This window comes from Mycobacterium neglectum, from assembly GCF_002591975.1.
In the GTDB taxonomy this organism is placed as follows: Bacteria; Actinomycetota; Actinomycetes; order Mycobacteriales; family Mycobacteriaceae; genus Mycobacterium; species Mycobacterium neglectum.
Map to the genome: position 1 here is coordinate 1 of NZ_NVQE01000043.1, position 49189 is coordinate 49189.

Genomic DNA, 49189 nt, shown 5'->3' on the forward strand with positions numbered 1-49189 from the left:
CGGCGCGGTGTTCCACAAAGGCAAGCTACTCGAACGGCCCGTTGGCATCACACCCGCCGAGAGCGACGAATCAACCGAAACCGAGGTCGCCTGAAACAACCTCATCCACAGGTCTTGACAATATCTCCGCACGAGAACGAGGCGTGCCACAAGACCGCGACCCAGCGCCGCATGCTCCTCCTAGAGGTTGTTGGTCCGAGGTGCGACCGCGATATTCGTGATGTAGTCGCACCTCGGCCCGAGTGCGGAGGATAGGGGATTTGAACCCCTGAGGGCTATTAACCCAACCCGCGTTCCAGGCGAGCGCCATAGGCCACTAGGCGAATCCTCCGCCGGTCATGGTAGCGGACGGGCGTGATGCGCCCGTCGAACCGCGTTCAGGCCGGGTACTAGACTCCCTTCTGGACCCCGCGCGGCGTCTATCCTGTGAACTCCCCCAGGGCCGGAAGGCAGCAAGGGTCAATGGGCTCTGGCGGGTGCGCGGGGTCCCCTTGGTTTCCCGCCTCCAGTGAAAGGCGCCCTCGTGTCGTTTCAGTCGCTCGGCCCTGCGGAACTCCGCGCACAGCACGAGTTTCAGACGAGCAATTACGCCGAGCTGGCGGCCAAAGGCCTCAAGCTCGACCTGACCCGGGGTAAACCGTCCGCGGCCCAGCTGGATCTGTCCAACGCGCTGCTGGACCTCCCTGGGAAAGACGCCTTCCGGGACGGGGAAGGCACCGACACCCGCAACTACGGCGGCCTGCACGGGCTGCCCGAGTTGCGCGCCATCTTCGGCGAGTTGCTCGGCATCGGTGTGCCCAACCTGATCGCGGGCAACAACGCCAGTCTCGAGTTCATGCACGACGTCGTGATGTTCACCATGCTGCACGGCGGCGTCGATTCGCCGCGGCCGTGGGCGCAAGAACCCGCGTTGAAATTCCTCTGTCCGGCGCCCGGGTATGACCGGCACTTCGCGATCACCGAGACCCTCGGCATCGAGATGATCACCGTGCCGATGCTCGAGGACGGTCCGGACGTCGACCTGATCGAAGAGTTGGTCGCGGTCGATCCGGCCATCAAGGGCATGTGGTGCGTTCCGGTGTACTCGAACCCGACCGGCGTGACATATTCGTGGGAGAAGGTGCGGCGGCTGGTCCAGATGCGTACCGCTGCAAACGATTTCCGGCTGATGTGGGACAACGCCTACGCCGTTCACACGTTGACCCATGATTTCGAGCAGAACATCGACGTTTTAGGTCTGGCCGAAGCCGCGGGCAACCCGAACCGGCCCCTGGTGTTCGCGTCGACGTCGAAGATCACCTTCGCGGGCGCCGGGGTGAGCTTCTTCGGCGGCTCGCTCGGCAACATCGCCTGGTATCTGCAGTACGCGGGCAAGAAGTCGATCGGGCCGGACAAGGTCAACCAGCTCCGGCATCTGCGGTTCTTCGGTGACGCCGACGGGGTGCGCCTGCAGATGCGGCGCCACCAGGAACTGCTGGCCCCCAAGTTCGCCACCGTGCTGGAGATCCTTGCCGACCGGTTGGGCGAGCCGAAGATCGCCTCGTGGACCGAGCCGAAGGGCGGCTACTTCGTGAGCCTGGACGTGCTGCCGGGCACGGCGCGTCGCACCATCGCGCTGGCGAAGGACGCCGGAATCGCGGTCACCGAGGCCGGCGCCACATTCCCGTACCGAAAAGACCCGGAGGACAAGAATATCCGGATCGCACCGTCGTTTCCGCCGCTGCCCGAATTGCGCGAAGCGATGGAAGGCCTGGCGACCTGCGCGCTGCTGTCGGCAACCGAAGCGCTGCTGAAGGACTGAGTCGCTTTCAGGTCAGCTTCTTGATGACGGCGCAGCCGACCATGGCCACGGAGCTGACCAGGCTGCGGCGGTAGGCCTCGCAGGTCGGGCATGACTCGATATGGCGCGCAATGCGTTTGCGCATCAGCACGTTGAACTGTCCGTCCCAATCAGAGACGGCCGCGGCTAGTTCCGGGCATCCGTGCTGGGCGGCCCGCCGGGCCACCAACAGCGCACCCAACGAGCGTTCGAACGTGTGGCGCAGCCGTTGCAGAAGCTTCTTTGCGCAGTCGTGGCTGACGCCGAGCGCCTCCGCGAGCTCGGGGCCGGCCAGACCCTGGCGGTAGGCCAACTCCAGTACGTTGCGATCGCGGTCGCACAATCCCCGCGCAGCCGCAACGACCAGCGCAGCGAGCTCGTTCTGTGCGGTCAGGGTGAACGGGCCGGGACCTAGGGCTGCCGTGTCGGGCACCGCGTCGAAGGCGGGTTCGCGACGCCGTTCGTGCAGCGTGCGCAACGCGGTGCGGCGGGCGATGGAGTAGAGCCACGGCCGCAGCTTGTCGGGCTCACGCAGCTTGGGCAGCTCGGCTGCCGCGATGCAGAAGACGTCCTGCACGCAGTCGGCGGCCGTGTGCTGGTCGCGCACCAGTCCCACGCAGTAGTCGTGAAGCCGGCCCGCGTAGCGGTGGTAGATGGCGCCCAATGCCACGCGGTCGCCTGCCGCCGCGGCGATGGCAAGCTCCGCGTCGCTGAGGGTGCGTACCGGCGGTGTGGTCGTGGATGCCATGGGTGAAATCGTCGCTTCTCGGCGCGTCTGCCGTAATCGCCGCGAGGCCAGATTCCACTTCCGAGAGGAAAGGGTTTCCTGTCCGCCAGGTAAGCCGGCACCCAACAACGACGACCGCCCCACAACCGAGGGAGGCGGTTGTGGGGCGGTCTGGTGATAGTCAGTGGCCGGCTACGTCGGGTGTAGCCGCGCCCGACTTACTTCTTCGTGTGGCGGGTGCCGGTCCCGGTGCCGGTGCCAGTGCCGGTGCCCGTGCCCGTGCCCGTTCCGGTTCCGGTGCCGTTGCCGCGGCCACCGTGAGCCAGGCTCATCTCATCGGCGGTCAGGGTGCGGATGCTCTGGCGGCGCAGGGCCAGCTTGTTGTTTGCGTTCATTGGTGTTCTCCTCCAGGATGTCGCTGCCCCGGGTGGGCCGCGTTCATAGGTAAGAGGTCCGAACCCGTTGAAAGGGGACGCTTTTAGCGCGAAATTGTCTTCGGCCATGGGCTCTCGCCACCGCACGCAGAACACCGCCCCACAACCGAAGGGGATGACGGTTGTGGGGCGGTGCCGTGGGGGTGATGCGAGTCGCTAGGCGATGGTCGCCGTCTGCGGGGGCAGATCGGTCGACGTCAGCGTCGGGTTGCGGGTGCCCGTGGTGCGCACCGTCGTGTGCTTGGTGGTCTTGGTGGGGCCGGTTCCGGTTCCGGTGCCGGTGCCGTTTCCGCCGCCGGTGCCGTTGCCGCCCTCGCCACCGTGGGCCATGCTCAGCTCATCGGCGGTCAGGGTGCGGATACTCTGCCGGCGCAGGGCCAGTTTGTCGCGGTTGGTGTTCATTGGTTTCCTCCTGGTGTGGTGCGGCCCGGGTGGACCGCTGATACTCCTAAGAGCGTCAAACCCGTTGGCAGGGGACACTTTTACGGCCGTGCCTGCACGTCAGCGACGCGCGATCTGGCTGGCGTAGTGGCGATCGAGGAAGCTCAGCAGGATCAGTTCGTGGGTGCGGGCGGCCGACCGAAGCAGACGGACCGCGTTGAGGTGGCTGAAGCTGTGCAACAGCGCATCGTAGGGCTGCGTCAGCTCACCGCGCGACGAACGGCCCGCCAGCTCCGCGAACAGGGGCGCCATCCGTTCGGATCGCCGCCGCAACGCCCTACGTGCCGGCTCATAGGGGTGTTCGCTGCTGTCGTCGAGCAGCGCCGTCACGTCCGCTCGTTCGCCACGCCACCGGTGGCCGATGCCGGGATCGAGGTTGGTCGCGTTCGGGTACTCGGGCCGATAACCGGCGACACCGGCCTTCGCCCAGTCGCGTCGCTGCTGCATGTCGAGGCCGGCGTCTGCCAACAGTCGGTCGGTGGCGTACAGGCACAGCTTCCAGCGTGCGTCTGGCGCGCCCTCGTCGAAGTACCCGCCGTCGAGCATGCCGAGCACTTCGAGCACTGCGTCGCTGTCCGCGGCGTGGATCTGCTCGGCGATATCGATACCGGCGTCACCGCCGTATCTTTCGACCTCGCGGTCATAGGTGTCGGTCGACACCTTCCACGCCGTGCCGTCTCCGAGGTGCGGGGCCAGCGCGTCGGTGAGCGCAGGCAGTGCGTGTTCGCGCAGCGCGGTCGGGTCGCCGTGCAAGCGGAACCTGAGGTGGTGGTCCGGGTCGGCGTAGCGCAGGAAGAACCAGCGGTCGAGGGTCCCGACGTCGCGCAACTTGGCGATGACGGGACCCACCGAGTCGGTGAGGATGCGGTCCGCGGAGGCGGTCCCCGTATACGCCTTGAGATACAGCCATTCGCTTCCCGGCGCGAAGCTGCGTCGCGCAGCCGGTGCCCGCCAGGGCCGGGGCGCCGTCGCCGGTTCACCCGCGCGCAGGAAGGGCACGATGACCTCGTGCGCGAAACGACCCTGCGGGCCGGTGGCGACCGCGCTCGCCAGCACCTCCTCGATGACAGCCGCAGACCGACCCCGCAGGACCTTGGCCGCCGTGGCAACCAGGGCGGGGCTCGCGGTGTCGACATAGAGGCGGTTGTCGCCGTCGGTGATCAGCAGCTCGGAGGGCAGCTCGCGGGCGTCGCTCAGCGCCGCCCATCCGGAGATCGGGTCGGATCCGGTGATCGACTTGATCTCGTCGGCGCAAAGACGCCAGCGGGCCCGGGCCAGCACCAGCTTTCCCGCTGTGACGCGCGGAAGTGTCGGCGCGGACGACAGTGCGCCCCAATCCCATCCGAGTCCGGCAGCGACTCCGTCGTTCTGCAGCGCCGCCAAGAACCGGTAGACCCCGAACCCGCGCCACGCCGGATTGTGCGCCGTGGTCAGCCGCGGCCTGACTTCGGCGGCCAGCCGCGGGCTGTAGAGAACCACGCGATCACCGTCGAGGCGCACGGTCAGCTCGTCGACGCTGATCTGACGATCGGCAGGCGCTCCTGAGCGGCCCAGCAGCACCAGCTCGTAGTCGCGCAGCACCGGCCGCGCCAGGACGTTGCCGACGCGTCCTTCGGGCAGGTGGATGATCTCGGCGAACACGACGCCGGGTGCCTTCGCTTCTTCGGCGCGCAGATGGGAACGCACCGCATCATGTAGACGGCGATCGCCGTGGCAGAACCGACCGAGGAGTTCGGCCCCCGATGGCCCACTGGCGCTTTGGATTTCGATGCCGTCGTCCAGCACGCTGGCGAACACGGCCAGTGCGTCGGGCAGTGGCAGCGGTGTCGCGGTGACAAGGCGAGCCACGGTGGCCGCATCGAGTTCGAGGTGGCCGGCGCCGCTTTCACGCGCCCGCATCAGAAGGTCGAGAAGCGTCGCATCGCGCGCGGTGAATGCGTAGTTGCCTGCCACTCCGCCCAAGTCCATGCCGGCCAGCAGCGAGGACTCGTCCGCGGCCGGATGCGGCGATCGGTCGTAGCCGATGCCCATCTCCTCGTCGAGGGCCTCCATCAGGGGCACCTCGCGGTCCTCGTAGCGGGCCGCAAAGTCGGCCTTGAACCGGCTCAATGCCGGATCGTCGCCGTGAGACGAAAGGCGGTGCAGCAGATCCACGCCCATCGCCAGTTGCTGCACCGCGTCTTTCCCGAGGGTCAGACCCGAGCCGGCCCGGTGCAGGTCGACCTGGATCAGCCGGGCACTGTCGCCGCCACCGGCAAGCTCGAGCAGGCTGTTCGCCACGCCGTCGTATGCCGCGGGCGGATTTCCGAGCCCGGCGGTGTCGAGCTTGGTGAGCTCCCCGGACACCCGGTCGAGCGCCGCGGACGTCGCGGCCAGGCCAGGTCCGCTCAGCGACGCGAGCACGTGGGCCAACGGCTCAGGGCCCGTCACGGCCGGCTCTGCCACCGGGGTCAGCACACGGGCCTCGATGAGGGCGTCGACGTAATCGCGTGCCTCGGCTGCCTCGGCACCGGTCTCGGCCTGGACCGCGTCAGCGACTTCCTCGACCGAACGACCGCCGGTGGCCGCGTCCATGGCGCACCGCAGCGGCGCGTCGTCCTCGATCAGGACCAGATGATGGGTGCGCCTGCCGTCGCGCGACCGGCTCTCGATGATGCGCATCGCTCCGCCGGCGTGGTAGCGGCTGGAGTTGGGCTCGACGGCCATCGCCGGCCGCGTCGAGGCGTCGTTCAGCAGACGTTCCACGAGTGCGGCGAGCACCTCGGTGTCGGGTCTGCTGTGCCGGGTGGTGCCATCGGGACCGTCGACCGTCAACGCGGTGGTATCGCCGATCGATCCCAGCGAGCAGCCCGCGAACAGCCCGAAAGGCGTTGCACGGGTGCACATCCGAACCAGATAGGCGGTCACGGAGGCGGCCACCTTGTCATCCGGCTTGCCTTCTGCCAAGCGCTGCAACAGCCCGGGTGATGCGAGATGCAATGCCTCGCGGACCTCCGGTCGCTCGGCGAGGACCTGCCAGTACTGCGCGTCAGCGCGTAGGCGATCCAGTTCCTCCATCGGGAGCAGCGGGGCGCGCATGACGAAGAAACCGCTTGGCGTCAACTGCGGCGTCGGTGGGGTATTCATTTCGACTCCTAACGTCCTGCTCCGACGAGCTGGCCTGCGACGAGCTGTGCGTAATGACCGTCTGCGGCCATCAGGTCGCGATGGCGGCCGACCTCGACGACCCGGCCTTGGTCCATCACGACGATGCAGTCGGCGTCGACGACCGTCGCGAGCCGATGGGCGACCAGCACGACGGTGCAGCCGAGCCGGGCGATGTTGGCATGCACCTTCGCCTCGGTGACGGTGTCCAGATTGCTGGTGGCCTCGTCGAGCAGCAGGAGCCGTGGCTGGGTCGCCAGCGCGCGGGCCAGGGCCAGCCGCTGGCGTTGGCCACCGGAGAGCGAGGCGCCCGCGTCGACCAGCGGGGTGTCCCAACCCATCGGCATCGCGTGGATGTCCTCGGCGATGCCGGCCTGCTCGGCGGCCTCCTCCAGGCGCTCCAGCGGAAGGCTCGGGTCGCCGAGACTGAGGTTGTCGCGAATCGACAGGCCGAAGATGTACGGATCCTGGGTGACCACCCCGATCTGCGATCGCACGCTGCGGGGAAGCATTGCCGCCAAATCGATCCCGTCGAGCACGACCCGACCCGCTTCGGGTGCGTACAGACCCAGCAGCAGCCGGCCCAGCGTGGACTTCCCCGAGCCGGAGCGCCCGACGACGGCCAGCACCTGCCCGGGGCGCACGTCGAGGTCGACGCCATCGATGGCCGGGGGGCCGTGCGGCGTGTAGCGGAAGGTGAGTCCCTCGGCGCGCAGCGCTCCGGTGAGCGCAGGAGCGTGCTGCAGGTCGCGCCCGGCGGTTTCGGTAGGGGTGTTGAACACGTCGTCCAGGCGGGCCATGTAGCTGCCGAGGAGTTGGATCTGCAGGACGGTTCCGACGAGCACGCCAAGCGGTTCCAGGAACGCGGTGGACAGTGCGGCCAACGCGAGCATGGTGCCCAGCGAGAGCTGCCCGCTGCCGACGAGGTAGGCCCCGAACAACAGCACCGCGATCGGCGAGAGCAGGGACAGTCCGTGCAGCGCGGTCTCGACGGCGGCCGAGAGACGCCCGCGACGCAACGAGACGTTCAGCTCGGCCACGAACAAGTTCGTCCAGTGCGATACCGCCCGCCGTTCGGCGCCGGCGGCCTTCAAAGTTTCGACCGCAGAGAACATCTCGTAGGCGTAGGACTGCGAGCGGGCCTCGGTGGCCAGTGCCTCGCCCATCAGATGCTGGTTGCGTCGCCGCGCCGACAACAGGACGACGACCTGGGCGGCACCGAGGATCACCACAAGGAATCCCAGCTGCGGCGACAGGATGAAGATCAACACGAGATAGGTGGTGGCCAGGACGCCGTCCAGCAGCGCGGCAATCGTTCCGCTGGTCAGGATCTCGCGGACCGTCGCATTGCTGCGCAGCCGCATCATCAGGTCCCCCGACGAGCGTTTGAGGAAGAACGCGTACGGCAGGTCCACCAGGTGTTCGAGGAAGCCCAGCGTCATCTCGACGTCGAGCCGGCTGCGCAACCGCAGCAGCAGGTGGGCCCGCAGGAACGTGGCGAGCGCCGAATAGCAGATCAGTGCGGCCATCACCGCGGCGACAACCCACAGCAGGCGGTCGTCGCCGGCTGGCACGATCTGATCCACGATGACGCCGGTGAGGATCGGCACCGCCAGCGCCATCAGGCGCACCACCACCGAGGTGGCCAGCACCTTGCCGATTCCACTCGAGCGGGTCATCAGTCGTCGCGCATGGTGCAGCGCACCCGGCGCCCGTCGTCCGCCGGTGCTGAACGTGTCGCCGGGCTCGAGCATGATCGCGACCCCGCTGTACAGATCGCTGACGGCCTGCCACGAAACCCGATAGCTGCCGGCGGCGGGATCGACGATCGTGACTCCTCGCCGCGACGTCGAATCCAGGACAACGAAATGTGCTGCTCCCCAATGCAATACGGTTCCCCGAGGCAACATCTGCAGATCGTCGAGTTCGGTGGCCACCCCGCGGGCACGAAGGCCGTATGTGGTGGCGGCTTCAGCCAGCCGCAGCGCATCGACGCCGTCGCGGCCGGTGCCGGTGGCCGCGTGCATCTCCGAAAGCGACACATGGCGGCCGTGATAGGCGAGCGCCATGCACATCGCGGCGGCGCCGCAATCGGCCATCTCGGCCTGCGCGATATAGGGGATTGCGCGCCGTCGCCAGCTCACCAGAACCTCGGGAGGAACACGTCGATCAGCCGTTGGCGTTCGGCGGGGACCACAAGCTCACCGGCGGTTGCCGGGGTGGGCTCCTGCAATCGGGCGGTTACCTCGGTCGCGGTGACGTCGACGACAACCGCGTCGACTGGTAGCCCGAACGCATGGCGGAACTGCACCGCGGCGCCGGGGGAGGGCGGCGGCGGTGGCCCCGCGGCGCGGTCCGCGGTCAGGGTCGTGCCCTGGACGATTGCCGGCAGTGTCGCGGTCTGTTCGACGGTGACCGTGCCGACGGTGACAGCGCCCGCCATCAACAGCACGATCAGCGCGGCCAGTCCCGCATCAAGCCATCGGGGGTTCTTGATCAACTCACCGGGGCGGGCTCCCGCCGTCTGACGGTCCCGCCAGCTCGCGCGAAACACGGACTCATACCGGACTTCACCGTCGGTCACATTCTCGTTCACATCGACTCCCCAAAGTGTGGCGCCTTGTTGGCATCACTGGTACGAGGAGCGAGCGCGGCGAACGGTGACACTTTTCCCCGCAGAATTGCCGATTTGGTTACACGGCCCGCGGCGGCGTCACCGGGCCTCGGTAGCCTCTGACCGTGGCGCTCTACCGCAAGTACCGACCCGCGACATTCGCCGACGTGGTTGGCCAGGAGCACGTCACAGAACCCCTGTCCACAGCGTTGACGGCCGGCCGGATCAACCATGCGTACCTGTTCTCCGGGCCACGAGGATGCGGTAAGACGTCGTCGGCACGGATCCTGGCCCGCTCGCTGAACTGTGCGCAGGGGCCGACGGCCACACCGTGCGGGGTGTGTGACTCATGTGTGGCGCTGGCGCCCAGCGGGGGCGGCAGCGTCGATGTCACCGAACTCGACGCCGCCAGTCACGGCGGTGTGGACGACACCCGCGAGCTGCGCGACCGCGCGTTCTACGCCCCGGCTCAGTCGCGGTACCGCATCTTCATCATCGACGAAGCGCACATGGTCACCACGGCGGGCTTCAACGCCCTGCTGAAGATCGTCGAGGAGCCGCCGGAGCATCTGATCTTCGTGTTCGCCACCACCGAGCCGGAGAAGGTGCTGCCGACCATTCGCTCGCGCACGCATCACTACCCGTTCCGGTTGTTGGCGCCGCGGACCATGCGCTCACTTCTCGAGCGCATTTGCGCGCAGGAGAACGTGACGGTCGACGACGCGGTGTACCCGCTCGTCATCCGCGCCGGCGGCGGATCGCCGCGAGACACGCTGTCGGTGCTCGACCAGTTGTTGGCCGGTGCGGACGGCAATCAGGTGAGCTACCCGCGGGCGCTGTCGCTGCTGGGCGCCACCGATGTGGCGCTGATCGACGATGCGATCGACGCGCTCGCGGCTGGGGACGCCGCGGCGCTCTTCGGAGCCGTCGAGGGGGTGATCGACGCCGGCCACGACCCGCGGCGGTTCGCCACCGATCTGCTGGAGCGTTTTCGCGATCTGATTGTGCTGCAGTCGGTTCCCGACGCGGTCGCCCGCGGCGTGGTGGACGGTCCCGAGGACGTGCTGGATCGGATGCGCGATCAGTCGGCGCGGGTCGGCTCCGCAACGCTGACCCGCTACGCCGAGGTGGTGCACGCGGGGCTGGGCGAGATGCGCGGTGCCACCGCACCTCGACTGCTGCTCGAAGTCGTGTGCGCGCGACTGCTGCTGCCGTCGGCCCACGACACCGAGTCGGCGTTGTTGCAGCGCGTCGAGCGCATCGAGACCCGGTTGGACATGTCGATCCCTGCGGGCGAGCAGTCCGGCGCCCCGAAGCAGTACAGCCGTAGGAGCAAAACCGATCCGCAGGAATCCCAAGCGCCTGCCGAGCCGACGTCCGCACCGGAGTTGAAGCCGGCACTCGAGCCGACGGTGGTGGTCGAGCCGAGGCCCATGCCCGAGCCCACGCCGGCGCCGTCGGCCCCCGAGGCCCCGTCGGCCACGGAGCCCGAGGCGTCCCCTCCGGCGGTGCGGCAGCCGGCCGATCCCGTCGTCGCGGCGCCCGCGCCCGCAGCAGTCACGGGCGAGCCGAATGCCGCAGCGGTACGCGGCATGTGGACGACGGTGCGCGAGAAGGTCCGTCAGCGCAGCCGCACCACCGAGGTGATGCTGGCGGGCGCCATCGTTCGCGCCGTCGACGGCGACACCCTGGTGCTCAGCCACGAGTCTGCGCCGCTGGCCAAGCGGCTCACCGAGCAGCGCAACGCCGACGTCATCCGCGAGGCGCTCAAGGATGCGTTGGGTGTCGACTGGAAGATCCGGTGCGAGACCGGCCCGGCGGGCCCCCCGCCTGCCCCTGAACCCGATGAGCCGGTGGCGGCTTTTGCGCCACCGCAGAGCGACCGCGACGATGAGGAGAGCATGCTGGCCGAAGCCGGCGGCGACACCTCCGAGACACCGCGTCGGGACCCGGAGGAAGTTGCGCTGGAGCTACTTCAGAACGAGCTCGGCGCCCGTCGCATCGACGGCGAACAGGCCTAGGGCGTCCACCACGGGCGTAGCGGGAGGCCGCCGTCGTTGCCGCGCGCGTCGAGCTTGACGGCCAGAACCTGGTGCAGCTGAATGATGTTCGTCTCGAAGCCCACCCGTGAGCCGGCCATGTACAGCCCCCACACCTTCGCGGTGGGCAGCCCGACCTCTTCGACGGCCTCGTCCCAGTGCTCGACGAGGTTGCGGCACCAGTCGCGCAGCGTCAGCGCGTAATGGTGGCGCAGGTTCTCCTCGTGCACCACCTCGAGGCCGACGTTCTGTGCCTCGGTGATGATGCGGCCGGAGCCGGTGAGCTCACCGTCGGGGAAGACGTAGCGGTCGATGAATCCGCCTGCGCTCGCCTCGGTTCGGTTGTCATGGCGGGTGATGCAGTGGTTGAGCAACAGCGCGCCCACCCGCATCTTCGACTGAAGGAACCGGAAATACGCCGGATAGTTCTGGACGCCGATGTGTTCGGTCAGCCCGATCGAGGAGACGGCGTCGAACCCGGATTCACGGATGTCGCGGTAGTCGCCGTGGCGCACCTCGGCCAGGTCGGACAGTCCTTGCTCGGCGATGGCATTGGCCGCCCACTCGGCCTGCTCTTTGGAGAGCGTGACACCGATCGCCTTCACTCCGTGCCGAGCGGCGTAGCGGACCATGCCGCCCCAGCCGCAGCCGACGTCGAGCAGTCGGTCGCCGGGAGACAGCCGCAGCTTCTCGAACACCAGCCGGTACTTGTTCTCCTGCGCCTCTTCCAGCGTGGCGTCGGCATCGGGATAGCACGCGCACGTGTAGGTCATCGACGGACCGAGTACCCACTCGTAGAACTTGTTCGAGACATCGTAGTGGTGATGAATGGCCTCGGCGTCGCGAGTCTTGCTGTGGCGCATCCCCTCCATGACGCGGCGCCAGCGCGGCAGCGCCTCCTGGGGCGGCGGGGCGATCGGCTTCAAATGCTCGACGCCGATTGTGCGCACGATGTTGGCCAGCACGCGCGGGGGCGGAAGCTTGAACTCGAGCTTGTCGGCCAACGCCATGAGCAGCTCGTAGGGGTCGGCAGGATGCACGCCGAGCGGACGGATATCGCCCGACACGTAGGCCCGCGCCAGCCCCAGTTCACCGGGAGCCGTTGCGAGATAGGTGGTGCCGCGGGGGGTCAGCAGGTCGAGGCCGAGTTCAGCGTCCTCGGGTCCGGCGGTACTGCCGTCGTACGCCGTGAACTTCAGCGGGATCTGACCCGAAGCGAAGATCTCCAAGACCTTTGCCAGGGTGAGTTTTCCGGCTGGCGCGTTTGTCGAATGTTCCTTGAACGTAGTCATCGTCTTTGCACCGCCTTTGCATACAGGTCGAGGAGTCTCGAGTCGGGGTCGTAGGTCTTTTTGACGGTCTTGTAGGTCTCTCCACCATAGAGTTCGTCGAACTCCTCGGGGCTGTAGTACGCATCGGAATACAGCGATTTGTGACCTTCGAGTTCGCTGACCTTGCTTTCGATCAACTTGTTCGTGTGGCCCTGTTCTTGAGGGAAGCCGGGGCCAACGGGCACCGACGACCAGAAGCCTATGTTGACGTACGTGCGGTGGGCCCCGATGGGGTACAGCGGCCAGGTGGCATCCTCGCGGAGACGCAACGGACACAACCAGATCGGCTCGATGGGCACGTTGGCCAGGAACCACGACACAAATTCCGCCGCCCGTCCGATCGGCACCTCGATGTCCTGTACGACCCGCTCCAACGGCGGCCTGCCGTTGCGCTTCTCGATCCGGTCGGCGATGTTGAACCGCTGGTCGTACCCGATCAACTTCCAGTAGAAGGCGCTTCGCCGGTAACGCCGCGGCCAGAACCGGCGGATCCGCGGATCCTGCGCGCCGAACGCCCGTGAGCACCAGAACCAATCGGTGTCCCACCGCCACAGGTAGTCGTGGATCGTCAGCCGGTCATGCTTCTCGGCGCCGTTGTCGCCGGCATGCTGGATAGAGCGGTAGTAGATCTGCTGGCCGGTGTAGTCGCTGACCGGACCCGGTGTCGCAGTCTGGAATCCCAGCGTCAGGTAGCTCTCGTCGGCCGAGAACACCACGCCGTCGAGGTAGTCGACGGGCGAACCGTCATGGTCGCCGGTTTCAATGATGCGGTCCATCGTCGCGAAAAGATCTGCCAGCGCGTTGAACCGTAGGTGGCGAATCGCGACGAACGGTTTCACCGGCTCCAGCTCGATCTTTATCCGAACCGAATATCCAAGCGTGCCATAGGAATTGGGGAAGGCATGAAAAAGGTCGGAGTGCTCGCTGGGCGAGGCTGTCACTACCTCACCGGCGCCGGTGAGGATGTCCATCTCCAGCACCGATTCGTGCGGCAGGCCGTTGCGGAACGACGTCGACTCGATGCCGAGTCCGGTGACCGCGCCGCCAAGGGTGATCGTCTTGAGCTGAGGCACCACCAGCGGCGCCAGGCCGTAGGGGAGGGTGGCCGCGACCAGGTCTTCGTAGGTGCACATGCCGGCGACATCGGCGGTGCGGTTCTCGGGGTCGACGGCAATGACCCCGGCCAGGCCCGACACGTCCAGGCCCTTGCCGGACGTCTTCGCGCGGGCTCGAAAGAGGTTCGACGTGGGCTTTGCCAGTCGGACCGTGGCGTTCGGGGGGATCGCCCGATAGCTAGCGAGGAGCCGCCCGACTCCGGCGGAGTGAGCAGTACGTGCGTCGGTCTCGACCATTGACACGGATATACGCTAGTCCGCGGCCGCAAGCGATGCGACCGCACCGACCACTAGAGCACTTCGATACCACCCCCGACCAAGGAGTTTGCACCGATGGGACAGGTCAGCGCGTCCAGCACCGTCGAGATCGCCGCCGCGCCGGAGACCGTGTTGGCGGCAGTCGCCGACTATGCGACCGTGCGCCCGAAGATCCTCTCGCCGCATTACAGCGAGTACCAGGTGCTCGAGGGCGGTCAGGGCGCAGGCACCGTGGCATCGTGGAAGCTGCAGGCCACCAAGTCGCGGGTGCGTGAGGTGAAGGCCGGCGTCGACGTGGCTGGTCATACGGTGATCGAGAAGGACGCCAACTCGACGATGATCACGAACTGGACGGTCTCCCCGGCAGGGGAGGGCTCGTCGGTGACGGTCAAGACGTCGTGGAAGGGCGCAGGCGGCATCGGCGGTTTCTTCGAGAAGACGTTCGCGCCGCTGGGTCTGCGCAAGATTCAGGCTGAGGTGCTGCAGAACCTCAAGAAGCAGGTGGAGGGCCGCTAGCTGGTCTGGGGCGCGCCCCTGAGGAATGTGCCTGACGCGGTCCTACGGTCGAGATTGACGTCAGGGCTGTGATCAGCTGGCAGTGCCTATTTCCAACGACCGTGGTGTCAATCTCGACCGTAGGACCGTAACGAGGCAGTGTCTCCCGCTGTCTCCCGCTGTCTCCCGCTAGCTCGACCCGAGGAAGCCCGCGATACCGCGCACAACGGCATCGGCGTACTTTTGCCGGCCCTCGGGTGACTTCATCAGCGCGGAGTCGGCGGGGTTCTTCATGTTGCCCAGTTCGACGAGGATCGACGGGAACTGCGCGAGGTTGAGCCCGGCGATATCGGACCGCGGATTCAGGCCGCCCGAGCCGATGTAGGTCGACGGCACCAGGCCCGAGGCCTGCAGTTGGTCCTTCATGATCGAGGCGAGCCGCACCGATGGCCCAGCCTGGACGTCGTTGAGCGGCGGGGATGAGTACAGGACATGGAAGCCGCGGCCGGTGGACGGCCCGCCGTCGCCGTGGATGCTGATGACAGCGTCGGGGCGCAGCGAGTTGGCCAGCGCCGCGCGTTCGTCGACGCACGGCCCAACACCGGTGTCGTCGCCTCGCGACATCGCGGTGCGCACACCGAGTGCGGTGAGCGCCTGGCGGATGCGCAGCGTGGTGTCCCAGGCGAACGTGTGCTCCGCATAGCCGTCGTCGGTGGAGGTGCCGCTGGCCTGGCAGTCCTTGGTGCCGCCGCGGCCGGTCGGGACCTGCCGGCTGATGACCGACGCTTCATTGGAGCCGTTGTGGCCGGGGTCGAGGAAGACGATTTTGCCGGCGATGTTGGCCGGCGCCGCCGACGCCGGGCTGACAAGCGTCGATGCGGCGATGAGTAGTCCGGTGGCCACGGCGGCTGAGCCGCGTAATGCTCTGGTGGCACCGACACGCAGGCAGGCATGCACGGGCGCCACCGTAGCGCCGACCGCGACTACTGTTAAAGCCCAACCCGACGAAGCGACCAAGTCGAGACCAATACGCAAGGGGATCGTCATGCAACCCGGTGGTGGTGGCCAGCCCGATATGTCCGCACTCCTGGCACAGGCGCAGCAGGTGCAGCAGCAGTTGATGGAGGCCCAGGCAGCACTGGCTGCGGCCGAGGTCAACGGTCAAGCCGGCGGTGGTCTGGTGCAGGTCACGATGAAGGGCAGCGGCGAGGTGATCGCCGTACGGATCGACCCCAAGGTCGTCGACCCCGAGGACATCGAGACCCTGCAGGACCTCGTTGTCGGTGCGATCGCCGACGCCTCCAAGCAGGTCACCATCCTGGCGCACGACCGTCTCGGACCGTTGGCCGGCGGGATGGGCGACCTAGGCCTGCCGGGACTCTGACTTGTTCGAAGGACCGGTCCAGGATCTGATCGACGAGCTCGGCAAGCTGCCGGGTATCGGGCCGAAGAGCGCGCAGCGGATCGCGTTTCACCTGCTATCCGTCGAGCCGCCACAGATCGACCGGTTGACCGCGGTGCTGGGTCGCATTCGCGACGGCGTGACGTTCTGCGCCGTGTGCGGCAACGTGTCCGACGACGAACGGTGCCGGATCTGTTCGGACTCCCGTCGTGACGGGTCGATGGTGTGCGTCGTCGAGGAGCCCAAGGATGTGCAGGCCGTGGAGCGCACCCGCGAATTCCGCGGCCGTTACCACGTCCTGGGCGGTGCCTTGGATCCGTTGTCGGGTATCGGGCCTGAACAACTGCGAATCCGTGAGCTGCTGAACAGGATTGGCGAGCGGGTCGACGGCGTGGACATCAGCGAGGTGATCATCGCGACCGATCCGAACACCGAAGGCGAAGCCACGGCGACCTATTTGGTGCGGATGCTGCGCGATATCCCGGGTCTGTCCGTGACGCGGATCGCCTCCGGGCTGCCGATGGGCGGTGATCTGGAGTTCGCCGACGAGCTGACGCTGGGCCGCGCGCTCGCGGGCCGTCGCGCGATGGCCTGACTGCACCGTCGCCGAAACGGACAAACGGGCGCGAAAGTGCGAGAACATCGCGCCATTTCGTGGATCTCGGCGATGTGTCAGACCGTTGGCGCACCATGCCGACATGGGGGCAGTGTTTCTTGGCCGGGAAGCGTTGGGCGCTGGGTTGTCCCGGCATGAGCTGAGGCGCTGGTATAGGCCAGTATTCCGTGGTGTCTACGCAGAGAAGCGAGCCCGCCTGACGCTGGCCGATCGCGCGCTCGCTGCTTGGTTGACCACCGACCGGCGGGGCGTCATCGCTGGAATCGCGGCGTCGGCGCTGCATGGTGCGGAATGGGTCGACGACACGGAGGCGATCGAGGTACTGGTTGACGATCGACGACGTCAATCGGGTCTTGTCGTCCGGATGGATCGCATCGAGCAGGACGAGATCACCACAGTTGCCGGCCTGATGGTGACGACGCCAGCGAGGACAGCGTTTGAGCTCGGGCGGTATCAGAAACGTTCAGTCGCCATGGCGCGCCTGGATGCTTTGATGCGCGCTGCGCCGTTCAAAGCTGAGGACATCGATCGGCTGATACACCGCTACGGCCCAGTGCGCGGAGTGCGGCAATTGCGCGAACTCCTACCCTTGGTCGATGCCGGCGCAGCGTCTCCGAAAGAGAGTTGGTTGAGGCTCCTGTTGATCGACAACGACTTTGCGAGACCCGAGACGCAAATTCCGGTGTTCCATGGCGATGAATTGTTTGCCTTGGATATGGGATGGCGACACTTGCAGCTGGCGGTCGAATACGACGGGGATCATCACCGCACTGATCGACCGAGCTATGTCAGGGACATGAGGCGACACCCAAAAATCGCTAGCCGTGGTTGGGAAATTGTACGAATCATCAAGGAGGACACAGAAGCCGCGATTCTCAGCACGGTGTACGAGGCATGGCTTCGCCGCGGCGGTGTCGAGATCGACAAAGTGGCGCGCTTTTCTCGGACTTTCCCGCCGAAACGTGAGTTTGGGCGAAATTGTGGTGCCGCCTAAACGCGGCGGGGCGCGGCGAGGCGTTCCTTGCGCAACTGCGCGACCTCGTCGAGGTCGAGCGGCGCCAGGTCGCCGACCACGCGTGAAAGCAGGTAGTCGGCGAGTTGCGGATTGCGCGCCAGGCACGGCCCGTGCAGATAAGTCGCGACGACGCTGCCCTGCACCGCCCCGTCGATGCCATCGCCCGCACGGTTACCAGCCCCGGTGACGACGCGGGCCAATGGCTGCGCCGCCGGACCGAGAACCGTTCCGCCGCGGTGATTCTCGAAACCCGTCAAGCGTTCCGAAAGTCCGGGTAGAAGCGGTTGCGACACCACCTCACCGATCGTCCGGGTGTCCTGCGGAGTCGTCGTGACGTCGAGCATCCCCGCGCCGTCGACCCGCTCACCCGACGATGTCTCATACCAGTGGCCCAGCACCTGGATCGCCGCGCAAATGGCCAGCACCGGTGCACCCCGATCGGCTGCCTGCTGCAAACCGGGGTAACGGATCAAGTGCTTGGTGGCCAGCCGCTGTGCGTAATCCTCTGCTCCGCCAAGGGCGTAGAGGTCCAACTCGGCAGGCACCGGATCGGCCAAGGTGATCTCGATGATCTCCGCATCGAACCCGCGCAGGCGCAGCCGTTGGCGCAAAACCACCGAATTGCCGCCGTCGCCATAGGTTCCCATCACATCGGGCAGCACCAACCCGATCCGCACCGTCGACTCAGCCACGTCGCGACAACGATCGCTGCAGGGTGAGAAACGCGGTGTAGTTCGCGACCACCTCGACGTGCCCGGGCGGGCATGACGTGATGGCCTCAACGGCGTTGTGTACCAGCGTGTGTTCGACGCCTGCGTAGCCCAGCCGCACCGCCAGATCGGTACCGCGTTCGCCTGCGGCCACCACCGGATGGTCGACGAAATGCTCGAAGTTGACGTCCCACAGCCACGACAGATCCTCTCCGTCGGGAACCTGACCATTGACCGAGATCACCACCGAGCCGGCGTCGGTGTCGACCATCGACAGTGCCTCTTGCCAGCCGGCGGGGTTCTTGGCCAGCAGCATGCGCACCGTGTGCTGGCCCAGCTGCAGTGTGCTGTAGCGACCGGCGACCTCGTCGACACCCGAGACCGCCGCGACGGCGGCGGCGGGATCGGCGCCCAACGTGACCGCGGCGGCGACAGCCTGGGTGGCGTTGCCGCGGTTGATGTTTCCCGGTAGCGCCAGCTGCATCGGCAGTGACAGCCCGTTGGGGCCGTGTATATGGGTGTCGTCGTAGTACCACTGCGGGGACGGGCGCTTGAAATCAGTTCCGGTCGAATACCAGTGGGCGCCGTCGCGCACGATGACCTCGCCCGAGCGCGGACAGCTCACCGAGTCGTTCGCCCATCCGCCGCCCGCGGCCACCCAGACCACGTGGGGGCTGTCGTATGCGGCCGACGTCATCAGCACGTCATCGCAATTCGCGACGACCACCGTCGACCGATGACGCGCGAGCCCGCCCCGCAGGGTGCGCTCGATGTGATTGATCTCACCGACCCGATCGAGTTGATCGCGCGACAGATTCAGCAGCACGACCACCGATGGATCGACGGCATCGGCCACGTGCGGCACGTGCATCTCGTCGACTTCGAGTGCCGCCAACGTCGCCTCGCGCGTCCCCGCGAGGGCCGCGACCAATCCGGCGTCCATGTTGGCGCCCTCGGCGTTGGTCGCGACCGGGCCCAGCGTCCCCAGCGCCGCCGCGGTCATGCGCGTGGTGGTCGACTTGCCGTTCGTGCCGGTCACGATCGCTGTGCGACGGCCCTCGCCGAGCTGGCGCAGGATCGATTTGTCCAGTGCCATCGCGACCAGACCGCCGATCATCGCGCCGGCGCCGCGGCCGGTGACTCGCGACGCCCAACGCGCGCCTGCTCCGGCCGTGAGGGCGGCGCGTCCACGAATGGTGACCATCCCCGGCAGTCTAAGAGCCGACACGGTGGACGAGCGGATGCGCGTGCCTCAGAGGGTTTGTCACCCGTCCGTGCCATCCTCGAAATGTGAGCCAATGCTGGGGCCGCCCCGCAGCCGACGACGGCGCAGGCTGGGCCGTCGTCGACGTGGAGACCTCGGGTTTCCACCCGGGGCATGCCAGGGTCATCAGCATCGCGGCGCTGGCGCTCGGCGACGACGGCAATGTCGAAAAGAGCCTCTACACGCTGCTCAATCCCGGAGTCGACCCCGGACCGACCCACGTCCACGGATTGACCTCCGAGATGCTGGCAGGCCAGCCGCGCTTCGGCGACATCGTCGGCGATCTGATCGAACTGCTGCGGGGCCGCACGCTGGTGGCGCACAACGTGGGTTTCGACTATTCGTTCCTCACCGCCGAAGCCGAGATGGTCGCGGCCGAGCTGCCCATCGACACCGCGATGTGCACGGTCGAGCTCACCCGCAGGCTCGAGTTGGGCACCGAGAACCTGCGGCTGGAGACCCTTGCCGCGCACTGGGGTATCACGCAGCTGAAGCCCCACGACGCGCTCGACGATGCGATGGTGCTCGCGCAGATCCTCAAGCCGGTGTTGGTCCGTGCCCGGGAACGCAAGGTGTGGCTGCCGGTTCGCCCGCTTTCACGGCGCGAGTGGCCGAACGGCCAAGTGACACATGAGGAGTTGCGGCCGCTGAAGATGATGGCGGCGCGGCTGCCCTGCGAGTTCGTCAACCCCGGCCGGTTCATCGCGGGCCGCCGGCTGGTGCAGGGAATGCGGGTCGCCGTGGCCGCCGAGGTCGACCGCACCCACGAGGAACTGGTCGAGCGGATCATGCACGCCGGGCTGGCGTACTCCGACGCCGTCGACAGCGAAACCTCCCTCATCATCTGCAACGACCCGCAACCCGAGCAGGGCAAGGGTTACCAGGCGCGCGAACTGGGCGTTCCCCTCGTCAGCGACGCGGCATTCATGGACCAACTCGACGCCGTGGTCGGCGGCTGCGCCATCGAGGAGTTCACCGACGTCACCCTGGCCGGTGACCAGTTCGCGCTGTTCTAGGCCAGGGCTTTTGCCTTGAGCCCGTCGAACTCGGCCTGCGAGATCGTGCCTGCTTCGAGAAGTGCCTTGGCGTCGGCGATCTCTTGCGCGGGCGAACGCCCCGCCGCGTCCCTGATGTAGTCGTCGGTCTGCTGCTTGGCCGCAAGCGCCGACTCACGGGCCCGCTCGGCCATGCCCTTGCCGCGGGCGGCCAGGTAGACCAACGCGGTCAGCCACGGCACCAGAAACAGGAACACCACCCAGAGCGCCTTCACCACACCCGACGTCTGATGGTCGCGCCACAGGAGGTCGGTGAGGATCTGGAACAGCACCAGCAGATACGCGATCCACGCGAAGATGATCAGGAAGTGCCACAGGAAATCCCAGGTAGAACCCCAGTCCATGTTCAGCTCCTTTTTTGACTGAATCGTGAACACGCAGTTTTTTGCGCGTGCGTCAGTTAATCACGGAGCGCTGGAAACAAGGCCCAGTCTGCTGGCGCGGTTGACCGCCGAGACCACCGCGCGCAGGGATGCGGTCGTGATCGACGTCGCGATACCGACGCCCCACACCGTGTTGCCGCCGATCGACGCCTCGACGTACGCCGCCGCCTGCGCCTCCTCGCCCGCCGAAAGGGCGTGCTCGGAGTAGTCCAGTACAGATACGTCGAACCCGATGGCGCCCAACGCGTCGACGAAAGCGGCCAGCGGACCGTTGCCCGCTCCGACGATCTCGCGCTCGACACCGTCCACCTTCACCACCGCCTCGATGGTGTCGGTGCCGCCGTCGACCTCGGCGGCGAGGACCTTCTGCCGCATCCGCTCGAGCGGATTACGCGGGTTCAGGTACTCCTCGGCGAAGACGTCCCACATCTCCTTCGGCGACACCTCGCCGCCCTCGCCGTCGGTGATCTTCTGGATTGCCTGAGAAAACTCGATCTGCAGCCGCCGGGGCAGGGCCAGGCCGTGATCGGCCTTCATGATGTAGGCCACCCCGCCCTTGCCGGACTGCGAATTCACCCGGATGACAGCCTCATACGTGCGGCCGACGTCGCGGGGATCGATCGGCAGATACGGGACCTGCCAGAGGATGTCATCGACGTCGGCGTCCTGCTCGTCGGCCGAGACCTTCATGGCATCCAGACCCTTGTTGATCGCGTCCTGATGGCTACCTGAGAAGGCGGTGTACACGAGGTCACCGCCGTACGGGTGGCGTTCGTGTACCTGCAGCTGGTTGCAGTACTCGACCGTGCGCCGGATCTCGTCGATGTTGGAGAAGTCGATCTGCGGGTCGACGCCGCGGGAGAACAGGTTCAGGCCCAGCGTGACCAGGCAGACGTTGCCGGTGCGCTCGCCGTTGCCGAACAGGCACCCCTCGATCCGGTCGGCACCGGCCTGGTAGCCCAATTCCGCTGCGGCGACTGCAGTTCCGCGGTCGTTATGCGGATGCAGGCTCAGGATGATGGCCTCGCGCGGGATGAGGTGCCGGTTCATCCACTCGATCGAATCGGCGTACACGTTCGGAGTGGCCATCTCGACGGTTGCGGGCAGGTTCACGATCAGTGGCACGTCGGGAGTGGGCCCGATGATTGCCGCTACCGCGTTGCACACGTCGACCGCGTACTCCAACTCGGTGCCGGTGTAGGACTCCGGGCTGTACTCGTAGCGCCAGAGCGTGTCCGGATACTTCTTGGCCTCCTCGACACACATCAGCGCCCCGTCGGTGGCGATGGCCTTGACCGCTTCACGGTCGGCGCGGAACACCACGCGGCGCTGCAGGATCGACGTCGAGTTGTAGAAGTGCACGATCGCGCGCGGTGCGCCCTCACACGCCTCGAACGTCCGCTTGATCAGTTCGGGCCGGCACTGCGTGAGCACCTGGATGGTGACGTCGTCCGGAATGGCACCCTCGGTGATGATGGCGCGGACGAAGTCGAAGTCGGTCTGGCTGGCCGACGGGAAACCGACCTCGATCTCCTTGTAACCCATGCGCACCAGCAGGTCGAACATGCGGCGCTTGCGCTGCGGGCTCATCGGGTCGATCAGGGCCTGGTTGCCGTCGCGCAGGTCGACGGCACACCACATCGGTGCTCGGTCGACGATCTTGTCCGGCCACGTGCGGTCGAAAGGAACGGACGCTGCGGGCCCTTTCGGGACTCCGCCCGACACCTCTTCGGCGAAGGGGCGATACCGGCCGACAGGCATCGACGAGGCGCGTTGGGTGTTCCAGCCCGGCTGGCCGGGGTTCGGCGGACCGGCCGGGGTGGTGACGGCGCGAATGGATGTGAAGGCGTCAGGTGAATCTGGTGCGGGTCTTGAGAAGGTGGTCACGATGGTTGCTCCGGGTTGTCGATGGACTCACGACCGGCGCATCGCGAACACCCGCGACGGGAAGCCGGTCTGATCAGACCCCGTCGCGGCTGCCGAGAAGGAGCACCCGCTGCACGTCGACCACTGTAACCCACCCGGTGGGCATGCCAAAACCCCAGGTGTCACCGTTGCCGGCGGCCAAGCCAGCGCTGCAGGATGTTCGACAGTGCGACCGGCGCGTCGTATTGCATCAGGTGCCCGGAGTCGGGCACCTCTGTGTAGACGGCATCCGCTATCAGCCCTGCGAGGCGGCGGCCGGTCTGCGGAGGTATCCAGGTGTCGTCGGCGCCCCACACGACGTGCACGGGAATCTTCAACTCGCCAAGCTGCGCCTCGTTGTCGACCAGGTACTGCTCGTCGTAATGGGCGATCTGTCGGTAGAAAGCCGGCTGACCTGCGTCGCCGGTCCACGGTGCGACGAGGGCGTCCAACGTGTCGTCACGTAACCCTTTGTGACTGGCGGCCGGGACATAGGCGCTCAGGATGGCTTCGTGGATGTAAGCGGGCAATTCGTCGAGGACATCGGGATGGCGCGCAACGAATTGAAAGAACGGTGAACCGCTCGGCGGAATCGCGACAACGTCGACCAGCATCAACGATGCGTACGACGCATGCTCGAACAGGTTGGCCCGCAGCGAGACTGCACCCCCGAAATCATGGGCGACGACGTGCGGGCGGTCGAGGTCCCAGTGTTCGAGGAGCGCCGCGAACGCCTGCGCCTGCGCACCGAAATCGACGGAATGCGCTGCGTCCTTCGAAGACTGCCCGTATCCCGGCATATCCCACAGATGAACTGTGAAGTCGTCGCTGAGGGCGTCCGCGTAGCGCGACCAAACCGCTGAGGAGAAGGGCGTTCCGTGGCAGAACACCACGGCCGGGCCGGTGCCCGAACGACCCCACGCAATCCTGCGGCCGTTCCAGTCGAAGGTCTCCGTCAGCTCCATGTCGACAGTTGGCTTGCCGACCGGACCGACTCCTAAACCGGCGCGGTCAGACCTGGAAGTCGGGGAAGGCGATCACCGAAAGGAAACGGATCGGCAGCTCCACCAACTCCACCGGTCCGTGGGCGCCCTCGCCGTCGAACTGCAGCGCGTCACCCGGGTGCAGCTGGTAGACCGAGCGGCTGTGGCCGTAGTCCATGACGCCCTCGAGCATGTAGATGAACTCCGTGCCTGGATGCTGGAAAAGGGGATAGGTCTGGCTCTTCGCCGAGAGCGTGACATGCAGACACTCGAGGCGCTTGTGCTCACCGCGCAGCGATCCGAGCATCTGGTACTCGTGACCTTCCCTCGTGCCGTTGCGCACGATGCGTGCGCCGGTGCCCGCGGTGACGAACGCGGCGGGACGCTCGACATCCGCACCGCGGAACAGGCTGGTGACCGGGACGTCGAAACCGTTGGCCAATAAGGCAAGCGTGCTCAGGCTGCACGATGTCTGGGCGTTCTCGATCTTGGACATCATCGCCTTTGAAATGCCTACGCGGGTAGCCATCTCGGCGACCGTGAGCCCGTGCTGCAGGCGGAGCTGGCGGACGTTACGCCCGATGGCGGCCTCCAACTCGAGTTCCTCGACCGGCGCGCGTGGATTGCGTTCCCGAGCAGTGCCGGATCTGTTTCGGAGCAGCGGGACGTCAGACATGGCTCTTGGCGGAAGTCAACGCATCTGCCCGGCAGCAGAATACGGATACGGGCTCGTGAGCAGGTCGCGGTCGGCGAACCGGGACAGCCGGAAGTCGCTTTCCGGAATACGGGGGTCGGCACTACGACCGTCGACGACGAGGTCGGCGATCAACCGCCCGACGGCGGGTGCGATCTTGAACCCGTGTCCGCTGAATCCCGCGGCGACCACGAGCCCGTCAACGTCGGTGCGGCTGATGACCGGATTCCAGTCCGGGGTGACGTCGTAGCAGCCCGCGTAGCTGCCGGTGATCGCCGCGTCGGTGAAACCGGGGAATCTGGTCCCGACGCGTTCGACTGTGGTCTCGACGAAGGCCTCGGTGGCGCGGTTCAGGTAGTCGTCGGGGTCGGCGTGCTCGACGTCGGACAGATCGCTGTTACCGAACAGCAGCTCACCGCCCAATTCCGGGCGGATGTATTGCAGTGACACCAAATCGGAGAACACCGGCACATGGGCGATCTCGACGCCGGGCGCGATGGTCACGAGTTGCTCGCGGATCACCCGAATGGGCACATCGATGTCGTAGGGCGCAAGGAACTCCGGGGTCCAGACGCCGGTAGCGACCACGACGCTGTCCGCGGCGATTTCGGTTCCGTCGGCCAGCCGCACACCGGCGACCTTGTCTCGCGCGACCAACAGACCGGACACGTTGGCGCCCTGTCGAACCCGCACACCCGCCGCTCGTGCCGACACCGCGAAGGCCTGGGCGGTCTGGTAGGCGTCGCCATAGCCGCCGCGTGCCTCCCACGCGAATGCCTCGAACGGCGTCAGGTCCGCATACGGCCACAGCCGGGCCACCTCGGCGGCCTCGATCTCCTCGGTCTGAACCCCGACGGCTTGCTGTGCGGCAAGGCTTTTGCGCAGCGAGTCGGCATCTCCTTCGCCGACTCCGACGACGTAACCGGTCTGCCGGAACCCGATGTCGGAACCGAAGATCTCCTGCGCCTTCTCGAACACCTCGAGGCCGATGGTCGCCATCGCGGCCAGCGAGCTGACGCCGTAGTGGCAACGCACGATGCCGCTCGACTTGCCGGTCATCCCTGAGCCCACGGTATTGCGTTCGACCACCACGACATTCGTGACACCGCGCTGTGATAGTGCCCAGGCCGCGGCGGCGCCTTCGATACCGCCGCCGACGATCACCACATCCGCGGTACTCATTGCCCTGGAATCCATTCGGTACCCGCCAGCGGAACGCGGGCCATCGCGGCCGCTTCGATGGTGACGGCGACCAGGTCCTCGGGTTCGAGATGGCACACGTGGGACTTGCCGCAGGCCCGTGCGATCGTCTGAGCCTCCATGGTCAGCACCCGCAGGTAGTTGGCCAGCCGCCGCCCACCTTCGACAGGGTCGAACCGCGACGCCAGTTCGGGATCCTGCGTGCTGATCCCGGCCGGGTCGGTGCCGTCCTGGAAATCGTCGAAGAAACCCGCGGCGCTGCCGAGCCTTTCGTACTCCGCCGAATAGCGGGGGTGGTTGTCGCCGAGTGCGATGAGTGCCGCGGTGCCGATCGCGACGGCGTCGGCCCCCAATGCCAGCGCCTTGGCCACATCCGCCCCTGACCGGATCCCGCCCGACACGATCAACTGCACTCCCGCTTTTCCCGTCGCTCCGCTCGCCCCGGCGCGATGCACCCCGAGCTCCTGCAGCGCCTGCACCGCCTGCGGCACCGCTGCCAGTGTCGGTACTCCGACGTGCTCGATGAACACTTCCTGCGTCGCCGCGGTGCCGCCCTGCATGCCGTCGACCACGACGACGTCGGCTCCCGCGTGTACCGCGAGCTTCACGTCGTAGTACGTGCGGGTGGCGCCGACCTTGACATAGATCGGCTTCTCCCAGTCTGTGATCTCCCGCAGCTCGTTGATCTTGATCGTGAGGTCGTCGGGGCCGGTCCAGTCAGGATGCCGGCACGCCGAACGTTGGTCGATGCCCTCGGGCAGCGTGCGCATGCCCGCCACGCGTGCCGAGATCTTCTGCCCGAGCAGCATGCCGCCGCCGCCCGGCTTGGCGCCCTGGCCGAGGACGACCTCGATCGCGTCGGCCTTGCGCAGGTCATCGGGATTCATGCCGTAACGCGACGGAAGGTACTGGTAGACGAGGTGCTTGCTCTGTGTTCGCTCCTCGCGGGTCATGCCGCCGTCGCCGGTCGTGGTGGACGTGCCGACCGCACTGGCGCCGCGGCCGAGTGCCTCCTTAGCCGGACCGGAAAGCGCACCGAACGACATGCCCGCGATGGTGACCGGAATATCCAGGTGCAGTGGCGCTTTGGCGTAGCGGGTGCCGAGTACGACGTCGGTGTCGCACCGTTCGCGGTAGCCCTCCAACGGATACCGCGACATCGACGCACCGAGAAACAGCAGGTCGTCGAAGTGTGGCAGGGGACGCTTGGCGCCCCAGCCGCGGATGTCGTAGATGCCGGTCTCGGCGGCACGGTGGATGGCTGCGATCGTCGACCTGTCGAAAGTCGCGGATTCGCGGAGGCCCAGTCGGGCGCGGTCGTCGGCGGTGTAGCTCATCAATAGGCCGTCGCGTTGTCGACGTGGAAGTGGTACAGCGACCGCGCGGATCCGTAGCGGGTGTAGGCGGCGGTGTCGTCATCGAAACCCGCTGCTGTCAAGAGCGATTCGAGCTCGACATGGTGTTCGGATCGCATCTCCTTGGCGATGCAATCGGCGCCCAACGAAGCGACTTCGCCGCGTACGTAGATGCGCGCCTCGTAGATCGAGTCCCCGAGCGCCTCGCCGGCATCGCCGCGAACGACCAGCCTGCCCGCCTGGGCCATGAAGGCGCTCATGTGTCCGACGTCGCCGCCAACCACGATGTCGACACCCTTCATCGAAATACCGCATCGCGCAGCGGCTTTACCCTCGATCACCAACAGTCCGCCGTGTGCGGTGGCGCCCGCGGACTGGGATGCGCTGCCTTTCACCCAGACGGTGCCGCTCATCATGTTCTCGGCGACGCCGGTGCCCGCATTGCCTGTGATCGTGACGTGGGCGTGCTGGTTCATGCCCGCGGCGTAGTAGCCGACGTGGCCATCGATCCGCACCTGTATCGGCGCGTTCAGGCCGACCGCGACGTTGTGCGCGCCGTCGGGGTGAGCGATCACGAAGTCGCCCGAAAGGCCTGGCGCGTGCAGCGCGGTGTTCACCTCGCGCAGCCCGGTGGCGGCCAGGTCAAACGTGGCTAGCGTCTCCACGCGTAGATCACCTCCGGCTCCGGCTCCCAGATCTTGGCGCTCTCCACACCGGGAAGGCCTGCCAGGGCACGGTATTCGCTGCCCATGGCGACCCAGTCGTCGGTCTCGGCGATGACCGCGGGCTTGCAGGCGATGGCGTCGCGGACCACGGCGAACGAGTCCCGGTTGGACACGAGCAGGGTGTAGAAGCCGTCAAAGGTTGCGCACAGTTCCTTGAGCGCCGCCTCGACGTCGCGGCCCTCGGCTAGCTGCTTGGCGATGAAACGCGCACCGACCTCGGTGTCGTTCTCACTGTCGAATGAGACTCCTGACGAACGCAATTCACGTCGAATGGTGGCGTGATTGGCGAACGATCCGTTGTGCACCATGCACTGCTCGGGACCCACGGCGTACGGGTGAGCGCCCGCGGGTGTCACGGCTGACTCGGTAGCCATCCTGGTGTGCCCGACGCCCTGCCAGCCCTGCGCCTTCGCCAGGCCCCAGCGTTCGGTGAGCACCCGTGGATGGCCGACTCCCTTCAGCACTGCGAGGTCGGCGCCGAAACCGGCGACCAGCGCGTCGGGGTACGCGGTCTTGGCGGCGTCCAGAATGTCATCCGACGATGCTTGTGCGGTAAGGAGATACGTGGCATCGAGCCGTGTCACCGACACGCCCAGGGTCTCGGCCACCTCGTCTGGACTCGCGTCGACCTCGAGTAGTGAGACGCAGCCATGCCCAGGGGGAGACCAGGTCGGATCGCCGTAGACAGCGACGCCGGATGAGTCGCTACCGCGATCGCCCATTTCGCACAACATGCCTGTCACCAGTTCGCCGAGCTGCGGATACAGCTCAGGGTTGCGCAGGTGCAGGCCCACGATGCCGCACATTGGACAATTTCCTTTCGTCTAGAACGCGGTCAGGTAGTGGTCGATCTCCCACGGCGTGACAGCGCTGTGGTAGGCGAAGAACTCGTCACGCTTGATGTTCGCGAAGTAGGTGGCCACCCCCTGGCCCGCGGCGTCGAGCACTCCGGTGATGACGGGGTCGCCCTGCAGTTCGTCCACGGCGTGCAACAGAGTCGGCGGTAGCGCCGAGCGTCCCTGGGAGCCAACACCACCGGGGTCGGTGCTTCGTTTGATGCCGTCGATGCCCGCACCAAGGGCCGCCCCAATTGCCAGGTAGGGGTTCGCCGACCCGTCGCCGCCGCGTAGCTCGATGCGCTGGTCGTCGGGCACCCGAATGTAGTGGGTGCGGTCGTTGCCGCCGTAGCTCGGCGTATTGGGCGACCACGATGCGCCGGAGGCTGTCGCGGTCGCGCGGGTCCGCTTGTAGGAGTTGACCGTTGGCGCCACGACCGCCTGTAGCGCGCAGGCGTGTTCGAGGATACCGCCGATGAACGAGTAGGCAGTCTCGGACAACCCCAGTCCACGTTCGTCCGGAACGCCAGGGCCTGCGGGGAACACCGGTGCACCGCCGGTGGTCAGCGACAGGTGTAGGTGCAGGCCGCTGCCCGTCCGGTCGGTGAACGGTTTGGGCATGAAGGTCGCGACCATGTTCCGCTCGGCGGCGATCATCGACAGCAGGTAGCGCAGGGTGACGACGCGATCGGCGGTGGTCAGCGCGTCGGCGAACTGGAAGTTCTGCTCGAACTGGCCGTTGCCGTCCTCGTGGTCGTTCGCGTAATTCGACCAGCCGAGTTGATTCATCGCCGTCGAGATCGCGGTGAGGTGGTCGTACATCCGGGTGACACCACGAGCGTCGTAGCAGGGCTGCGCGGCGGTGTCATCGGTGTCTGCGGTGGACAGCGTCCCGTCGGCGCTGCGATGCAGCAGGAAGTATTCGACCTCCGCGCCGACCCACGGCTCGAAGCCGGCATCGGCCGCCTGCGCAATCATCGCCTTGAGGATGACCCGCGGAGCGTAGGGCCACGGCTCGCCGTTGACGTGCGGGTCGCAGTGCACGATGGCCAGTCCCTCCTTGAGGAACGGAATCGGCGTGAACGAGCCAGGATCCGGAATGGCCATAAGGTCAGGGTCTTTGGGCTCCTGGCCGATGGCGCCGACGGCATAGCCCGCGAAGCCGACTCCCTCGGTGGCGAGAAGGTCGACCGCCTCGACCGGCACCAGCTTTGCGCACGGCTTGCCGCGCAGGTCGACGAACAGCGCGAGGATGAACTTCGTCCCGGATGCCTCGGCCAGGGACGCCAGATCGTTGGACATTGTGAGGAAACCCTGTCTCTTCTCAGGAAACACGATGCCGATGGGCCAACCGGCGCGGACGGCTGGTCCGCGCCGGTTGGCTTACAGGTCAGACCGGTTGCATGTCGTACGAGGACTCGCGGTGGAACTTCGTGTCGATGCCCTCTTCTTCTTCGTCGGGCGAGATGCGGATGCCCATCGTCTTCTTGATGGCGAAGGCGATCGCGAACGCGACGGCGAAGGAGTAAACCATCACCGCCCCTGCGGCCACGGCCTGCTTCCACAGCTGGTCGACGCCGCCGCCGTAGAACAGGCCATTCGTCGCATTGGGCATGGAGTCGCTGGCGAGCAGGCCGATCAGCAGCGTGCCGATCACACCGCCGACGAGGTGCACCCCGACTACGTCAAGGCTGTCGTCGTAGCCGAACTTCGACTTCAGGCCGACGGCGTAGACACAGATGGCACCCGCGATCGCGCCGAGGATGATCGCGCCGACCGGCGTCACGGCCCCGCACGCGGGGGTGATCGCTACGAGACCGGTGATCGCGCCGGAGGCAGCGCCAACGCCGGTCACGTGACCGTCTTTGAACTTCTCGACGGTGATCCAGGCCAGGGTGGACGCGCAGGTGGCGACGAATGTGGTCACCATGACGATCGAGGCCGAGTTGCCCGCGGCGAGTGCCGAGCCACCGTTGAACGCGTACCAACCGGCCCACAGCAGGCCGGCGCCGAGCAGGGTCAGCGGCACGTTGTGCGGCTTGCGCAGCTGTCCGAACATCGCGGACTTTCCGAGCACAATCGCCACGGCCAGCGCCGCAGCGCCTGCGTTGATGTGGACGGCGGTACCACCGGCGAAGTCAATCGCCTTGAGCTGGTTGGCGATCCAACCGCCGACCGAGTCCTCGGTCACGACGCCGTCGAATGCGAACACCCAGTGCGCAACCGGGAAGTACACCAAGACGGCCCAGACGGACGCGAACAGCATCCACGCGCCGAACTTCATCCGGTCCGCGACCGCGCCGGAGATGAGTGCCACGGTGATGGCTGCGAACAGGGCTTGGAACAGGGCGAACAAACTGATCGGCAGACCGGAGATGGTCGTCTGCGATTCCAGCAGGTCCTTCATGCCGGCGAACTCGGTGAAGCTGCCGACGAATCCGCCGTAGGAGGTGCCGAAGACCATCGAGAAGCCGAAGAGCACCCAGAGGACACCGACGATGGCCACCGCGCCGAACGTCATCATCATCATGTTCGTCGAACTCTTGACCGACACCATGCCGCCGTAGAACAGCGCCAGCCCTGGAATCATCAGCGTCAAGCCGATGATGCAACACAGCATGAATGCCGTGGTACCTGTGTCCACTACGTCCATTTACATCTCCTGAAAGTGATGCGGCCCGCCACCGGGCCGTTCACTGTCAGTAACCGATGTTTCTGTTACGTGGATCAGTTCACGATGTTGCCTGGACGTTAATAAGCGGGTGGTCGCTAGAGTTCATTTGATGAGACTTGATCGACGGTGGTGGGTTGCGATCGCCGTCGTTGTCATCTCCATGACCGCGCTGCTGCTGTCCAATACTTTCTTCAAGGGGCCGTCCGAGGAGTGCAAGCCGGTGCTGGCCCTGCTGGAATACAACAAATCACAGGGCGAGCTGATCGCGTCGAAGGCGAGCGACTCCGACCCGGCCGTGCCCACGGTGGCCGAGGACGCCGCATATCAACAGTGGGCCGACGGGATGGCTCAGCGGGCGCAGCAGATCAACGACCCGAACCTGGCTGCCACCGCCATCCAGGTCGCCGATTCAGCCGCCAAGTTCGTCGCCATGCTGCCGCGGGTGCGGGCCCAGTCCGAAAACCACGCGCCAGGCGCACCCGCGCCGCCGTCATATTTCGAGATGACGCTCGTGAACCAGCGCATCATGGACGGCCTCGCCCAGCTGGCGGATGCCTGCGATTAGCGGCGGCAGATGTCAGCGTCCGTCGGTGCGGTGACCGGCGCAGTAAATGGGATGCGTCAAACCCTTATCCTTATTTGGACTGCGCTGGATCCGTAAGCGCGGTCCCAACCACCTGAAAGGCATGTCCAGTGGCGCTCGTCGTGCAGAAGTACGGCGGATCCTCGGTGTCGGACGCCGAGCGGATCCGCCGCGTCGCCGAGCGCATCGTGGAGACCAAGAAGGCAGGTCACGACGTCGTCGTGGTGGTGTCGGCGATGGGCGACACCACCGACGACCTGCTCGATCTGGCGCGTCAGGTCTCTCCTGCCCCGCCGGCGCGGGAGATGGACATGCTGCTGACCTCGGGCGAGCGCATCTCCAATGCGCTGGTCGCGATGGCCATCGACTCGCTGGGAGCCCAGGCGCGATCCTTCACGGGGTCGCAGGCCGGCGTGATCACGACCGGCACCCACGGCAACGCCAAGATCATCGACGTCACACCCGGCCGCCTCCAGGAAGCCCTCGACCAGGGCCTGATCGTGCTCGTCGCCGGTTTCCAGGGGGTCAGCCAGGACAGCAAGGACGTCACCACGCTCGGCCGCGGCGGATCGGACACCACCGCCGTCGCGCTGGCCGCGGCGCTGAATGCCGACGTATGCGAGATCTATACCGACGTCGACGGCATCTTCACCGCCGACCCGCGCATCGTGCCCAACGCCCGCCACCTCGACACCGTGAGCTTCGAGGAGATGCTCGAGTTGGCCGCCTGCGGCGCCAAGGTGCTGATGCTGCGGTGTGTGGAATACGCACGTCGCTACGACGTTCCGATTCACGTCCGCTCGTCGTACACGGACAAACCAGGCACTCTCGTCAAAGGATCGATGGAGGACATCGGAATGGAAGACGCCATCCTGACCGGAGTAGCGCATGACCGCAGCGAGGCCAAGGTCACCGTGGTCGCGCTACCTGACGTTCCCGGCTACGCAGCCAAGGTGTTCCGCGCGGTCGCCGATGCCGACGTGAACATCGACATGGTGCTGCAGAACATCTCGAAGATCGAGGACGGTAAGACCGACATCACGTTCACCTGCTCGCGCGAGAGCGGGCCGGGCGCGGTGGAGAAGCTCACCGCCCTGCAGAGCGAGATCGGCTTCTCCAAGGTTCTGTACGACGACCACATTGGCAAGGTGTCACTGGTCGGCGCCGGTATGCGCAGCCATCCCGGCGTCACCGCTACGTTCTGCGAGGCGCTCGCGGAGGTCGGCGTCAACATCGACCTGATCTCGACCTCCGAGATCCGAATCTCGGTGCTGGTCAAAGACACTGAGCTGGACAAGGCTGTCGTCGCGCTGCACGAGGCATTCGGCCTCGGCGGTGACGAGGAAGCCGTTGTATATGCGGGAACGGGACGTTGATGATGGGCACCGCAGGATTGCAGGTAGGAGTGGTCGGGGCGACCGGCCAGGTCGGCCAGGTCATGCGCACGCTGCTGGAGGAGCGCGACTTCCCCGCCACCAGCGTGCGGTTCTTCGCCTCCTCGCGTTCGCAAGGTAAGAAACTGCCGTTCCGCGGCCAGGAGATCGAGGTCGAGGACGCCGAGACCGCAGATCCCGCCGGACTGGACATCGCACTGTTCTCGGCGGGCGCGACGATGTCGCGGGTGCAGGCCCCGCGGTTCGCCGCGGCCGGGGCCGTGGTCATCGACAACTCGTCGGCGTGGCGCAAGGACCCCGATGTGCCACTGGTGGTGAGCGAGGTCAACTTCGCAAGAGATGTCGGGAGCCGCGCCCGGTCTCTCAAGCGGGGCATCATCGCCAACCCGAACTGCACGACGATGGCCGCGATGCCGGTGCTCAAGGTGCTGCATGACGAGGCCGGCCTTGTCCGCTTGATCGCATCGACCTACCAGGCGGTTTCGGGTAGCGGAATCGCCGGCGTGGATGAGTTGCACGCGCAGGCCAGCGCCGTCGTCGCGAACAGTAGGGAACTGGTGGCCGACGGTGGCGCGCTTGACTTCCCGGCCCCGGCGAAGTACGTCGCGCCGATCGCCTTCAACGTGGTTCCGCTTGCCGGTGCACTCGTGGACGACGGTTCAGGCGAGACTGACGAGGACCAGAAGCTGCGCAACGAGAGTCGCAAGATCCTCGGTATTCCAGACCTCTTGGTGAGCGGCACGTGCGTGCGGGTGCCGGTTTTCACGGGCCATTCGCTGTCGATCAACGCCGAGTTCTCGCGTCCGCTGTCCGTCGCGCGCGCCACCGAGTTGCTGGCCTCGGCACCCGGGGTGAAGCTGGTCGACGTGCCGACACCGCTGGCCGCCGCCGGCATCGACGACACACTCGTCGGCCGCATCCGCCAGGACCCAGGCGTCGCAGACGGCCGCGGATTGGCGCTCTTCCTCTCGGGTGACAATCTGCGAAAAGGCGCCGCGTTGAACACCATTCAGATCGCCGAGCTGCTGGCCGCCGAGCTCTGATTTGCGAAACTGTATTCCAGCAGGCCTCTTCTCGATATTTCTCTGCTGGAATGCAATTTCGGCGGCCGTCGCCCATGCCGACCCGCCCGCACCCGCACCTGACCCCATCCTGTATCCGCTGGCGCCCGGTCAGGTCGTCCGGATCGGTCCCACGGCCGGAACAGGCACGCCGACAAGGGATTACGGCGTCGGCGCCACCGACCTCTGCGAGTTCATGGAGTTCCCCAGCGGCATCCTGCAGGTCTGTGGCGACAGCTTCGCCGGCCAGGCGGTGGGCTTCGGCGGCTGGTACTCACCGATCGCGCTGCACGTCGAGGATGATTCGATCGACGACCCGGGCGGGGTGCGCTATGACGGGGTGACGGGCATCGACCGGCCGCTGTTGGCCGATCCCACCGAGCCGGGCACTTCGCAGTTGCCCGCCGGGGTGGTCCAGATCAACCGCGAGAACTACATGATGGTCACCACGGTCCGTGACCTCGACCCGTTCACGTCGCGCTTGGTGAAAGCCGATCCGGCGCAGAGTAACTGGCCGACACTCCCGGGTTCAGAGCGCGACGCCACCTACGCCGACTCCCGGCAGTCGCAGATCAGCGGCTACTACGACCCGATCCCCCGACCGGACTCCGAGAGCGGCTGGGTGTACATCGTCGCCAACAACTTCGACCGCACCGAGCCGCTGGTGTTGTACCGCGCAGCGCCCAAGACGTTCATCGATCGCTCGAGCTGGCAGGGCTGGTCGGCGGAGCTGGGCTGGGGGCATCCGCCGACTCCGCTGTGGCAGGACTGGATCGGTGAGATGAGCATCCGCCAGATCGACGGCAGGACGGTGCTCTCTTACTTCAACGCCACCACCGGCAACATGGAGGTACGGGTCGCCGATGACCCGACCGGCCTGGGTACGGCGCCGGTGACGACCGTCGTCGTCGCCGCGGATTGGCCGGAACCTGTCGAACACCTTGGGCCGCCGGAGAGCAACCGGCTGGCCCAGCCCTACGGCGGATACATCTCGCCCGGCTCCACGCTGGACGAACTGCGGGTGTTCGTCAGCCAGTGGAACACCACGGCCCGGGGTGGGACGCCGTACCGGGTCATCCAATTCGCGGTGAACCCGCTCAAGCCCTGATCCTCCTGCCCAGAGGGGTTTTGGCCGACCGTGCGGCGGGTAGGTCAACGTCCATATGAGGTAGGGGGAAGGACATCGTGAAAACGTATCCCGATGGAGTCGACAGCAGACTGACCGTCAAACGGAACACCACCGCCACCGTGGAGCAGGTTTGGGCCGTGGTGGCCGACGGTTGGACGTACTCGCAGTGGGTGGTGGGTAACAGTCGAATGCGCGCGGTCGATCCGGACTGGCCGAAGGCCGGCAGCACGATCGAGCACTCCATCGGCATCTGGCCGCTCGTACTCGACGACAAGACCGTGGTGGAGGACTGCCAGCCATACGAACAGTTGGTGCTGCTGGCCAAAGTCAGGCCGGTAGGCAAGGCGAGAATCACCCTGCGGCTCTTCGAGATCGAAGGCGGGGGTTGCCGCATCGAGATGGCCGAGGTCCCCGTTGGCGCGCCGATGGGTTGGGTGCCCGACCGGCTGGCGCTGGCCGCCGCCATTCCCCGCAACCGAGAGTGCACGTGGCGACTTGCGGCATTGGCCGAACGTCGGCATCCCGAGGACGTCGACTAAAGCTTGCCTGACGGATAGCAAAACCTGCCCCTCGTACCGGCGAAGTCTGGCTTCCGGGCGATTACGCGTGCTCGGCATTTTCGGGACTATTTCTTCAGCAACGACGCCACAAACCAAACTTCCCGAGAGGCACTCCAATGAGCAAGTCCGCCAACAACTTCAAGTACGCAGCGACCCTTCTCGGCGCGCTGGCCATCTTCGCCATCGCCCCGGCGACCGCGTTCGCCGAAGACAACGACCCTTCCGGTCCGAGCGGATGCCATTACACCGACGCCGACGGCTACGACATCCCCATCCACAACGGTGAAGATGTCTTCGTTGACGGCAAGATCGTGTCCTGCCGCGGCGGCTCGATCGTCGTCACCACGCCGCCCGCCCGGGGATCCGACGTCCGGGGCCCGCTCGGCGGCGGCAACCTGCCGGTGCTGAGCGAGGTGGGTTCTGAGCAGCCCACACCGACGACCAAGACCCCGAAGCTTCCCGTGCTGAATGTGCCGATCCAGTCCGCTGGACGCTGACAACCAGACAAGTCGGCCCGCCACCCTTCCGGTGGCGGGCCGGCTCGATACACAGCCGATTCATAGCTGACTCATGACGGGGACCTCACTACTCATTGCAAGATCGGGTCTATGAGTGAAGAAACGTCGTCCGCCCGTGAACCCTCGACCGGTCCGGTCCTCACCCCGCCACCCGCACAGACCGTCGTGCGCGACGAGCCCCGTCGGTCCAGAGTGACCGCCGCCGCGGCCTGGGTCGGCATTGTCGCCGGAGTGGTGTTCATCGTCGCGGTCGTCTTCTTCTCGGGCTTCATCCTCGGAGCGCACAGTGGCGGCCATCGCGGCCCCGGCGGCCACAAGGGCGACGATGGCTTCGCGGTCATCCACCGTGGACCGCCGCCGATGTTCCCGATGGGACCCTCTGGCCGGTTCGAGCGTCCCGGTTCGTTCGGTCCCGGTGGGCCGCGGTTCGAGGCGCCCCAGCCCGGCCAACCGGGGGTACCGGCGTCCCCGGGAACCACGACAGCGCCGCGCCCGTAACCGGGTGTTTGGAACCGATCAAATTCGGGTCATCCTTGTTGATGAGGCCCAGCCCATTGGCCTCATCCAACCTCCTCGAGGAGATGGCATCAGATGACCGATAAGTACACGACCAACGACGCCGGCAACCCGGTCCCCAGCGTTGAGCATTCACTCACCGTCGGCTCGGACGGCCCGATCCTGCTGCAGGACCACTACCTGATCGAGCAGATGGCCAACTTCAACCGCGAGCGCATTCCGGAGCGCCAGCCGCATGCGAAGGGTGGCGGTGCGTTCGGCGATTTCGAGGTGACCGCCGACGTCAGCAAATTCACCAAGGCCGCGATGTTCCAGCCGGGCACCAAGACCGAGATGGTGGCCAGGTTCTCCACCGTTGCGGGTGAGCGCGGCAGCCCGGATACCTGGCGCGACCCGCGGGGATTCGCGCTGAAGTTCTACACCAGCGAAGGCAACTTCGACATGGTCGGCAACAACACCCCGGTGTTCTTCGTGCGCGACCCGATGAAGTTTCAGAACTTCATCCGATCGCAGAAGCGGATGGCCGCCAACAACCTTCGCGACCACAACATGCAGTGGGACTTCTGGACGTTGTCACCGGAATCCGCGCATCAGGTCACCTGGCTGATGGGGGACCGCGGCATCCCCAAGACGTGGCGCCACATGAACGGCTACTCCAGTCACACCTACAGCTGGCTCAATGCCGCCGGTGAGATGTTCTGGGTCAAGTACCACTTCAAGACCGACCAGGGCATCGACTTCCTCACGCAGGAAGACGCCGATCGGCTGGCCGGTGAGGACGCCGACTACCACCAACGCGACCTGTTCAACTCGATCGAGGACGGCAACTTCCCGACGTGGACGCTGCACGTGCAGATCATGCCGTTCGAGGACGCCAAGACCTACCGGTTCAACCCCTTCGACCTCACCAAGGTGTGGCCGCACGGCGACTACCCGTTGCATGAGGTCGGGAAGATGACACTGAACCGAAACGTCGAGGACTACCACGCGCAGATGGAACAGGCGTCGTTCGAACCGAACAACATCGTGCCGGGCACCGGACTGAGCCCGGACAAGATGCTGCTGGCGCGCGGCTTCTCGTACGCCGACGCCCACCGGGCGCGGCTCGGCGTCAACTACAAGCAGATCCCGGTGAACGAGCCCAAGGTCGACGTGCGCGCGTACTCCAAGGACGGTGCGATGCGGATCCGCAACTCCACCGACCCTGTATATGCGCCGAACTCGATGGGCGGGCCGGAGGCCGACCCGAAGCGTGCGGCCGAGGTGCACTGGGCATCCGATGGGGACATGGTCCGCGCCGCCTATGCCCTGCGACCAGAAGACGACGACTGGGGCCAGGCCGGCACCCTGGTCCGCGAGGTACTCGACGATGCCGCACGGGATCGATTGGCCCACAACATCATCGGGCACGTGACCGATGGTGTGCGCGAGCCCGTGCTGTCGCGGGTCTTCCAGTATTGGACCAACGTCGACCCGGATCTCGGCAAGAAGATCGAGGAAGGCGTGCGCGCGAAACTCAACGGCGACTAGTCGGGACACCACGGGCGTCTTGCCGTCTGGACCCAGGCTGGCATGATCGAGCCCATGAGCATCGAAGTCGTTTTCACCTCAGAGTCCACCGCAACCGGAGGCGGCCGTGAAGGGCACGTGAAGTCCTCGACCGGCCGTATCGATCTGAACACGAACCACCCGAAGGAGATGGGTGGCAGTGGCGAGGGCACCAACCCCGAAGAGCTGTTCTCGGCCGGGTACGCCGCTTGCTTCCTCGGCGCACTTCGGGCCGTGGCAGGCAAGGAGAAGATCTCCGTCGACGATGCCAGCGCGATCACCGCACAGGTCGGATTCGGCAAGGACCCCGAGGGTGGGTTCGCCATCAACGCCCATCTGATCGGCTACCTGCCCGGATTCGAGCAGGCCGCCGCGGAGGAGTTGATGGAGAAGGCGCACCAGTTCTGCCCGTACTCCAAGGCCACCCGCGGCAACATCGACGTCAAGCTGTCGGCGAAGGTCTAACGTCGTGCGGCCCGCCGCCCTGGCAGGCGTAGGTCTTGCCGTTGGCCTTTCGGTCCTGTCACTGGCGGCGCCTCCAGGCGAGGCGTCGGCGCGGCCCTCGGATCCGGGGGTGGTGAATTACGCCGTCATGCCCAAGGGTTCGGTCAGCAACATCGTCGGCGCACCGATGCGTTTCGAGTGGACGTTCACCGCGCCGTTCCAGTCGTTCTGGGTCGACAATGCCGCGTGCAACAACTGGGCGGACGTCGGGCTGCCCGACGTCTACGCCGACCCGGACCTGGCGTCGTTCAACGGGGCAGTGACGCAGTCGGCGCCAAACGACCAGCGGAACTTCGCCAAGCAGGCGGTCGGTGTCTTCGCCACCAACGACGCCGCCGACCGGGCCTTCCACCGCGTCGTCGACCGCACTCTGGGATGCAGCGGCCAGACCACGGCGATGCATCTCGACAGCATGATCACCCAGGTCTGGACCTTCGACGGCGTACCTGCCGGCGCCACCGACGCCGACTGGGTCAAGCAGGAGGCCGGCACCGACCGCCGCTGCTTCACGACGACCCGGAAACGCGAGAATGTTCTGCTGCAGGCGAAAGTCTGTCAGTCCGGCAACGGAGGCCCCGCGGCGAATGTGCTGGCCGGTGCGATGCAGAACACCTTGGGGCAGTAGCCCGCGAACATTTGGGTACACCGCAGAAACGAAGTCACACAAAAAATCACGGGACTTTGTCGGTGCCGTCTGGAAGATGTAGTGAAGGACGCGATCGTTCCCTACCCGGAAGGGGCCGGAAGATATGACCTTCGCCATGACGTCCGAGGTGGACGACGCGCACCCGCCAGCCGCCGACGCGGAGCTGACCAGTGCAAATGAGGCTCATCGCTACGTCGCCGACAACTGTCTGAACGACGGACCCGTCGGTCAGGTCGGCCTTGAGCTAGAGGCGCACTGCTTCGACCTGACGGACCCGATGCGCCGGCCCGGCTGGGATGAGATCAACGAAATCATCGCGGGGATCCCGACGCTGCCCGGCGGCGGCGCGATAACGGTCGAACCCGGCGGCGCCGTCGAGTTGTCGGGACCGCCGATGGACGGGCCGGTGCCGGCCGTCCTCGGGATGCAGGCCGACCGCGCCGCATTGCGTGGAGCCTTCGCACAGGCAGGTCTCGGCCTGGTCCTGCTCGGCGCCGACCCGCTGCGCCCGGCCAAGCGCGTCAACCCCGGTGCCCGCTATCAGGCGATGGAGACGTTCTTCAAGGCCAGTCAGACGGGCGCAGCCGGCGCGGCGATGATGACGTCGACGGCCTCCATCCAGATCAACCTCGATGCCGGCCCGAGGGAAAGTTGGGCGGACCGCGTGCGGCTCGCCCACGCACTCGGGCCGACGATGATCGCGATCGCCGCCAACTCACCGCTGCTCGGCGGCAAGTTCGCGGGCTGGCGATCGGCACGTCAGCACGTCTGGAGCCAGTTGGACTCGGCGCGCTGCGGCCCCATCCTCGGTGCCAGCGGGGACGACCCGGTCAGCGACTGGGCGCGCTATGCGTTGAAGGCGCCCGTCATGCTGGTCAACACGGCAGACGTCATCCCGGTGACCACCTGGGTGCCCTTCGCGGACTGGGCCGACGGCCGGGTGCTCCTCGGCGATCGCAGGCCGACCAACGCCGACCTGGACTACCACCTGACCACGTTGTTCCCGCCGGTGCGGCCCAGGCGGTGGCTGGAGATCCGCTACCTCGACAGCATTCCCGACACCGTGTGGCCCGCCGTGGTCTTCACACTCGTCACGCTGCTCGACGACCCGGTCGCCGCCGACATCGCCGCGGAGGCCACCGAATCGGTCGCAACGGCATGGGACCGCGCTGCGCAGATCGGCCTCGGTGACCGCAGGCTGGCCGATGCCGCCGTGCGGTGCGTGCAGGCGGCCGCCGAGCGGGTGCCTGCCGAACTCGAGGAATCGATGCAGCGGTTGGTGCGTTCGGTGGAAAAGGGACGATGCCCGGCCGACGATTTCTCCGACCGCGTCGTCAAGCACGGGATCGCACCGGCGGTCACCGAACTGGCACTAGGGGAGTCGTGACGGTACGCGAGAAACTCGCACGCGAACTCACGACGGCCCGCGACCGGACACTGCGCCTGGTCGATTTCGACGACGCCGAACTCCATCGGCAGTACAACCCGCTGATGAGTCCGCTGGTGTGGGACCTCGCCCACATCGGCTGGCAGGAAGAACTGTGGCTGCTGCGCGGAAACAACCCCGGCCGGCCCGGACTTCTCGATCCGCAGGTCGAGCGGTGCTACGACGCATTCCTCAACTCCCGGGCCAGCCGCGTGGACCTACCGCTGCTGTCGCCCACCGAGGCCAGGTCCTACTGCTCGACCGTGCGCAACAAGGCACTCGACAGCCTCGACACACTGCCCGACGACGGCTCCCGAATTCAGGACGAGTTCAACTTCGGTCTGGTGATCAGTCACGAGAACCAGCACGACGAAACGATGCTGCAGGCGCTGAACCTCCGTACTGGGCCCGCACTGCTGGACCGGGGAGCGCCCTTGCCGCCTGGCCGCGCTTCAGTCGCCGGAACGTCGGTGCTCGTGCCCGCCGGGGAGTTCATCCTTGGCGTGGACGCGATCGCCGAACCGCTTTCGCTGGACAACGAACGTTCCGCACACCGGGTCGACCTGCCTGCGTTCCGTATCGGTCGCGTCCCCGTCACCAACGGTGAGTGGCGGCAATTCATCGAAGACGGCGGCTACGACCAACAGCGTTGGTGGTCGGAACGGGGCTGGGCGCACCGGCGGGACGCGGATCTGCGGGCGCCGCAGTTCTGGAACACCTCAGGACACCTGGCTGGCACCCGCACCCGATTCGGCCACGTCGAGGACATCCCGGCAGACGAACCCGTCCAGCACGTCACGTTCTTCGAAGCCGAGGCGTATGCCGCCTGGGCGGGTGCGCGGCTACCCACCGAGCAGGAGTGGGAGAAGGCCTGCGCGTGGGATCCCGCGGCGAAGGCGCGCCGTCGCTATCCGTGGGGTTCGTCGGAGCCGACGACACATCTCGCCAACCTCGGCGGTGACTCTCTGCGGCCCGCGCCGGTGGGTGCGTATCCGGCCGGTGCGTCGGCGTACGGCGCCGAACAGATGCTCGGCGACGTCTGGGAATGGACCACGTCGCCGCTGCGGCCGTGGCCGGGGTTCACGCCGATGCTCTATGAGGAGTACTCGGCGCCCTTCTTTGACGGCGACTACAAGGTGCTTCGCGGCGGATCGTGGGCGGCCGCATCGAGCACCGTTCGTCCGAGCTTCCGCAACTGGGACCACCCGATCCGCAGGCAGATCTTCTCCGGCGTGCGCCTGGCGTGGGATATCGCCTGATGTGCCGACACCTCGGCTGGCTCGGTGAACCCGTCACCGTCGCGTCACTGGTGATGGATCCGGCCAACGGCCTTATGGTGCAGTCGTATTCGCCCCGTAGGCAGAAGCACGGCCTGATGAACGCCGATGGCTGGGGTGTCGGCTTCTTTGACGGCGACACCCCGCGCCGTTGGCGCAGCGCCGCTCCGCTGTGGGGTGACGCCTCGTTCGCTTCGGTGGCGCCTGCGTTGCGCAGCGGATGCATCGTCGCGGCCGTTAGATCGGCGAGTGTCGGCATGCCGATCGAACCGACGTCGAATGCGCCGTTCACTGACGGTGAGTGGCTGCTGTCACACAACGGTCTCGTCGACCGCGCCACCCTACCTCTTTCGACGAAGGCCGAATCCACCTGCGACAGTGCTCTGTTGGCGGCGCTGATCTTCGACCGGGGGCTGGACTCGCTCGGCGACACCATCGTCGAGGTCGCCGCCGCCGACCCCAACGCCCGGCTGAATATTCTGGCGGGCAACGGTTCACGACTCCTTGCCACCACCTGGGGTGACACCCTGTCCGCGCTGCGGCGCGTCGACGGTGTCGTGCTGGCCAGCGAACCCTACGACGACAACCCGGACTGGCAGGAGATCCCCGATCGCCACCTGGTCTCCGTCGTCGGCCCTGACATCGAGCTGATCCCGCTGAAAGGACCGTGATGACGTTTGCACTGTCGAACTACCTGTCCGCCAACTCGGCGTCCGAAGCCCTACGTCGTGATGTGCGCGACGGGCTGACACAGACGCCGAAGTCGTTGCCGCCCAAATGGTTCTACGACTCGATGGGCAGCGATCTGTTCGATCAGATCACCCGCCTTCCGGAGTATTACCCCACCCGCACCGAGGCGCAGATCCTGCGCGAGCGGTCGGCTGAGATCGCCGCGGCGTCAGCCGCGGACACCCTCGTCGAACTCGGCAGCGGTACCTCGGAGAAGACCCGCATGTTGTTGGACGCGTTGCGCGACAGTGGATCCCTACGCCGGTTCATTCCCTTCGACGTCGACGCGTCCGTGCTCAAGGCCGCCGGCTCGGCGATCGAAAAGGAATACCCCGGCATCGAGATCGACGCGGTTTGTGGCGATTTCGAAGAGCACCTCGGCAAGATTCCCCGCGTCGGCCGCCGACTGGTCGTTTTCCTGGGTTCGACGATCGGAAACCTCACACCAGCGCCGCGCGCCGACTTCCTTTCCACCCTAGCGGAGACGCTGCAGCCCGGCGACAGCCTGCTGCTGGGCACCGATCTGGTCAAGGACACCGATCGGTTGGTGGCGGCCTATGACGACAGCGCAGGCGTCACCGCGCAGTTCAATCGCAACGTGCTGGCCGTGGTCAACCGTGAATTGGACGCGGACTTCGACCTCGACGCGTTCGAGCACGTCGCGAAGTGGAACACCGACGAGGAGCGCATCGAGATGTGGCTGCGGGCCAACCAGGCGCAGCGGGTGCGGGTGAACGCACTCGATCTGACCATCGACTACGCCGACGGCGAGGAGATGCTCACCGAGGTGTCCTGCAAGTTCCGCGCCGATTCGGTGGCTGCGGAACTGGCCGCATCCGGCCTGCGTCGCACCCATTGGTGGACCGACAACGCCGGCGACTTCGGCCTGTCCCTTTCGGCGCTGTGACGTCCGGAGACGGCAGCCTCGCCGAGCGGTGGCGCGCGGCAAGGCCGGCCGTCGCCGGGGTGCACCTCGACAGCGCCGCCTGTTCACGACAGACCCTGGCGGTCATCGACGCCGCGGCCCGGCATGCCCGCCACGAGGCCGAGGTGGGCGGATACGTCGCCGCCGCGGCCGCCGCTCCGGTGCTGGATGCGGGCCGTGCCGCCATCGGCGTGCTGACCGGTTTGAGTGGCGGTGACGTGGCTTACACCACCGGCGCCAACGATGCCCTCGACATCCTGCTGTCCAGTTGGCCCGGCGAGCGCACCGTTGCCCTCCTGCCCGGCGAGTACGGACCCAACCTGGCGATCATGGCCGCCAACGATTTTGACGTGCGTCCCTTACCCGTAGACGGTGACGGACGGCTCGACGTCGACGCCGCCGCCCGCGCGCTGGCGGCCGACCGTCCCGCACTGGTGCACCTCACGGCACTGGCCAGCCACCGCGGTGTCGCCCAACCCATGGCGGCGCTGGCCGAGGTGTGCCGAAACCTGGATCTCGACCTGGTGATCGATGCGGCACAGGCGCTGGGCCATCTCGATTGCGCGGTAACGCCTTCCGCGATCTACAGCTCGTCGCGGAAGTGGGTGGCAGGTCCGCGCGGCGTCGGATTCCTTGGCGTGCGTCCGGACTTGGCGCAGCGGCTCCGCCCGCGGCTGTCCCCGCCGGAATGGGGGCTTTCAATGACCGTCATGGAGCGCATTGAACTGGGTGAAGCCAATGTGGCTGCTCGCGTTGGCTATTCGGTGGCGCTCGGCGACTATCTGGCGGCCGGGCCCCACCAGGTCGGTGAACGGCTCGCCGAGGTGGGCAGGATGACCCGCGAGGCGCTCGCCGATGTCAGGGGATGGCGGGTGGTCGAGGCGGTCGACGAACCGACGGCGATCACCACGTTGGAGCCCGTCGACGGCGCGGACCCGCAGCAGGTGCGGGCGCAACTCATCGCCGAGCACGGCATCGTCACCACCTATGCGGAAACGCTGCGGGCCCCGTTCGAGATGACGTCGCCCGTGCTGCGGGCATCACCGCACGTCGACGTCACCGCAACCGAACTGGAGCAGTTCGCCGAGGCGCTGGCAGGTGCGACCCAGTCGTCCTAGTGGCAATCACGGTCCACCCCAGGTGTGTACGGGCTCGTTGCTGTGCATGCGTTCGCAGTAAAGCCGCAACATCTCGGCCAGCGCGTCCGGCCGGGAGAGTCCGCGCTCCTGCAGCGCATGCACCGTCGCGACCTGCCATACGGATCCGTTCACTCCGGTCTTTGCACGGCCCTCGATCACCCCTAGGTAACGGTCGCGGACGTCGGCGGACACCTCCCACCGTCTCAGCCCCTCTTCGGCCATCGGCAGTAACTGGCGCAGCACCAACTCGTCGGGCGTCACCTCACCGAGGCCCGGCCAGTACAGTCGGGCGTTCACTCCGCTCTTGGCGGATTCAACGAAATTGTGTTGTGCCGCAGCAAAACTCATCTTTGTCCAAATCGGCCTGTCATCCTCGGCCAGCGTCCGCAGCACACCGTAGTAGAACGCGGCGTTGGCCATCATGTCGACGACGGTCGGTCCCGCGGGCAGCACGCGATTCTCCACGCGCAGGTGCGGTCGGCCATTCACGACGTCGTACACCGGGCGATTCCACCGGTAGATGGTGCCGTTGTGCAACCGTAGCTCGGCGAGTTTCGGCGTGCGGCCCTCGGCCAGTTCGCGGGTGGGATCCTCATCGGACATCTCGGGCAGCAGCGACGGAAAGTACCGGACGTTCTCCTCGAACAGGTCGAATATCGAGGTGATCCACCGTTCGCCGAACCACACCCGCGGCCGCACACCCTGGGTCTTGAGCTCATCGGGCCGGGTGTCGGTGGCTTGGGCGAAAAGTTCGATGCGGGTCTCCGCCCATAGGTGGTGTCCGTAGAAGAACGGTGAGTTGGCGCCCAGTGCCAGCTGCGGACCGGCCAACACCTGCGCCGCGTTCCAGTTGTTGGCGAAGTCAGCGGGTGAGACCTGTAGGTGCAGCTGCATGCTGGTGCATGCCGACTCGGGGGCGATCGACTCGGTCTGCAGACTCAGCCGCTCGGGTCCGCTGATGTCGATCAGGATGTCTTCACCGCGCGCGGTGAAGATCGAATCGTTGAGTGCCTGATAGCGCACCGACTCGCTCATCCAGCGACCCGTCAGGTGTTCGGGCATCAGGGTCGGCAGGACGCCGACCATCACGATGTGCGCATCGTGCCCGTTGGCCTTGGCTTCGGCCGCGTTGAGGCTGGCCCGCACCTCGGCCTCGAGCTCGAGTGCCGCACGACCGGGCAGCCGGCGCGGCGGAACGTTGAATTCGATGTTGTAGGCGCCTAATTCGGTCTGGTAGGCCGGATCGGCGATCGCCTGCAGGACCTCTCGGTTGGTCATGGCGGGTTGGTATGCGGAGTCGACGAGGTTGCACTCGATCTCCATACCGGTCAGCGGCCGCTCGAACTCGAAACTGGACTCCTTCAGCATGGTTTCGAAGACGTCGAGGCACCGCTGCACCTTGCGCCGGTACTCGCGGCGGTGCGCGAGCGAGTACTCGGTGTCCTGCACTTCTTCGCCCACCCTGCCATTGTCGGCGAGCGTGCGTGTTTGCACGTCGACACGCCGCGATTGGTCCACATTTCTCGCACGCTCGTGCGTGCCATCCGCGGTGTAGGTCGCCTCACGCCACCCGCGACGTGGTGCGCGACGACCTAGACCGCCATGCGACCGCCGTCAACGGGCAGCGCCGCCCCGTGTATGAAACCGGCCGAGTCGCTGACCAAATAGTCGACCGCGGACGCGATTTCATCGGCGAGGGCGACACGGCGCGCGGGCGCCTGCGAGGCGAGTTGATCGAGTGCGTCGCCCAGTTCCGCCGAGCCGGGAGTCCGCGTCGGTCCGACGACCACGGCGTTCACGCGCACGCCGTGAGGCCCGAATTCAGCCGCCCAGCTCTTCGTCAGCAACACGAGCGCCGCTTTGGTCGCACCGTAGACCGACATGCCAGGTAGCGCGACGCTGCCTGCGATGCTGGATATGTTGACGATCGCGCCCTTGCCCTGCGCCGCCATCGCTGGAGCGAGTTCGCTGACCAGGTAGAACGGCGCTTTCAGGTTCGTGGCGATGAGGGTGTCGAAGGATTCCTCGGGAAAGCCGGGCGTCGGGCCAACAGCACCGGTGGCGGCGTTGTTGACAAGGACATCGATCCGGCCGCCGGCGAGGCCCACGGCCGTGGACGCCAATTCTCGGGCTCCCGCGGCACCGGACAGATCCGATTGGATGAAGTCTGCGCGTCCTCCGGTGGCGCGGATGCTGTCAACGACGGCGTCGCCCCGGCGGCGATCGCGTCCACAGACCAGCACATGCGCATGGCGATTCGCGAGTCGGTGGGCGATAGCGGCGCCGATACCGCTCGTCGAGCCAGTCACGAGTGCGGTCGTCTGGTCCTTCAGATCTGTCATGTATCGGACCGTAGATCCGAATATTGGATCCGCCAATCCAAATTACTTCAGGGAGTGTGGGTTTGGTGCTCTCTCTTCCTCTATGAATCGGCACAACGCTGCGAACGCGTCGCGAAGTGGGGCGGTGTCGCGGTTGAGTTGAGTGAGCACAAGGCCGCCGATCACAGACGTCAGGGTCATCGATGCCAGCGCGTCCGGGTCGGCGGCTGCCGAGATCTGGTTGTCTGCCTGCATCGAGCGGTACCCCGCTCGCATATGACGCTCGATTTGGCGCAGACCCGCGGCGATGCGCAGCGTCACCCGCGGGTCGGCGGTCGCGGGATCTGTTCCAAGCGTCGCGATCGGGCACCCCCGGTACCGCGATTGTCGTTGTTGCTCGATGAGCGACTCGGCCCACCCTTTGACCCCAGCGACCGATTCGAAGTTGCCGAGCATGGATTCACCTGGAACATCACGTCCGTGTTGATCGATCACGGCCAGCATCAACGATTGTTTGTCGGAGAAGTAGTGGTAGATCTGAGAATTGCTCACCCTCGCTTCTTCGCGGACGTCGTCGAGGCTGATTCTGACGGGGCCCCGCACTTCCACCAGACGTGCCGCTGCCTCGATGATTCGTTGTTTCGTTTGCACGCCCTTCGGCGTCAATTTGGTATTGCTGCCGTGCATCATTTCCTCCGCCGCGATCGACCAGGGCCCCGTTCAGTTTATACGTACGACGTACGTATTGCGAACTGGATTTATCGACGGCTGGCCACCGCAACCTGAGGATTCATCAGCCCGCCGCGGAGCTCTACATTGATCGCCGGATCGGCATGTGCGGCCAGTGCGCGCAGCGCCGACGGGCTGTAGGTGCGCAGCGAGCTGATCACGCCGTCGTGCACGAACGGAATGAACGGCGCGAACGGCAGCATCGTCGCGAGCCGGAGAAGGTGCAACGGTGTCGGCGGCCTGGGCAGATCGATGATCACCAGCTTGTCGGCTGCGCGCGTGCCCTCGGCGAACACCCGTGCCGCCATCGATGGCGCCATGTGGTGGAACGACAGCGCGAACACCGCAAGATCGAAGTGGCCGTCGGGAGCGTCGATGGCGGTGGCGTCCATCTCGCGCACCGTCGCACGCGGGTCCTCGCCCAGATCACTTGCCGCCATCTCCGCCACCGACGTGGCTTCGACGTCGGTCACGGTGAGCTCGGCTGTGGGATGCCAATCCAGCAGTTTCCGTGACAAACCGCCGTGGCCTGCGCCGAGTTCGAGGATCTTGGGGTCCGCGACGTCTGCGACCTCGTCCAGTGCGATGCGGGCGAAGTTTTCGGTGTTGCCGAAGCGCTCGCCGGTCCATTCCAGCGCACGGACGACGCTGCGCTTGATGCCCTCGTCGACATCGTCGCGATCGAGATATTCGAGCCGGTCGGTTTCCAACAGCCGGTCCAGGCACGACGCATCAGGCCCGCCGCGGGGCATGCGGTCAATGTCGACGATCGGTATGCCCATCTAGACCATGATGGTCGATTGGAGTCGCCGTTACGAGGGGACGACGTGCCTCACCTACTTTGAGCGCGTGGCCGGTGGTGGTGCCTCACCTATTTTGAGCGCGTGGTCTAGAAGGCTTGCCCGATGTGGAAGGCAAGATCGATATGGCTGCGAGGCGGCAGGTAACGA

Annotated in this window: 47 protein-coding genes, 1 tRNA gene and 1 other RNA gene; 23 read left to right on the top strand and 26 right to left on the bottom strand. The window is 66.4% G+C overall.

Going from position 1 to position 49189, the window contains the following annotated elements; genetic code table 11:
* Positions 1-245 precede the first annotated feature (245 nt).
* Positions 246-331, bottom strand: a tRNA-Ser gene (locus tag CSQ99_RS24880).
* Between the two features lie 68 nt (positions 332-399).
* Between CSQ99_RS24880 and ffs the strand changes: the two genes are divergently transcribed.
* Together ffs and CSQ99_RS24890 are read left to right on the top strand one after the other, a co-directional pair.
* Positions 400-496, top strand: an RNA gene (gene ffs / locus CSQ99_RS24885) — signal recognition particle sRNA small type.
* A gap of 27 nt (positions 497-523) precedes the next feature.
* On the top strand, positions 524-1801 hold the full coding sequence (locus tag CSQ99_RS24890) for an aspartate aminotransferase type Ic (protein WP_099041715.1): 1278 nt from the start codon (positions 524-526) through the stop codon (positions 1799-1801).
* A gap of 7 nt (positions 1802-1808) precedes the next feature.
* Here the strand turns inward: CSQ99_RS24890 and CSQ99_RS24895 are convergent, their stop codons facing one another.
* From CSQ99_RS24895 to CSQ99_RS24915, 6 genes are all read right to left on the bottom strand, one after another.
* Positions 1809-2567 carry an RNA polymerase sigma factor gene (locus tag CSQ99_RS24895; protein WP_099041675.1) on the bottom strand — a complete coding sequence of 253 codons (759 nt, stop codon included), beginning with the start codon at positions 2565-2567 and terminating at the stop codon, positions 1809-1811.
* Between the two features lie 197 nt (positions 2568-2764).
* Entirely contained in the window at positions 2765-2941 is a 177-nt protein-coding gene (locus tag CSQ99_RS31070; protein WP_176561210.1) for a hypothetical protein, read from the bottom strand.
* Between the two features lie 195 nt (positions 2942-3136).
* On the bottom strand, positions 3137-3382 hold the full coding sequence (locus CSQ99_RS24900; protein WP_099041676.1) for a hypothetical protein: 246 nt from the start codon (positions 3380-3382) through the stop codon (positions 3137-3139).
* Positions 3383-3481: 99 nt separating this feature from the next.
* Positions 3482-6547, bottom strand: a complete 3066-nt coding sequence (locus CSQ99_RS24905) for a lantibiotic dehydratase (RefSeq protein ID WP_099041677.1) — start codon at positions 6545-6547, stop codon at positions 3482-3484.
* An 8-nt stretch (positions 6548-6555) separates the two neighbouring features.
* On the bottom strand, positions 6556-8709 hold the full coding sequence (locus tag CSQ99_RS24910) for a peptidase domain-containing ABC transporter (RefSeq protein ID WP_099041678.1): 2154 nt from the start codon (positions 8707-8709) through the stop codon (positions 6556-6558).
* Entirely contained in the window at positions 8706-9161 is a 456-nt protein-coding gene (locus CSQ99_RS24915; protein ID WP_099041679.1) for a hypothetical protein, read from the bottom strand. Before CSQ99_RS24915 ends, CSQ99_RS24910 begins: the two co-directional genes overlap by 4 nt.
* Positions 9162-9304: 143 nt before the next feature.
* Here CSQ99_RS24915 and CSQ99_RS24920 point away from each other — a divergent pair, with 143 nt between their 5' ends.
* Complete coding sequence (locus CSQ99_RS24920; RefSeq protein ID WP_099041680.1) at positions 9305-11200, top strand: DNA polymerase III subunits gamma/tau; 1896 nt, start codon at positions 9305-9307, stop codon at positions 11198-11200.
* Here CSQ99_RS24920 and CSQ99_RS24925 read toward each other — a convergent pair.
* Complete coding sequence (locus CSQ99_RS24925) at positions 11197-12510, bottom strand: class I SAM-dependent methyltransferase (protein WP_099041681.1); 1314 nt, start codon at positions 12508-12510, stop codon at positions 11197-11199. The genes CSQ99_RS24920 and CSQ99_RS24925 overlap by 4 nt on opposite strands.
* Positions 12507-13907, bottom strand: a complete 1401-nt coding sequence (locus tag CSQ99_RS24930; protein WP_099041682.1) for an FAD-binding oxidoreductase — start codon at positions 13905-13907, stop codon at positions 12507-12509. The genes CSQ99_RS24925 and CSQ99_RS24930 overlap by 4 nt, the downstream gene beginning before the upstream one ends.
* A gap of 90 nt (positions 13908-13997) precedes the next feature.
* Between CSQ99_RS24930 and CSQ99_RS24935 the strand changes: the two genes are divergently transcribed.
* Positions 13998-14438, top strand: coding sequence for an SRPBCC family protein (locus CSQ99_RS24935; protein ID WP_099041683.1), 441 nt, complete (start codon positions 13998-14000; stop codon positions 14436-14438).
* A 168-nt stretch (positions 14439-14606) separates the two neighbouring features.
* On the opposite strand, the gene CSQ99_RS24940 is transcribed toward CSQ99_RS24935, so the two are convergent.
* Positions 14607-15374, bottom strand: coding sequence for an Rv3717 family N-acetylmuramoyl-L-alanine amidase (locus CSQ99_RS24940; protein ID WP_176561211.1), 768 nt, complete (start codon positions 15372-15374; stop codon positions 14607-14609).
* Positions 15375-15462: 88 nt separating this feature from the next.
* Here CSQ99_RS24940 and CSQ99_RS24945 point away from each other — a divergent pair, with 88 nt between their 5' ends.
* The 3 genes from CSQ99_RS24945 (at position 15463) to CSQ99_RS24955 (ending at position 17429) form a co-directional block, all read left to right on the top strand.
* On the top strand, positions 15463-15801 hold the full coding sequence (locus tag CSQ99_RS24945; protein ID WP_099041684.1) for a YbaB/EbfC family nucleoid-associated protein: 339 nt from the start codon (positions 15463-15465) through the stop codon (positions 15799-15801).
* Between the two features lies 1 nt (position 15802).
* A complete protein-coding gene (gene recR, locus CSQ99_RS24950; protein ID WP_099041685.1) occupies positions 15803-16414 on the top strand; it encodes a recombination mediator RecR in 612 nt (203 codons plus the stop codon).
* 103 nt (positions 16415-16517) lie between these two features.
* Positions 16518-17429, top strand: coding sequence for a hypothetical protein (locus tag CSQ99_RS24955; RefSeq protein WP_099041686.1), 912 nt, complete (start codon positions 16518-16520; stop codon positions 17427-17429).
* Here the strand turns inward: CSQ99_RS24955 and CSQ99_RS24960 are convergent.
* Positions 17426-18142, bottom strand: a complete 717-nt coding sequence (locus tag CSQ99_RS24960; protein WP_099041687.1) for a type 1 glutamine amidotransferase — start codon at positions 18140-18142, stop codon at positions 17426-17428. The genes CSQ99_RS24955 and CSQ99_RS24960 overlap by 4 nt on opposite strands.
* Positions 18135-19364, bottom strand: a complete 1230-nt coding sequence (locus CSQ99_RS24965) for a Mur ligase family protein (protein WP_099041688.1) — start codon at positions 19362-19364, stop codon at positions 18135-18137. The genes CSQ99_RS24960 and CSQ99_RS24965 overlap by 8 nt, the downstream gene beginning before the upstream one ends.
* Positions 19365-19450: 86 nt before the next feature.
* Here CSQ99_RS24965 and CSQ99_RS24970 point away from each other — a divergent pair, with 86 nt between their 5' ends.
* Positions 19451-20440 carry a DEDDh family exonuclease gene (locus tag CSQ99_RS24970; RefSeq protein ID WP_099041689.1) on the top strand — a complete coding sequence of 330 codons (990 nt, stop codon included), beginning with the start codon at positions 19451-19453 and terminating at the stop codon, positions 20438-20440.
* Here the strand turns inward: CSQ99_RS24970 and CSQ99_RS24975 are convergent.
* The 10 genes from CSQ99_RS24975 to CSQ99_RS25020 all read right to left on the bottom strand — a co-directional run bounded on the left by CSQ99_RS24975 (position 20437) and on the right by CSQ99_RS25020 (position 31204).
* A complete protein-coding gene (locus CSQ99_RS24975; protein ID WP_099041717.1) occupies positions 20437-20823 on the bottom strand; it encodes a PLDc N-terminal domain-containing protein in 387 nt (128 codons plus the stop codon). The genes CSQ99_RS24970 and CSQ99_RS24975 overlap by 4 nt on opposite strands.
* Before the next feature lie 60 nt (positions 20824-20883).
* Entirely contained in the window at positions 20884-22749 is a 1866-nt protein-coding gene (leuA, locus tag CSQ99_RS24980; protein ID WP_099041690.1) for a 2-isopropylmalate synthase, read from the bottom strand.
* Positions 22750-22910: 161 nt separating this feature from the next.
* Complete coding sequence (locus CSQ99_RS24985; protein ID WP_099041691.1) at positions 22911-23732, bottom strand: alpha/beta fold hydrolase; 822 nt, start codon at positions 23730-23732, stop codon at positions 22911-22913.
* Positions 23733-23778: 46 nt separating this feature from the next.
* Entirely contained in the window at positions 23779-24426 is a 648-nt protein-coding gene (locus tag CSQ99_RS24990; RefSeq protein ID WP_099041692.1) for a helix-turn-helix domain-containing protein, read from the bottom strand.
* A gap of 15 nt (positions 24427-24441) precedes the next feature.
* The gene (locus CSQ99_RS24995) at positions 24442-25626 is read right to left on the bottom strand and encodes an NAD(P)/FAD-dependent oxidoreductase (protein WP_099041693.1); all 1185 of its coding nucleotides are present in this window, start codon (positions 25624-25626) and stop codon (positions 24442-24444) included.
* Positions 25623-26981, bottom strand: a complete 1359-nt coding sequence (locus tag CSQ99_RS25000) for an FMN-binding glutamate synthase family protein (RefSeq protein WP_099041694.1) — start codon at positions 26979-26981, stop codon at positions 25623-25625. The genes CSQ99_RS24995 and CSQ99_RS25000 overlap by 4 nt, the downstream gene beginning before the upstream one ends.
* A complete protein-coding gene (locus tag CSQ99_RS25005; protein ID WP_099041695.1) occupies positions 26981-27664 on the bottom strand; it encodes a GltB/FmdC/FwdC-like GXGXG domain-containing protein in 684 nt (227 codons plus the stop codon). The genes CSQ99_RS25000 and CSQ99_RS25005 overlap by 1 nt, the downstream gene beginning before the upstream one ends.
* On the bottom strand, positions 27652-28530 hold the full coding sequence (locus tag CSQ99_RS25010; protein ID WP_099041696.1) for a class II glutamine amidotransferase domain-containing protein: 879 nt from the start codon (positions 28528-28530) through the stop codon (positions 27652-27654). Before CSQ99_RS25010 ends, CSQ99_RS25005 begins: the two co-directional genes overlap by 13 nt.
* An 18-nt stretch (positions 28531-28548) precedes the next feature.
* The gene (gene glnT / locus CSQ99_RS25015) at positions 28549-29862 is read right to left on the bottom strand and encodes a type III glutamate--ammonia ligase (protein ID WP_099041697.1); all 1314 of its coding nucleotides are present in this window, start codon (positions 29860-29862) and stop codon (positions 28549-28551) included.
* A gap of 88 nt (positions 29863-29950) precedes the next feature.
* Complete coding sequence (locus CSQ99_RS25020; RefSeq protein WP_099041718.1) at positions 29951-31204, bottom strand: ammonium transporter; 1254 nt, start codon at positions 31202-31204, stop codon at positions 29951-29953.
* Between the two features lie 139 nt (positions 31205-31343).
* On the opposite strand from CSQ99_RS25020, the gene CSQ99_RS25025 reads away from it, so the two are divergent.
* From CSQ99_RS25025 to egtE, 15 genes are all read left to right on the top strand, one after another.
* Complete coding sequence (locus CSQ99_RS25025) at positions 31344-31799, top strand: hypothetical protein (RefSeq protein WP_099041698.1); 456 nt, start codon at positions 31344-31346, stop codon at positions 31797-31799.
* Positions 31800-31927: 128 nt separating this feature from the next.
* The gene (locus tag CSQ99_RS25030; RefSeq protein WP_099041699.1) at positions 31928-33193 is read left to right on the top strand and encodes an aspartate kinase; all 1266 of its coding nucleotides are present in this window, start codon (positions 31928-31930) and stop codon (positions 33191-33193) included.
* A gap of 2 nt (positions 33194-33195) precedes the next feature.
* Complete coding sequence (locus CSQ99_RS25035; RefSeq protein ID WP_099041700.1) at positions 33196-34254, top strand: aspartate-semialdehyde dehydrogenase; 1059 nt, start codon at positions 33196-33198, stop codon at positions 34252-34254.
* Between the two features lie 13 nt (positions 34255-34267).
* The gene (locus CSQ99_RS25040; protein WP_176561214.1) at positions 34268-35380 is read left to right on the top strand and encodes a DUF4185 domain-containing protein; all 1113 of its coding nucleotides are present in this window, start codon (positions 34268-34270) and stop codon (positions 35378-35380) included.
* A gap of 77 nt (positions 35381-35457) precedes the next feature.
* Positions 35458-35940: an SRPBCC family protein gene (locus tag CSQ99_RS25045; protein ID WP_425437873.1), complete on the top strand. Its 483-nt coding sequence runs from the start codon at positions 35458-35460 to the stop codon at positions 35938-35940.
* Positions 35941-36077: 137 nt separating this feature from the next.
* Positions 36078-36458, top strand: a complete 381-nt coding sequence (locus CSQ99_RS25050; RefSeq protein WP_099041703.1) for a hypothetical protein — start codon at positions 36078-36080, stop codon at positions 36456-36458.
* Between the two features lie 111 nt (positions 36459-36569).
* Positions 36570-36977, top strand: coding sequence for a hypothetical protein (locus CSQ99_RS25055; RefSeq protein ID WP_099041704.1), 408 nt, complete (start codon positions 36570-36572; stop codon positions 36975-36977).
* 93 nt (positions 36978-37070) lie between these two features.
* Positions 37071-38525: a catalase gene (locus CSQ99_RS25060; protein WP_099041705.1), complete on the top strand. Its 1455-nt coding sequence runs from the start codon at positions 37071-37073 to the stop codon at positions 38523-38525.
* A gap of 54 nt (positions 38526-38579) precedes the next feature.
* Positions 38580-39008 (top strand): organic hydroperoxide resistance protein, encoded by a 429-nt coding sequence (locus tag CSQ99_RS25065; protein ID WP_245909074.1) that lies wholly within the window; start codon positions 38580-38582, stop codon positions 39006-39008.
* 4 nt (positions 39009-39012) lie between these two features.
* On the top strand, positions 39013-39672 hold the full coding sequence (locus CSQ99_RS25070) for a sensor domain-containing protein (RefSeq protein ID WP_099041707.1): 660 nt from the start codon (positions 39013-39015) through the stop codon (positions 39670-39672).
* A gap of 124 nt (positions 39673-39796) precedes the next feature.
* Complete coding sequence (gene egtA / locus CSQ99_RS25075; RefSeq protein WP_099041708.1) at positions 39797-41080, top strand: ergothioneine biosynthesis glutamate--cysteine ligase EgtA; 1284 nt, start codon at positions 39797-39799, stop codon at positions 41078-41080.
* Positions 41077-42378: an ergothioneine biosynthesis protein EgtB gene (egtB, locus tag CSQ99_RS25080; protein WP_099041709.1), complete on the top strand. Its 1302-nt coding sequence runs from the start codon at positions 41077-41079 to the stop codon at positions 42376-42378. The genes egtA and egtB overlap by 4 nt, the downstream gene beginning before the upstream one ends.
* On the top strand, positions 42378-43067 hold the full coding sequence (gene egtC, locus CSQ99_RS25085; protein WP_099041710.1) for an ergothioneine biosynthesis protein EgtC: 690 nt from the start codon (positions 42378-42380) through the stop codon (positions 43065-43067). Before egtB ends, egtC begins: the two co-directional genes overlap by 1 nt.
* A complete protein-coding gene (gene egtD, locus CSQ99_RS25090; protein WP_099041711.1) occupies positions 43067-44032 on the top strand; it encodes an L-histidine N(alpha)-methyltransferase in 966 nt (321 codons plus the stop codon). Before egtC ends, egtD begins: the two co-directional genes overlap by 1 nt.
* Positions 44029-45168, top strand: a complete 1140-nt coding sequence (egtE, locus tag CSQ99_RS25095) for an ergothioneine biosynthesis PLP-dependent enzyme EgtE (RefSeq protein WP_099041712.1) — start codon at positions 44029-44031, stop codon at positions 45166-45168. Before egtD ends, egtE begins: the two co-directional genes overlap by 4 nt.
* A 6-nt stretch (positions 45169-45174) precedes the next feature.
* On the opposite strand, the gene CSQ99_RS25100 is transcribed toward egtE, so the two are convergent.
* The 4 genes from CSQ99_RS25100 to CSQ99_RS25115 all read right to left on the bottom strand — a co-directional run bounded on the left by CSQ99_RS25100 (position 45175) and on the right by CSQ99_RS25115 (position 49021).
* Complete coding sequence (locus CSQ99_RS25100; RefSeq protein WP_099041719.1) at positions 45175-46650, bottom strand: glutamate-cysteine ligase family protein; 1476 nt, start codon at positions 46648-46650, stop codon at positions 45175-45177.
* A gap of 131 nt (positions 46651-46781) precedes the next feature.
* Positions 46782-47531 (bottom strand): SDR family NAD(P)-dependent oxidoreductase, encoded by a 750-nt coding sequence (locus CSQ99_RS25105; RefSeq protein ID WP_099041713.1) that lies wholly within the window; start codon positions 47529-47531, stop codon positions 46782-46784.
* Positions 47532-47573: 42 nt separating this feature from the next.
* Positions 47574-48200, bottom strand: a complete 627-nt coding sequence (locus tag CSQ99_RS25110) for a TetR family transcriptional regulator (RefSeq protein ID WP_099041714.1) — start codon at positions 48198-48200, stop codon at positions 47574-47576.
* A 68-nt stretch (positions 48201-48268) separates the two neighbouring features.
* Positions 48269-49021 carry a class I SAM-dependent methyltransferase gene (locus tag CSQ99_RS25115; protein WP_245909076.1) on the bottom strand — a complete coding sequence of 251 codons (753 nt, stop codon included), beginning with the start codon at positions 49019-49021 and terminating at the stop codon, positions 48269-48271.
* Positions 49022-49189 lie beyond the last annotated feature (168 nt).

Coding starts and splice junctions, on each gene's coding strand:
- CSQ99_RS24895 (WP_099041675.1), bottom strand. CDS start 2,567: ATGGCATCCACGACCACACCGCCGGTACGCACCCTCAGCGACGCGGAG.
- CSQ99_RS31070 (WP_176561210.1), bottom strand. CDS start 2,941: ATGAACGCAAACAACAAGCTGGCCCTGCGCCGCCAGAGCATCCGCACC.
- CSQ99_RS24900 (WP_099041676.1), bottom strand. CDS start 3,382: ATGAACACCAACCGCGACAAACTGGCCCTGCGCCGGCAGAGTATCCGC.
- CSQ99_RS24905 (WP_099041677.1), bottom strand. CDS start 6,547: ATGAATACCCCACCGACGCCGCAGTTGACGCCAAGCGGTTTCTTCGTC.
- CSQ99_RS24925 (WP_099041681.1), bottom strand. CDS start 12,510: ATGACTACGTTCAAGGAACATTCGACAAACGCGCCAGCCGGAAAACTC.
- CSQ99_RS24935 (WP_099041683.1), top strand. CDS start 13,998: ATGGGACAGGTCAGCGCGTCCAGCACCGTCGAGATCGCCGCCGCGCCG.
- CSQ99_RS24945 (WP_099041684.1), top strand. CDS start 15,463: ATGCAACCCGGTGGTGGTGGCCAGCCCGATATGTCCGCACTCCTGGCA.
- CSQ99_RS24955 (WP_099041686.1), top strand. CDS start 16,518: ATGGGGGCAGTGTTTCTTGGCCGGGAAGCGTTGGGCGCTGGGTTGTCC.
- CSQ99_RS24965 (WP_099041688.1), bottom strand. CDS start 19,364: ATGGTCACCATTCGTGGACGCGCCGCCCTCACGGCCGGAGCAGGCGCG.
- CSQ99_RS24975 (WP_099041717.1), bottom strand. CDS start 20,823: ATGGACTGGGGTTCTACCTGGGATTTCCTGTGGCACTTCCTGATCATC.
- CSQ99_RS24985 (WP_099041691.1), bottom strand. CDS start 23,732: ATGGAGCTGACGGAGACCTTCGACTGGAACGGCCGCAGGATTGCGTGG.
- CSQ99_RS24990 (WP_099041692.1), bottom strand. CDS start 24,426: ATGTCTGACGTCCCGCTGCTCCGAAACAGATCCGGCACTGCTCGGGAA.
- CSQ99_RS24995 (WP_099041693.1), bottom strand. CDS start 25,626: ATGAGTACCGCGGATGTGGTGATCGTCGGCGGCGGTATCGAAGGCGCC.
- CSQ99_RS25000 (WP_099041694.1), bottom strand. CDS start 26,981: ATGAGCTACACCGCCGACGACCGCGCCCGACTGGGCCTCCGCGAATCC.
- CSQ99_RS25010 (WP_099041696.1), bottom strand. CDS start 28,530: ATGTGCGGCATCGTGGGCCTGCACCTGCGCAACCCTGAGCTGTATCCG.
- glnT (WP_099041697.1), bottom strand. CDS start 29,862: ATGTCCAACGATCTGGCGTCCCTGGCCGAGGCATCCGGGACGAAGTTC.
- CSQ99_RS25025 (WP_099041698.1), top strand. CDS start 31,344: ATGAGACTTGATCGACGGTGGTGGGTTGCGATCGCCGTCGTTGTCATC.
- CSQ99_RS25035 (WP_099041700.1), top strand. CDS start 33,196: ATGGGCACCGCAGGATTGCAGGTAGGAGTGGTCGGGGCGACCGGCCAG.
- CSQ99_RS25050 (WP_099041703.1), top strand. CDS start 36,078: ATGAGCAAGTCCGCCAACAACTTCAAGTACGCAGCGACCCTTCTCGGC.
- CSQ99_RS25055 (WP_099041704.1), top strand. CDS start 36,570: ATGAGTGAAGAAACGTCGTCCGCCCGTGAACCCTCGACCGGTCCGGTC.
- CSQ99_RS25060 (WP_099041705.1), top strand. CDS start 37,071: ATGACCGATAAGTACACGACCAACGACGCCGGCAACCCGGTCCCCAGC.
- CSQ99_RS25065 (WP_245909074.1), top strand. CDS start 38,580: ATGAGCATCGAAGTCGTTTTCACCTCAGAGTCCACCGCAACCGGAGGC.
- egtA (WP_099041708.1), top strand. CDS start 39,797: ATGACCTTCGCCATGACGTCCGAGGTGGACGACGCGCACCCGCCAGCC.
- egtC (WP_099041710.1), top strand. CDS start 42,378: ATGTGCCGACACCTCGGCTGGCTCGGTGAACCCGTCACCGTCGCGTCA.
- egtD (WP_099041711.1), top strand. CDS start 43,067: ATGACGTTTGCACTGTCGAACTACCTGTCCGCCAACTCGGCGTCCGAA.
- CSQ99_RS25105 (WP_099041713.1), bottom strand. CDS start 47,531: ATGACAGATCTGAAGGACCAGACGACCGCACTCGTGACTGGCTCGACG.
- CSQ99_RS25110 (WP_099041714.1), bottom strand. CDS start 48,200: ATGATGCACGGCAGCAATACCAAATTGACGCCGAAGGGCGTGCAAACG.
- CSQ99_RS25115 (WP_245909076.1), bottom strand. CDS start 49,021: ATGGGCATACCGATCGTCGACATTGACCGCATGCCCCGCGGCGGGCCT.